Origin of the sequence: Paenibacillus sp. FSL M7-1414, assembly GCF_038003195.1 — a bacterium.
In the GTDB taxonomy this organism is placed as follows: domain Bacteria; phylum Bacillota; class Bacilli; order Paenibacillales; family Paenibacillaceae; genus Paenibacillus; species Paenibacillus amylolyticus.
In genome coordinates, this window is the sequence record NZ_JBBOOS010000001.1 from 6170847 (window position 1) to 6228517 (window position 57671).

Consider the following 57671-nt stretch of genomic DNA (forward strand, 5'->3'; position numbering starts at 1 on the left):
AACTGCGAGACTTTCCCGTTTCAGACGCTGACCTTTACATGTACCACAAGGCTTCGCACTCATGTAACCCTCAATAAACTCACGGATACCTTCAGATGCTGTATCCCGGTAACGACGCTCCAGGTTATTCACGATACCTTCGAAGGTAACCAGTGCTTCCTTCCGTTGTCCAAAATCATTCTCATAGCGGAAACGGATTTTCTCCGTACCTGTACCCTGTAACAACTTGTTCATCTGCTCAGCCGGCAGATCTTCGACAGGTACATTTTGCGGAATGTTGAGGTGCTCACTTACCGACTTCAGGAACTGCGGATAATAGGTGGATGTGCCACCTGTCCAAGCATCAAAAGCTCCATCTTCGATGGTCTTAGTCCGATCCGGTACCAGCAGATCAGGGTCAACGATCATTTTGACGCCTAACCCATCACAATCCGGGCAAGCCCCGAAAGGGCTATTAAATGAGAACATCCGCGGTGCCAGCTCTTCAATACTGAATCCGCACACCGGGCAGGCAAAGTTGGAACTAAAGCGCAGCTCTTCTTCGCCCATAATGTCCACCAGGAGTTGTCCACCGGACAAATTAAGTGCCGTTTCAATGGAGTCCGCCAGACGCGCCTGTACATCATCCTTAACAACGATCCGGTCAACAACCACTTCAATCGTATGCTTTTTATTTTTCTCCAATTGAATATCTTCTGACAGGTCACGCAGTTCCCCGTTTACCCGTACACGGACAAAGCCCTGCTTGGACACATCAGCAAATACACTTTTATGCTCGCCCTTACGGCCCGAGATAATGGGTGCCAAAATCTGCAACCGGGTACGCTCTGGATATTGCATAATGCGGTCAACCATTTGTTCTACGGTCTGGGAACTAATCTCCACGCCATGGTCAGGACAATGTGGATGGCCCACACGTGCAAACAACAGGCGCAGGTAATCATAAATTTCGGTCACGGTTCCTACTGTGGAACGTGGGTTACGGCTTGTTGTTTTCTGATCTATTGAAATGGCAGGAGATAATCCTTCGATGGAATCCACATCCGGTTTCTCCATCTGTCCCAGAAACTGCCGTGCGTAAGCTGACAATGATTCTACATAACGCCGCTGTCCTTCGGCATAGATCGTGTCAAAAGCCAGCGAGGACTTGCCTGAGCCACTCAGGCCGGTCAATACAACAAAGCGGTCACGCGGGATGGTAATGTCGATATTTTTCAGGTTATGCGCTCGTGCGCCTTTAATGACAATGTTATCGCTCGCCAATAGTATTCATCCTCTCAGTGTGTTAATCCAAACCTTTAAAGGCTTTTCGATCCCTCCCAAACCCTCCCTTCCAAGGGAGGGCCCCAGAGGGCGCAGCCCTCTGGACACCCGAAACAAACGGTGCAACGGTGAGGGGTCGGGTCTTGCTATGTGAAGGGTTGTCGTGTGCCCGCGGCTCCGTATAAGGTTCCGGCTCATTGCCGGAACCTTATACGGCCGCTCTACTGCGAGGGTGCGCTCTCGGCTTCGCCACGTTCGCGACAGGTCGCCATTGCCTTCGGCTCGGCTCCAAGGTCAATACCGGGACGCTCTCGGCTTCGCCACGTTCGCGTCAGGTCGCCATTGCCTTCGGCTCGGCTCCAAGGTCAACACCGGGACGCTCTCAGCTTCGCCTTGGTCGCGACAAGGTCGCCATTGCCTTCGGCTCGGCTCCAAGGTCAATACCGGGGACGCTCTCGGCTTCGCCTTGATCGCGTCAGGTCGCCATTGCCTTTGGCTCGGCTCCAAGGTCAACACCGGAACGCTCTCGGCTTCGCCTTGGTCGCGACAGGTCGCCATTGCCTTTGGCTCGGCTCCAAGGTCAACACCGGAACGCTCTCGGCTTCGCCTTGATCGCGACAGGTCGCCATTGCCTTTGGCTCGGCTCCGAGGTCAACACTGGGGCACTCTCGACTCCCAATTGCTTTCCTATAAACCTTTTAACCAATTTCAACATTTCTATCAGTATAGACTTGATTTCAAGATTTCAACATCTCTAAATATCGGTAGATATCAACGATTTCCTTACTCAACAAGAGAACGGCCAATTGGCCGTTCTCTTGTTACAGATCCATCTTCACTGGAGCATATGAATGAGCTGTATCTTATTCAGCGCGAAGTTCCAGCAACGCATCGCGAAGCTCGGCAGCACGCTCAAACTGCAAGTTTTTGGCTGCATCTTTCATCTCTACCTCTAGGCGCTGAATAAGCGCCTGGCGATCTTTCTTCGACATCTTCTCGGCTGCGCCTGTAAGATAGTCTTTCTTGGATTCGGCAACTTTCGTTGCCTCAATCACATCACGCACTTTTTTGCGAATCGTCTGTGGTGTAATTCCATGTTTCTCGTTGTACTCGATCTGGATTGCACGACGACGCTCTGTTTCCTTTATTGCTTTATCCATCGAATCCGTTACTTTGTCACCGTATAGAATAACGCGACCCTCGCTGTTCCGTGCCGCACGACCAATCGTTTGGATCAGTGAGCGTTCGGAACGCAGGAATCCTTCCTTATCAGCATCCAATATAGCGACGAGGGAAACTTCGGGCAGATCGAGACCTTCCCGGAGCAAGTTGATTCCGATTAGGACATGGAAAACGCCCAATCTTAAATCACGTAAAATCGCCATCCGTTCCAACGTTTTGATCTCGGAGTGCAGATAACGAACCTTAATTCCAACTTCCTTCAGATAATCCGTAAGGTCCTCGGACATCTTCTTCGTTAATGTTGTGATCAACACACGCTCGTCTTTGGCAATCCGGTCGTTAATCTCACCAATCAAGTCATCGATCTGTCCCTTCGTTGGACGCAGTTCGATAATTGGATCAAGCAAACCGGTTGGACGGATAATCTGTTGCACCATCGTATCGGTATGCTCGATCTCATACGGGCCTGGTGTGGCCGATACATAGATGATCTGATCCATCTTACCTTCGAACTCTTCGAATTTGAGCGGACGATTATCCAGCGCTGATGGCAGACGGAAACCGTGCTCAACCAATACCGTCTTCCGCGCTTGGTCACCATTGTACATCGCACGGATCTGTGGCAAAGTCACGTGAGACTCATCGACCACGATCAACATGTCATCCGGGAAGTAATCCATCAGTGTGTATGGGGTATCGCCACGTTCGCGGAAAGTCAGTGGACCGGAATAGTTCTCAATCCCCGAACAGAATCCAACTTCCTTCATCATCTCGATATCGTACCGTGTGCGTTGCTCCAGTCGCTGAGCCTCCAGCAGTTTCCCCTGTTCACGCAACACTTCAAGACGCTCCTCCAGTTCACGCTCAATGTTCACCAGCGCAACCTTCATTGTCTCTTCTTGCGTTACGAAGTGAGACGCCGGGAAGATGGCAATATGTTCACGTTCACCAATCAGTTCTCCGGTTAACACATCAATCTCCGTAATTTTCTCGATCTCATCACCGAACAATTCAACCCGAATTGCATGTTCACCCTTGGAGGCAGGGAAAATCTCAACAACATCCCCACGAACACGGAACGTCCCCCGCACAAAGTTAATATCATTTCGCTGATACTGGATCTCTACCAGACGGGACAAAATCTGATTGCGCGGTTTCTCCATGCCTACCCGAAGTGACAGCAACATGCTTGAATACGAGTGCGGTGAACCCAAACCATAAATGCAGGAAACACTCGCTACAATGATGACGTCCCTGCGCTCAAACAACGAACTTGTCGCTGCGTGCCGCAGTTTGTCGATCTCTTCATTAATACTTGAATCCTTCTCGATATACGTATCGGAGGACGGGATATATGCTTCTGGCTGAAAATAATCGTAATAACTGACGAAATACTCAACCATGTTATTAGGAAAAAAATCTTTGAACTCACTTGCAAGCTGCGCTGCCAACGTTTTATTGTGTGCAATAATCAGCGTCGGACGTTGCAGTTGGGCTATCGTCTGGGCTATCGTAAATGTCTTACCCGTACCCGTTGCACCCAGCAGCGTCTGGTATCTCTTCCCCTCCTGAACACCCTTCACCAATTCTATAATGGCTGCAGGCTGATCACCTTGGGGAGAAAACTCTGACTCGATTTCGAACGTTTTGTCGCTCATTGTAATATCGCTCATTGCCGTATCTCACCCTATCGTCTAAAATAATAGTCACTATATATTGTCGAAGTTCCCCGAATTTTCATATGGGAAAACTTATAGTAATAGGAATATTTGTTCCCGTTTAATTATACCTCGTTCGTTTTAGTGATGCAAACGTGAAATGAAGATAGGAGTGGGTTAATTTATGGATATTGCGACACTTATCGGTATTATTGCCGGAATTGCCGCAGTCATTAGCGGTTTTTTGTGGGAAGGCGGCCAATTGTCTGGTCTCCTGCAAAAAACGGCTGCTTTAATTGTATTCGGTGGAACGATTGCTGCTGTGGTTGCCAGTTTCCCGGCGCATCGCCTTCGTACGATTCCAGCTGCCCTGCGTATGGCTTTTGGACGTAACAATAATGATTCAGGCTTGTGGGTTGAAGAACTGGTGGAGATGTCTTCAATCGCACGCCGCTCAGGTGTACTTGCATTGGAACGCAAGGTTATGGATCATCCGCATCCATTTTTGCAAGACGGTATCCAGATGGTTGTTGATGGTACCGATCAGGATGTGGTTCGCCAGATCCTGGAGATGGAGATCGATTCTATTGAACAAAAACATGAGGGTTACGCCAAAATATTCGAATCCGCTGGTGGGTACGCTCCAACCATGGGGATCATCGGAACCGTGATGGGACTTATACAGGTGCTTGGCAGTTTGACCGATCCAACCGGACTCGGACCTGCCATTGCTGTTGCCTTTACCGCAACCCTGTATGGGGTCGCCAGTGCCAATCTTATCTTTTTGCCCGTTGCCTCCAAGATCAAATCCAGAGGTGCCGATGAAGTGCAGACCATGGAAATGCTTCTCGAAGGTGTACTTGCCATTCAGAACGGTGAGAATCCCCAGCTTGTACGCAAAAGACTGGAGTCTTTCACCCTTACGCATCGTCAGCATATACGCCCCCTAGCAAAGGAGGGATTGGATGAGTCGGCGCAGTAAACGGCGCGGAAAACGTGAAACTATCGATCATCGGGATCGCTGGATGATTACTTATGCCGATCTCATAACTCTGCTTTTGATCTTTTTTGTCATCATGTATGCCATGAGCAATCTCGATTCCGGTAAATATGACGTCGTTACTCAATCGTTACAAAATACATTTAATGCGTCCGACTCTATCCTTGAGCTTGGTGAGGGACTCGGCGAGAAACCCGGTCAAACGATTACAGAGACTCCACCATCCGAGGTGCAGGGTGAAGATCCTTCAAAAGGTGAAGGAAACCCTTCCGATACCGGGACTGCAACACCAGATGATGACAACAAGCCCCTCACAGAACGGGAAGAACAGTTCAGATCACAGGAGCAGGAATTGCAAAATCTGTTCAATGTGATTACCCAATATATCGAGGATAATAAACTGGAAAATCAGATTTTTGTTGCGGACAAGCCACAGGGCCTATCCATTACCCTCAGTGACCGCTTCCTGTTTGATCAGGGACAGGCCGCTCTAAAGGATGGTGCAGCACCAACGCTCAGTAAACTTGCCAGCCTGTTCCGTGATCTGAATACCGTTGTCAGCATCGAAGGACATACGGACAATATTCCGGTCGGGGCCAACTCCACGTACAAAGACAACTGGGAACTTTCTGGAGAACGTGCACTGTCTGTATTACGATTCTTTTTGGATACAGAGAAACTTAACCCGGACGGCTTCCAGTATGCCGGATATGCGGATACTCGCCCAACGGGTGACAACACCACTGCCGTCGGAAGACAAAAGAACCGTCGGGTTGAAATAACGGTCCTGCGTCAACTCCAACCTTAATCATCAATATCTCCCATAATGCATCATTACTTATGCAAAGAAAGCACGCTCTAACTGAATTCAATTCAGCAGAGCGTGCTTTCTTTTATGTCGTATTACCTTATGCCTCTACTCCTGGCTGGCTAGGGCGTAGAATCGCAGAGCCTACAGTCAGCAAAATGGCAGCCATGCCAAACAAAATCAATAGTGGCAATGTGATATCCGACAATGTACCGCCAGCAGAGATCGTCTCCACCGCCTGAATCGCCCATTTCTGTGGAACAAAGTTGGCGAGCTTTTGCATATAATCCGGCATCAACGAGATCGGCCAGAAACAACCACCTATCATACAGGTTGGCATAATGACAAGTGAATTCAGCATGTTGGCATTTTTGGAATTACGTATTAATCCTGCCACGGTACTTGCGATCCCCATGGAAACCAGCATGAATGCGGCCAAGATGATGAAATGAATGCCAAAAGGAATACCGGCATCATAATGCAGTAGCCACCTGCTGACTCCCAAAACGAGAACAATCTGAATCATGCCAATGACAAAGCTGCCGAGGAAGTTACCAAGCGCAATCTCATATGCACGGACGGGTGCCGTATATACTCTGGCCATCGTACGTTTCCTGCGATCTTCCATTATCACAGCCACTGCACTGGTCAACAGCCCCATCATAAACATGATTGTAAATCCAGTCACATTGTTCAGGCCTGGCTTGGGATAGATCTGCAGATCGGTGACTTCACCAGCGACTTGATGTTTTCCTATCTCCTGTAAAAGCTGTTCAAATGGCTTCTGTGTACTCGATAGTATATCTGTCTCACTTGAGACAGGACCTGTTGCCACCTTAACAGCTGAAGCAGATTGTAACAATCCGCTCGTCAAACCTTCAACTGCTGCTCGTAGGGTATAGGAACTTTCACTTATACGCAGTTCCACCAATTGAATTTCGGTTGGCTTTCCTTGTAACAGATCCTCCGTATAATGTGCCGGAATGATGATGCCAGAACTTCCTTTTTGCTGAGCGATGGCTTCCTTCACTTCTGCTTCGTTTGTCATCGGTTTGAGCAGATACTCCTCTTTGCCAGCAAGTTCATGAATCATCCATGTCCCTGCCACCCCTCCATCCTCATTCACATAGGGAATAACAGTACGTGTACTCTGCTCGCTTCCAAAAAGAGCAACCGCTCCTGTAACCACCAAGCAAGGCAGAAGCAGGAATGTAAAGAAGCCCATTTTACGGCCAAGTGTACGTCTAATCATCAACCAGGCGATGTGTAGACTATTCATATCGGTATCCTGCCTTTCTATAGATCAATCCTGAGATGAACAGTAATACAGCACATACCACGCCTAACATTAGAATGTTATATACAATCTCTCGTACAGGTGCATCCAGCATCATTCTCAGAAAACTTTGGAGCGCCCAGTGGTTAACCGTAAATTCGCTAAGCCGTTGTACAAAATCAATTGGAATGGGCGTGAACCCACCGCTAATAAATGTCATGGCAACGATGATACCTTGGATGGTTGCACTGGCCGATGCTGTGCTTTTGCATACCAGTGCGACGATTACACCAAGGGTCATGGAGGCCAATGTGATACATACACAAGTCAGCACAATATACCAAGGATGCGTTCCCCAATCTACACCGTAGAACCAATACGTCATAAGTATGATCGTTGTTGCTTGTAAGAAAGCGAGCAGACTATTACCTGCAATTTTGCCAGCGAAAATAACTCCATTACCTATCGGCGCAGCCTGAAGGCGAATTAACGTTTTGTTATCACGCTCTCCAAAAAGGCTGGTACTTGTTGTCATGCCTGAGTACAACATGAACATCGCCAGCATGGAAGCTGCATAGTATTGGGAGGCACTATACGCCGTACCTGTTTTACCGGGATTAGTGACAGCAATAGAGGTGGAATTCGCCGTACCAGACTCCGAAGCAGAGGCCATGGCAGCAGTCACTTCCGGACCGAACACTTTCGTAATCGCCATCTGTCTGTTCCATTCATCCGTAAAACGTGTGAACAAAGTTTCACCCAAGGTATTAAGTGTGTTGTCCTTTCCTCGTATCCACTGTAACCTGGCCTCTTTCCCCATCATCACGTTTTGCTCAAAATCCGAAGGAATCATTACAGCAAAATCCAGCTTATCGGTACGCAGCGAATGGACGGCCTCTTCTTCAGTCGTAAAGTTCTGGACCTTGACCATCTCAGCTACCGCCGGGGAATTCACGAATGTATCCAGTGCTTGATTAACCGTACTTGATCCTCCGCCAGATTCAGTGCTCAAATGGATGATTCCCACACGTACAGTATCGGGAACAACATCCTCCGCCGTACCCATTGTACTGGAAAGTGCCGTGCCCAATATAAAAATCAGTAACAACGGTAAAATAAACAGGTTCAACACCACAGATCGAATCTTAAGAATACGCCTTAATTCAAAGATGCAAATATGCCATATATTCATCTCTTGCTCCCCCCTAGTCCCGAAGCGTACGCCCGGTCAGATTGAGGAACAACGTTTCCAGATCCGGCTCTTCAACCTTGAGCGACTGAATCGCTACTTCATGTTTGCTGCAAATGAAGAGCAGATCCTGCAGATCCTGCTGTGCCGAAGGCAGCGTAATGGTCAGTGTATTCTCTGAAACGTCTACCATCCGCACACGGGGGTGAAGTTTCAGTTCTTCCACGACGTCGGGACCGATACCGGAAGTGGAGAGCACTACTTTTTCCTCCGATGCTACCCGTTCTCTCAACTCTGCTTCAGTCCCACAGGCAATAATTCGCCCCTGATCCATAATCGCAACCCGGTGACTAATCGCAGCCACTTCCTCCATGTAATGACTTGTATATATGATCGTTGAACCCATCTTGTTGAGTTTCCGTACCGATTCAAGAATATGATTCCGAGATTGCGGATCAATGCCAACTGTAGGTTCATCCATAATAATCAGATCCGGGCGATGTGTAATCGCACATGCGATGTTTAACCTGCGTTTCATACCGCCAGAGAAGGTCGAGGGGGCATCCTTTGCTTTATCCTGCAACCCTACAAACTCAAGAGACTCCTGCACTCTTTCCTTAAGCAATTTTCCACGCAGTCCATATAGTCTGGCAAAAAAGGTCACATTCTCCGCAGCAGACATGGTTTCGTATAAAGCCAGATCCTGCGGAACCAGTCCAATCTTGCGTTTCACGTCAAGCGGTCGCTCCTTGACCGATATCCCATCTAATCTGATTTCACCCTGATCGATATTCAGGAGCCCTGCAATCATGCTGATGGTGGTACTTTTTCCTGCTCCATTGGGACCAAGCAATCCAAAAATTTCGCCTTTGCCAACACTAAGGTTCAAATGATCCACGGACAGCTTGCTGCCGTATCGTTTTACTACATGATCCACTTCAAGTATACCCATCCCTTTTACGCCCCTTTTCCGTTTCGGCCTTCGCCGCTGGATTTCATAATTTTATTGTAAACGGATCGCACTCTGTAGCGAAGGTACAAAAAGTCATGAATCGAAGGTGACTTAAGTCATCTCCTGATTCGAATGCTGCTTATGGTATAATCAAGGGCGCATTACCAAGAGATTTTCTACTCCACTTTTTATATAAAGGATGTCATTTACATATGCCAATGCGGTTTCTGCAATACGGATTAATTATCGTTCCAGCAGTGCTGTACATGTTGGTGCTGCCCTTGGAAAACGAAGCCGTCTACACCCTATATATCATCATCGCGCTTGGACTCTCCGTGTGGAAAGATTTTAACTGTTCAAGTACACAGCAATGGCTGTTGCTTCTGACCGAAATGCTCTGGAACTGCTGGCTGATTGCTTCATATGGACCATTTATGTTTTTCCTCTCTCTATCCGTGCTCTACGTGTATATATACAGACTGGAGGGAAGTCGCAGATGGTTGATGTTTGCAATTCAGCTTGTCGCTAACAATGTCGCTTTGCATTGGCATTATTCTGTCCCAGAGGCATCGCAGCGAGGGTTAACCACACTAAATACAACCGCCACTACATTACTCTCCGCAGAGACAACTTCGATGGTTCTTGGCAACCTGCTTCTGCTCATCACAGCAGCTCTGTCTTGGCAGGGATCAAGAACGGCGAGCAGCCGTGGACAACTGGAACAAGTCTATGACGAACTTCGCAGCAAACATTACGAGCTACAAGAAACTCGTGCGCAGCTGCTGTTATTTACAAAGCAACTTGAAGGAGTGGCTCAGGCAGAGGAACGTACCCGTATCTCCAGACAGCTTCATGACGATATCGGTCATCGACTGATTCGCACTAAAATGATGTCGGAAGCCGCCCTGCTGACCCTCCCCCTGAGTATGGAACAAGGAACGGAAATGGTGAGACAGATTCGCGATCAATTGGCCGATAGTATGGATGATATGCGCAGCACACTACACAAACTGCAACCTAATTCCTATGCATCCGAAGCCTACGCCCTGGATCGTCTCCTAGAGGAAGTGGGTAGAGATACCGGCGTGAAGACAAATTATAAAGTTCATGGCTCATCCCATGTGCTGTATCCCAGCATACAAATCGTTTTGTTCAAAAATGCCAAAGAAGCCCTGACCAATGCCCTGCGACATGGAAATGCTTCTTCGATCACATTGGAGTTGGTATTCGGGGATCAGGAAGTGTGTATGAGTGTAAGTAATGATGGCAAAATCAATCCTCATTCTTCCAAGCGAAATGGCATAGGACAGGAAGGGATGCTTCTGCGCACACAAATGGTGGGAGGAGTCCTGGAGATTCAATCGGCTTATCCGTATACAGTGATTACACGCATTCCATTAACGAACCAATTGAATATACTCTGAAAAAAGGAAGTGAATGTTCTCATGTCCGAACGGAATGATGTAAACAACAAGAATGATTCAGCCCACCCTCCGCTTATCCGGCTGATTCTCGCCGACGATGACTATTTCATTCGCGAAAGCCTGAAAGTGCTACTTGGACTCGGCTCCGGCATTAGTGTTACAGGCACAGCCTCAAACGGGCAGGAAGCGTTGGAATTGCTTGAAGCAGGAACGCCTGCGGACGTGGTTTTAATGGATATTCGGATGCCGGAATGTGACGGAGTTGATGGTACCAAACGCATCAAGGCACGTTTTCCTGAAATTCAGGTGCTCATGCTGACTACGTTTGACGACGATGAGTATATTATTCAGGCATTACAGAATGGAGCAAGCGGTTATTTGCTAAAAAATGTTCCACCCGAGCGGATCATTCAAGGCATCAAGACCGTACATAACGGTGATATGTTAATTCATCCGGATATTGCCCGCAAATTGGCAGGTCTTCTTCGTCCCGCTGCAATTCCCCTGACACAGAATCCAATCGAAGCCTATGGACTGACACGTATGGAGCTGGCGGTTGCCGAGGCCATATCGGAGGGTTTATCCAATAAGGAAATTGCCGCCAAATTATTCCTCAGTGAAGGCACGGTCAAAAACTATGTCACGGATATTCTCGGCAAGCTGAGCTTGCGTGATCGAACCCAAATCGCCATCTTTATGTTAAAACAATAACAAAAAAGGTATTTCCCTTGCCTGTGACGGCGCTCGGAAATACCTTTTTCATGGCTTGATTTATGCAAACATACTTCATCACGTATTCTAAGTTACATCTCCACGGACCCTTTATCACTGGCCACCGGGGCTGGCGGTAACGCCAAGGGAGCTTCGTCCCTTTGTGGTTTTTTCAGACGGGCAAACAATTTGAGGTTGATGATATGGAACAACGTCAGTGGACGTAACCGAATCGCCCAGACCTCGTGATTGTCCGGTGCCATAATGACCCCAAGCTGATGATGCTCCCCTTCATAGATCGCTCGTTGCATGAACTTGCTTTCTCCCTGGTGATTTCGCACCTCAAGTTTGCAAAAAGCCGGGTTCATCCGCAGGGCACGATGTAACTCTTCCGGTGAATGAACCAACTTACCATTCACCTTGTACAATGTCTCTCCTGCTTCAATCCCCAAATCTGCAGCAGGACTCTCCGGAATAACAGCCAATACCTTCAGGCCATGCTGCGGATGGACAAATACCGGACTCCGGTTTTGCTCTTCAAACGCGCTGTACCATACCAGAAATTCATGTCCAATAAATGCGATCAGCGCAGCAACCACCATGAGTGGAGACCACCATGCAGCAAGCAAACTGAACACAAGCAAAGCTGCCCCGTATATCATCAACCGCTTGGATGAGATCTGTACCTTTTGTCCCGGAAGCATACTCTGCGTTATCTCACCAAATCCGAGCATAATCGGCAACGCAACCAACATGTAACTATGACCTGCATTCATCAGTGGATTCCATGCCAGCTCCGCGCCACCTCCTGTGACTGGAACAAGAATCAGTAGAGGAATGGCCCAGAACTGCTGCAGTTGATATCCGCCAACCAGCTTCCCACGTTTTCCCTCGAAGAGAAGCGGTGATGCCATCGATACCCCCTGCATACGTACTAACAGGGCTTCACCCATATGTAGAAGGGCTGCCAAGACAAGCAATGCAGGCATATCCAGAGCACGTAGCGTCTCTGTGATACTGCCGATCCAACCGGATGGCTGCCAGCCTGAAGCCAGATTCAAACCAAATTGCAATACACCCAGTAATCCAGCTGCGTAAGCAAAGCACAGATACCGGATACGGAATAAGGATAGAATTAATGTTGCAGCCCATATGCATATCAGGCTTCCCAGTGTAAGATGTGCACCGAGGAATAGGGACACGATCGAGACAATGGTGCCAATGAGTATACCTCCGAGCACCGCACGAATAGTTTGTGTTATCGAGCTTTGCAAACGGACATGAAACAATTTACGCTCCTGTAGTAACTGACGATGATAGATCAGCGCAATCAGGATCACCGCAATATAATAAAACGGCTGAATAAACAACTGCAACAAAGCTTCCCCTAATGTAGTTAACCACGGCCATACCCATTCCATTGTGGTCGGTCACCCCTCTCTTTCAGCCGGTTCAGAAAAAAAGAAGGCTGAAAATCAGCCTTCTTTATGGCTTCGACACAGCGGACGAAATATCCTTTGAGACATTTTCGATCGCGCGTTTCAGCTGTGCATCATATTGAGGATTGGCAATACGTTCAATCAGAGCCGCTTCCAGTGATTCAGCGGTTTTCTCGTCAATCTGGCCTGTAGCCTGAATGCCTTTTTGCTTCTGGAATGCCTTGACCGCTTCTTCCGTCTTCTGGTCGTAGTATCCATCCACACGATCCGGTTTGAAATCGAGTCCTCTCAGCATCGTCTGCGCACTTTTCACATCCGTGCTATTACTGTCATATTTCAGTGGTAACTTCTCTTTGTTAATCGGTGCCACCGAGAAATAATCCGGCTGGTCTACCGCAATATCCGGTTTAATTCCTTTTTCATGAATCCAGTCTCCGTTCGGAGTGAGCCACTTGGCAATAGTGATCTTCAGCAAGCTGCCATCACCCATCTGCTTGTCATAACTCGTCTGTACGGTTCCTTTACCAAAGGAATTTTCTCCAATCAACTTGGCACCTGCTGACTGTTGTAATGCACCGGCCAAAATCTCCGACGCACTCGCACTGCCTTTGTTCATCAGGACTGTGACTGGATAAGCTTTGGCTGATCCATTGGACTTGCTTTGTTCCTTTTTGCCGTTCTTGTCTTCAACTTGCACAATAACCTTGCCTTTAGGAACAAACTGTTCAGCAATATCAATAACAACTTGCAATACACCGCCTGGGTCATTCCGTACGTCGATGACCAGACCTTTCATGTTCTGCTTCTCAAGCTTCGCCAACTCTTCCTTGAAGCGATCACCTGTATTCAAAGAGAATTGTGTAATGGCAATAACGCCAATTCCGCCATCCTCCATGTGAGCATATACGGTCTCCAGATCAATGTCGTCCCGTACAATGACAAATTCAATCAGTTCTGAAGATCCAGCACGTTTGACTTGTACCTTCGCTTCACTGCCCTTGGGACCTCTTATTTTGTTAACCGCCTTGTTCAGTTCCAAACCTTGCAGGGATTCACCGTTTACCGACATAATCATGTCTTTCGCACGAATACCCGCTTTCTCGGCAGGTGATCCTTTGATCGGGGAAACAACAACCACGTTTCCATCCTGTGAGGATACCTCTGCGCCAATACCGGTAAATGAACCTTCGATCGACTCTTCAAACTGAGCAGCTGTTTCCTGCCCCATATAGTTGGAGTACGGATCACCAAGGGATTCCATCATGCCGTTGATCGCACCGTCAATCAATTTGGTCTGATCCACATCTTTATAATAGTTGCTTGAGATCAAATCCATCGCGGTTTCAATCTTCTTCAAATCGTTCTTCTGCTGCGTATTACCGGTTACACTGGCCAGCAAACCTTCGCCCGGTGTGGCCTGGCTCGCTATTCCCGGATACGTCATTAATACCAGGGTTAGTAAACTACCGCCAAGGAGACCCACAATGACAAGCAGTAGCGCCGATCTTTTCTTCATCATCCGTTTGTCACCGCCTTTAGTTTTGAAGCGTGTCAGATTCCATTGTTGCCAGAATCCATTCCCTAAACATGCCAGCTTAGTATATGTCTAGCTTGTACGGAATATGTTTTTTCCATTCGGTCTGTGGATGAGGAAATTACAAATAGTTCATTGGATTTACAGCGGTACCGTTATCTCTCACTTCAAAGTGCAAGTGAGGCCCAGTAGAGTTCCCTGTATTTCCTGACTCAGCAATGGTATCCCCTTTGCTTACTGTGTCTCCCTTGCTGACTTTGAATCCACCTTCGCGCAAGTGACCATATAACGTCCATAGTCCACCGCCGTGGTCCACAATAACCGTATAGCCATATCCGCTATACCATTCAGCCATGATTACGATCCCGCCAGAGGCAGCGTGGACAGAGCTTCCCACAGGCACAGCGAAATCAACACCGGCATGCATTTTACCCACTACACCCGTAATTGGATGGGTACGGGGACCGAATGGAGAAGAAATACGTCCTCCAGATACCGGTCTTGAGAAGATACCATTACCGGATGAATACGTGACCTCACTGCTACTATCCGAACTCACTCTGGTTGGCGCCTTGGCTGCAGCTTTCGCCCGAGCCGCTGCTGCGGCTTTTGCTTTGGCTGCGGCTGCTGCCTGCTGTTCACGCAATTTATTTTTCTCTTGAAGAAGTGCCGAACGTTTGCTGGCAATCTGCATTAATACATCTTCCTGCTCTTGTGTCAGCTCTTCTGACTCTTCAATTTTAGCATCATATGAAGCGAGAAGCACTTGCTTTTCCGCTTCTTTTTCATTCAATTGGGACTTGCGCTGTTTCTTCTGTGCATACAGACTCTTGGCTTCCGCATATTGCACATCCAGTTCTGCCTTTTTGTCCACAACCAGTTGCTTGTCCGCTTTGTGCTCATCCAGCAGATGCTGATCCTGATCCACAATCGTTTTGAGTGAATCCGCACGGGTCAGGAAGTCAGTGAAGCTAGTAGAGGACAACAATACATCCAGATAGGATACAGCACCGTCCGTATACATCAGGCGTACGCGTGACTCCAACAATTTTTCCCTTGCAACAATGCGTTCTTCTGCCGCTTGCAGATCTTTTTTTGTTGTACGGAGATCTTCCTCCGTGTTCTCGATCTGCAAGGATACACTCGCCAGTTCATCACTAACGACATTGATCTGTTCCATGACAACCTTCAGATAAGCGTTGGTTTTGTTCTTGTAATGCTGTGCTTCCTTTTTGTTGGAAGCCGCTTTTTTTTGCTCCTGCTTGGCAGAAGCGGCCTTGCTCTCCAGTTGCTGAATCTGTTGGTCAATATCGCTGATGCTACTCTTGGCATATCCGTCAGAAGGTTGAAGCGTCAAACTGGCCAATAACGTAAAGGCCAGCAGCGAAGCAGTTTTTTTCAAAATGATGATCCCCCATCCTATGATTTCACAAGAAAGCAACCTGCACAGGTGGTGAACAGCATGTTCTTTGCTTTCTTCAATCTTAAAAGACTCCGTCTTTCCTACATATCGTCAAACAGCGTCCATTAATGAACCTGCTTTACCATTCTTTTCGACATATTCTGCAATTTGATCGTTGAAAACAAAATTAAACGTTGAGTGATTTCCGAATGGACAGTGTACTTCCCAAAATACCTACCAGCACACCGAGTCCGATCAACAGTGTTCCAAACAGCCCCCAGATTTCGCCGAGCGGGATTAAGTTAAGCATCTGCATGAAAACATCCTGACCAATCGTCTTCATCAACTGGCTGTACCCAACAAACAGCACACCAACCGTAATGACCGAGCCTATAAATCCAATGAGTGCACCCTCAATAAAGAAAGGCCAGCGAATAAAGGTATTGGTTGCACCAACCAGCTTCATAATACCGATCTCCCGGCGACGTGCCAAAATCGTTACGCGAATCGTATTCGAGATCAGGAACATGGACATCAGACCCAGTCCCCCAACAAAAATAAATCCGATGTTACGAACAAGTTTCGTAAATTTGAACAACACTTCCACCGTTTCCTTGCCGTAGTTCACTTTCATGATTGGCTTCTCCGGGTGTTTTTCGTTCAAAGCTTCGATTTTTTGCGCCACAAAAGTGACGGTTTCCGGTTCAATGACCTCAACTTCAATGGTCTCCGGCAGTGGGTTGTTGTCCACATCGAAACCGCTAAGCACGTTATCTGCACTCTCTCCAAGACGCTCACGGAACTCCTTGAGTCCTTCTTCCTTGGAAACAAAACGAATCTCACTTACTTCAGGCATCGCGCTGATTTCTTTCTCCAGTGTGTTACGCAGGTTCTCGTCCACATTCAGTTCGAGGAACGTGCTGATCTCCACTTGGCTATCAACCTGATTCGCCATGGAGTTCACATTGAGCACCAGCAACATAAACACACCAAGAATAAATAACGACACAATGATGGACATGATGGAGGCCACGGACATCCAGCCGTTGCGGAATACGTTTTTGAATCCCTCCCGCAGATGGCGCAAGAGAGTACTAAAATTCATAACCGTATTCCCCTCTCATCTGATCCCGTACAATCTGTCCACGTTCAATCGCGATTACCCGTTTACGCATCGTATTCACGATATCTTTGTTGTGGGTCGCCATAACAATGGTTGTTCCCCGGAAATTAATCTCATCCAGCAGTTGCATAATGCCCCACGACGTCTCCGGATCGAGGTTACCTGTAGGTTCATCCGCGATAATAACCGACGGGTTATTGACGATAGCCCGTGCAATAGCAATACGCTGCTGTTCTCCACCCGAGAGCTGTGAAGGTTCACGATTTGCCTTACTCCGCAGTCCCACCAAGTCGAGCACTTCCATCACCCGTTTTTTGATATGACGCTTCGGTGCTTCAATAACTTCCATCGCAAATGCCACATTCTCAAATGCTGTCATCCGTGGCAACAGACGAAAATCCTGGAACACAACGCCGATGTTACGACGCACATAAGGAATCTTTCTTGGCTTTAACTTACCAATATTAAATCCGTTAATGGATATTTGTCCTTTGGTCGGAACTTCTTCTCTGTACATCAATTTCATAAATGTCGATTTACCTGCGCCGGACGGACCGACGATATAAACAAATTCATTGCGGTCGATCTTCACCGACACCCCTTGTAATGCGTGGGTCCCATTGGCGTAGGTCTTCCACACGTCCTGCATTTCTATCACATCATCACTTCCTGCTCGCATAGTTAGCCATTATAATTTCGACACAATCCTGGCATTTCCTTTAAAAAGACCTGAATTTCATCAGGAAAAAATCCACTTCGTTCCTGTTTCAATGGTGAAGCATGGATTCATATGAAGTTTATTGTAACAAATTTGTTACCTATTGAGTACCCGAAAGTTTTCCTGCATTGGATCATATATATAGAAAGTGTTACAAAGTCGGGAACAACCGAAGTATAAAGGAGCGTACGGTTATGAAAAAAATACATTTGACGGTCATTGTTCTATTCTCCATCCTCTTGATCGGCTCCGCGTCTTATGGATTGCTGTATATGTACGTGAATCAACCTGCCCTGCCCAAAGATGTCCATGTTGGCGGCATGCTGGTAGAGGGGAAGAATCGCAAGGACGTATTGCATGAATTGGATGAACAGATCCAAAAGCTGGAGGACTGGCCTGTCACCTTTGAAGTGACTGAACCCAACCCCCAGACGATGTCGTATACCGCAGCTCAGGTGGGGGTGAGTTACAACGTTAACAGCTTGGAGTCCGCAATACAGCAGCTGGAGGAAGGTAACCTGTGGGAACGCGCTTATGCACGTTATCATTTTCCGAAAGAGTTCTCTCTCGATATGACCTATAACTCAAGACCACTCCAAGAACATCTCAGCCCTGCCTGGGAAAAAGAAACCTTCGGTACACCTGCGGACGCTGTTCGCCGCATTACCACAAGTGACAAAGTCCAGTATATCCCGGAAAAGGGCGTCCGCCGGATTGATTGGAATACACTCACAAGTCTCATTCAGACGAAGCTGCACCGAGATTTCAGTGTACTCAACCCGGATGAGAAACCCGCCCCATTGCTGATCCAGGTACCACTTTATACACTGAAACCTGAAGTAACTCTTGATTCGCTGCGCCAGGAAGGCATTAACCGAAAGATCATCCAGTTCTCCACGGGTCTGGGCAATAGTAGTGAAGGCCGGATACATAATGTCAGCGCAGCGGCGGAAGCGATTAACGGCATGATTTTACCACCGGATGCCACATTCGATTATGAGAAGGTCGTCCGTCAAGCTGAAAAGGAGTATGGGTTTCGTGAGGCCCCGGTCATTGTTAATGGAAGACTCACCCCCGGAATTGGCGGGGGAATCTGCCAGGTATCCAGTACGGTGTATAATGCAGCACTGTTGACGGGTCTTGATATTATTGAGCGTCGCAACCATTCCCTGCCGGTCAAATATTTGCCCAAAGGACTGGATGCCACCTTTGCCTCGGGAGCCATCAATTTTCGCTTCAAGAACAATACAGGAAAATCCTTACTCCTTCATGCAGAGGTGAAGAACCATCAATTGATGGTGAAATTTTTCGGCACATTCCCGGAGAATGTCAGCTATGCACTTGAATCTCGCACCATTGAAACATTAAGTGTTCCGGTAAAGTATGTGTCCAGTACTGTACTGCCTGATGGTGCACAGCAGGTGCTGCAAGACGGACAGCCTGGATATATTGTGGAGACGGTAAGAACCAAGAGGCTGGACGGCAAAGTGGTCGAATCCAAAACGATTACACGGGACACGTACAAAGCTCAGAATCGTCTAATTGCCCGCTCAGGTCATAGCAGCTTGCCAGATCCACAAGAACCTTCTGTGGTCGAGGACGGGATTAGCGATACAAAACAGCCTTAGGTTCCTTTTCTGAAGCCAAAAAAAACAAAAAGACACACTTCCCGTCCCTTTTAAGGATACGCGAGAAGTGTGTCTTTTCATGGTTTAAGATATGTTATTCGAGTTTTACCAAGCTTCAGCTGTACTACCTTAACTTATAGTTAGTTTACTGCATTACGGTTTAGTGACCGCCGGTGTATTCGCCTTGCTCTTCGCCTACAACCATCTTCTCTTTTCCCATGAAGAAGGAAGCGACCAACGCGAGTGCAGCCGGAATTACAGCCCAGGCAAATAACTGCACGATGGAAGAGGACAGGGCATGTGTGATGGTATCCAGCACCTGAGGCGGAATCGCCTGTCTGAGTTCTGGTGAGAGCAGCGCATGTGGATCGGTCAGATCCACTCCCTGCGGCACGCCACCCGCAGAAGCACCGCCTGCTTCCGCAGCTGAACCAGCGAGAGCATCATTCATTTTACGCGTAAATACCTGGCTCTGTACGATACCAAAGATCGTAATGCCCATCGTCATACCGAGGGACCGCAAAAAGTTAAGTGTGGAGCTTGCTGCTCCGCGTCTTTGCGGTTCAAATGCGTTCATGGCTGCATTGCTAAGTACGGAGAACGAAGCACCGACACCCAGACCAACCATCACCATGTAGATACGTATTGTCCAAAGGGAAGAATTCTCATCCAGTGTGGTCAGCAATCCAAGTCCAATGACAAGTAAAGCTAACGTAGGGATCATGATATTACGATACTTGATTTTGGTCATCAGCACCCCGCCCAAGGACGCCGTCACAACGGACCCAAGCATCATGGGTAGCAGCACAAGACCGGAGTTGGTCGCTTTACCACCAAGTACCCCCTGTATGAAGATCGGAATGTACACGGATGCTGTAATGAACGCCGCACCACTGAACATACCAATAACGTTACTGGACCAGTAGACCCGGTTGCGGAACATGCTGAAGGAAATGATTGGTTCTTTGGCTTTTGTTTCTGCAAAAAGGAAGAGCAGGGCTAATGCTACAAATCCGGCAAACAAGCCAAGAATCTGCCACGAACCCCAGGCAAATGTTTTGCCACCCAGTTCCAGACCAAAGATCAGGCACACAACAGCACCGATCAGTGTTACAGCACCCAGCCAGTCGATCTGTTGGGATTGATGCTGATGGGATTCTTTATAGAAGAACGCAATAAACACAAATGCAATCAAGCCTAGCGGCAGGTTGATATAGAATACCCATTCCCATGTCGCATACTGGGTAATGTAAGCACCGAGCAGAGGTCCGAATACGCTGGAGAGGCCAAAGACGGCTCCAAACAATCCACCCAATTTACCACGAGATTCTGGTGCAACGACATCAAACATGATCGTAAAGGCAATCGGCACCAGGGCCCCCGCACCAATACCTTGAATCGCTCTGTACATCGTCAATTCCACAATAGACGTTGCCGTTCCGCACAGCGCTGAGCCAAGCATAAACACAATAATACCAAATACAAAAAACTTCTTCCGTCCATACATATCGGATAACTTACCGAAGATCGGCATCCCTGCCATCTCAGCCACCATGTACGCGGAGGTAACCCAGACGAACTTGTCGAGCCCACCCAGCTTCCCGACAATATCCCCCATAGCTGTTGCCACGATGGTATTATCCATCGAAGCCATTAGTATGCTGAGCAGTAACCCTGCCAGCACCAATCCAATACTGTTTTTACGTGCAGCCATTGTACTCAATCTCTCCATTCACGCTCTATTCATATGACTGCATTAGTATATCCGAAAAGAAGTCTGCGTTAATCAGTCCAAGGACCGATTGCTTTGCAGCAAAACTTCCGATTGCGGATGAATTTGCAGAGATGAACGATATTCCACTGTACCAATCCGGCAGCCAGGACCGATTTTTATTTTATCGCCACGGACAATCTCGGCCTCCGTATTCTCTAATTCAATGTCATCACCTTCGATAATCTGTGCCTTGAGAATTGATTTATTCCCCGTAAACAAGTCATTCAACCGGCCACTCTTCACCGAGATGATGGAACCGCCCATTTCCTTGACCTCGGATGGACCCATGATTTTGAGTGTCATATGTTCAGCGCTGAGCATCCCAGCTATCGTCAAACGGCCGTTCAGCTTGATATTTTCCGCCTGACAATCCCCTGACAGATGAAGTTCACCTACCACTTTTATATGCTCAGCTTTGGCATGCAGGCCAGATGCCTGGATTCCATCCTCACCATCGTTGCTGGTCTCTCGCTCTGTTAGAGTCAGGGTTCCGGTAATTTTAATATCTGTGGATTCAAGCGATCCGTATATGACCGATGTACCCGTACATTTGAATCGATCACAAGATAGATTGTCGTTAAAGGACGCGTCCCCTACAACCTTGATCTTGCCGTACACGCCACCAGAAGAACTGCCATCACCAACGATGCTGATATCCATTTTTTTGTCCAATGAACGCCCCGGATTGTTATTCATGTCGATCCCATCCCTTTCTCTCCATATCCAAACTTTAAATTCGCTGACTGCTGCCCACCTTGGCATCCTGATCTACCTCAAGTTCACCTGAATACTCAACCAGTCTGATGTTACAGCCGCGACCGATAAGAATGTTACTCCCCCGAACAATGTCAGCTTCGGTATCTTCCAGCACAATCTCATCACCCTCAATTAAGGATGTCTTAAATGAAGGGGTCCCGCCCAGACCAATACTTTTCCAAAAGCCATTCTGTTGTTCCTTGCGACGAATATCGATACGCTCTCCGCCAATCTCTTTAGCCGAAGAAGATGTATGCAGCCTGATCTCCACTGTTCCCGCATTCAGTAAGCCGCTGATCTTAATATTGCCCCGTACATTCAGGGACTCACATTGGACATCCCCTTCAATATCGATCACACCGCCAATATCAATTCGTTCCCCATCTACTCTTCCACGTACGGTACACTTTCCGTTCACTTCAAGTTCAGGGCTATGGAGATCTCCGTTAATCGTCGTCATGCCATCCACCCGGACACGAGAACTGGTCAGAGGTCCATTCAACGTGCACATGCCGTTAATCGCTACACTCTCGGAGGTCAAAGCGCCGTGCATCTTCAATGTTCCATTCACTTCCATAGAGGTGCAGTCCAGGTTGCCGTTCACCTTAGCCATGCCATCGATAGATACACGGTGAAAATTCCCGCCTGCCGTTTGACTTATGCCCGCCACATTCAGATCATTCCGCTTATTCCGCTCTTCCATAGATGATCCTCTCCTTATCCCAATTTGAGTTTTAATTCTTCCATAAATGTTCCCATCGGCTGCCTAAGAACCACTTTCACACCATTGTCAAAATAAAACTCCGTTCCTGCTGTTACCAGCATGAATGAAGGAACACCCATCTTACGAATAAGCACGAGTTCGCTGGGTTTGCCTGTAAAACGATAATAATGTTCGGACATCACTTCGATCAGCAACGCACCCTCTTGCCGAGTAATATCTCCGCTCATTAACAGCTTATCAAGGACGTAGAGCATCATAATCTGCTCCAAAGCATACAGCGGTTGTTCTCGACCTGCTTCTTTTAACAGATCCAGCGAGATTTGTGAAACAATGTTTCGCTCTATTAGTTGCTGTGCAGACATCTCTACTTCACCCAACGTAGGTGAGAACACGTCTGCCAGCTCATCCAGCGATAATCCGTCTTTCATATTGAGAATCTTGTCAATGCGCAGTAAAATCTGTTGTTTGGGAAAAAAGGTCTCTTGTCCGGTGTAGGACGACTTCCGAATGAACCATTCTTCCGGAATGAGATTTTTCCGCTTCCAGCGGTATAACTGGCCGTATGAGATTCCTGTCAGGTCCAACAATTCTTTCTTGGAGATCAAATCATCTGTCATATATGGTCCCCCTTTTTATTGGAATGAGTGTAACATAACATTGTTACGTTGTAAACCACATTGAAAAATCGATGATCGATTACAGATTTCCACTTTAACCACTGGTGTGAAATTCTTTGTTTTCTACTGTAGATCTTGTTATTGCAATGGAAGCGTAATGCGTATAACCTGTTACATATAAACACTTTGGAGGCCTAGGCATCCGATTTCCATCCCATCGTCTCATGTCAGAACACGTGGTTAACGAACTTATGAAAGGGGTTTCTTATACTCATGGCACTTATTAAATGTGATTTTTACTCGGATACGCTCGGGCTGAGCACCAGCATGCATGTCATTCTGCCGCAACAAACCCACAATCAGATCGGCATGGAGAATGTGACTGGCAAAGGACTGCACCCAACCCTGTACCTGCTGCACGGCCTGTCTGATGATGATTCCATCTGGCTGCGTCGGACTTCCATCGAACGTTATGTGGCCAACCTCGGGATCGCCGTTGTTATGCCACAGGTTCACCGCAGCTTCTATACAGATATGGTAGAAGGCGGACGTTATTGGAGCTTTATCAGTGAAGAACTGCCGGCACTTGCTCGTTCTTTCTTCCCACTCTCAGACCAACGGGAGGACAATTTCGTTGCCGGATTATCCATGGGTGGCTATGGGGCGTTCAAGCTGGCCCTTCGTAAACCAGATCAATATGCTGCAGCTGCCAGTTTGTCTGGAGCACTCGATATGTCTGCACATATGGATAGAAACGCATCCTCAGCATTGCAACAGACGGAGTTACAACGTATTTTCGGACCAGAGGTGGCAGGCACCGAGAATGATCTGATTCATCTGTTAAAAGAAAGACAATCTAGCGAAAGTCCTCGGCCTTTGCTCTACCAATGCTGCGGAACGGAAGATTTCCTGTATGAGGATAATCAAACCTTCCGTCAAGCCTGTGAACAGACGAACTTCGAACTGACATACGATGAAGGGCCTGGTGAACATGAGTGGGGCTACTGGGATGCCAAGATTCAGGATGTATTGAAATGGTTGCCTTTACAAAAGCGCGATTAGTGGAGAATTGCAATGGAGCTACCAGGAGTAACTAAACTGGTACTCCGATAGTAGAACAACCTACCTTCCGTTCGCGGTTGAGTTCAATATATCTAGAGCACATCGCTGTACAACACAAAGAAGCAGGCCGTTGAGAACAAAGTTCTCTGGCCTGCTTCTTTGTGTTGTACTGTTGTATCTGTAAGTTTACCTTATAGTAGCGGTGGTATTAACCGCGGTTCGTAATCCATTGCTCGGTGATCTCCAGTACCTTCTCACTGCGTCCAATCGCTTCAGCAACTTGACCCGAAGCTGTCCCGCCGTAAACATTACGAGCGTTCACTACCGCTTCCGGTTGCAACACATCATAGATCCGGTCATCAAACAGTGGTGAGAACTGACGGAATTCATCAATCGTCAGATCCAGCAAATACTTGCTGTTCTGGATGCAGTACAGTACCGTTTTACCAATCACTTCATGCGCCTGACGGAAAGGCAAGCCTTCTCCCACGAGGAAGTCGGCAATATCCGTAGCGTTGGAGAAATCCTGGTTGACCGCTTGACGCATCCGATCCTTGTTCACTGTCATTGTCGCGATCATTGGAGCAAACAGTTGCAGCGCACCCTCCAGCGTCGCTACTGTGTCAAACATGCCTTCTTTGTCTTCCTGCATGTCTTTGTTGTATGCCAGTGGAAGAGATTTCAGTACCGTCAGCAAACCGATCAGGTTGCCGTACACACGTCCTGTTTTACCACGCACGAGTTCAGGAACGTCCGGGTTTTTCTTCTGTGGCATGATGCTGCTGCCTGTGCAGAATGCGTCGTCCAATTCCACAAAACCAAACTCCGTGCTGCTCCACAATACCAGCTCTTCACTCAGACGGGACAAGTGAGTCATGATCAGCGAAGCCGCCGCCAAGAACTCAACGATAAAGTCACGGTCACTTACTGCGTCCAGACTGTTCTCGTACACGCCATCAAAGCCCAGTTGTTCCGCGACAAAATGACGGTCAATCGGGAATGTTGTGCCCGCGAGCGCACCTGCGCCCAGTGGCAGGATGTTAATGCGTTTGTAGCTGTCCATCAGACGCTCCGCATCCCGTTGGAACATGGATACATACGCCATCAGGTGATGTGCGAACAGAATTGGCTGTGCCCGTTGAAGATGCGTATAACCCGGTACGATGGTATCTAGGTTATCTTTTGCTTGTCCAATCAGTGCTTCCTGCAAGGAATGCAGCATGCCTACAAATCCAACGACGCGTTCGCGCAGGTATAGGTGCATATCTGTTGCAACTTGATCGTTCCGGCTACGGCCTGTATGTAATTTACCGCCTACAGGACCAATCGTCTCGATCAGGTTTTTCTCAATATTCATGTGGATGTCTTCGTCCGATACGGAGAATTCCACTTCACCTGCACGGATTTTGTGCAAAACGGTGATCAGACCTTCTTTGATCGTCTCTACATCTTCCGCCGGAAGAATACCGCATTTGCCCAGCATCGTCACATGGGCCAGACTGCCCTGAATGTCTTCCTCAGCCAAAGCCTTGTCAAAATTGATCGATGCCGTATATTCCTCAACCAAATGATTGGTTTGTTTTGTAAAACGTCCTCCCCACAGCTTGCTCACAGTGAGTACTCCCCTTTCGCTCATGGACAAAGCCGCTCCTGCCAGATGTGCAAGAACGGCCTGCCTTGTCATTTATATTGATATAGTTCTATATATGCAGGTTGAAATTAGTTTTTGTTTTGCTCCACGCCGGAGTTTACTTTCAAACGCAGTGCATTCAGGCGGATAAAGCCTGTTGCATCACCTTGATCGTAGGCTTGCGTTGGATCAGCTTCCATCGTTGCGATGTCCGGATTGTAGAGGCTGACAGGACTTTTCACGCCAGCGCCGATGATGTTGCCTTTGTACAGTTTCACACGAACTGTACCTGTAACGTTCTTCTGGCTTTCAGTCACCAGTGCTTGCAGCGCCAGACGTTCCGGTGCGAACCAGAAGCCGTTGTAAACGAGTGTGCTGTAACGTGTGATCAGGCTATCACGCAGGTTCATCACTTCACGGTCCATCGTGATGGACTCCATTTTGCGATGTGCGGTGAACAGGATTGTTCCACCTGGTGTTTCGTATACGCCACGGCTCTTCATACCAACAAAACGGTTCTCAACCATATCTACACGGCCAATACCATGTTTGCCACCCAGCTCGTTCAGTTGCTCCATCACTTGCAGTGGGCTCAAGCGCTCACCGTTCAGTGCAACACAGTCACCTTGTTCGAATTCCAGTTCAACATATTCCGCTTGATCTGGTGCATCTTCAGGTGCACTGCTCAGCAGGAACATGTCTTTGTTCTCGTCGGCACTTGGATCGAACCAAGGATCTTCGAGCACACCGCTCTCATAGCTGATATGCAGCAAGTTACGGTCTGTGGAGTATGGTTTAGCCGCAGAAGCGGTTACCGGAATACCATGTTTTTCAGCGTACGCGATCATCTCGGCACGTCCCGGGAACTGGTTACGGAATTCTTCCAGACGCCAAGGTGCAATTACGTTAATGTCTGGTGTCAGCGCAGCCGCGTTCAACTCAAAGCGAACTTGGTCATTACCTTTACCTGTAGCACCGTGAGCAATGGCTGTAGCCCCTTCTGCACGAGCGATGTCCACCATACGTTTAGCGATCAGTGGACGAGCGATACTTGTACCAAGCAGGTATTGTCCTTCATAGAGGGCACCCGCCTGGAACATCGGATAGATGAAATCTTTTGCGAATTCATCGCGCAGATCGTCGATGTATACTTTGGAAGCGCCTGTTGCCAGTGCTTTTTCCTCCAAACCGTCCAATTCATCCTTTTGTCCAATATCCGCTGTGAAAGCGATAATCTCTGCATCATATGTTTCTTTCAACCATTTCAAAATTACAGATGTGTCCAACCCGCCTGAATACGCGAGTACAATTTTTTCCTTAGCCATGTTCGATGGTCCTCCCCAAGATCAGTTAAGTTAAACAGAGCCTTCATACACTGAATCCTACGAGCCAGAAAATCCTTCCGATCACTGTTATCCCCAGATTTTTTTCATCCCTTTATGACAAAGGGTAAAATCCGGGGATAGCCTATGCTTCCGATGCAGCTTTCTTTCAGAAAGCTTTCAGGTGCACGCTTCGCTTCTTCAGGCTTTTTCTGTCTCTCCGTGTTTGTGTATGCTTCTTATTTAATTAACTTTTTAAAGTACATTATAGATGAATCTATCATCGCGAAATCTGCGCCTAAAATCAACCCATAAAGGCAAATAGCATCTATTCGCTCATTAATGCAGCCATTAATGCTTTCTGTGCATGCAAGCGATTCTCCGCCTGATCAAAGATCAGAGAGTTCGGTCCGTCAATTACACCGGCACTCACTTCTTCGCCGCGGTGTGCTGGCAGACAATGCAAGAACATGTAGTCCGGCTTCGCGCCTTTCATCAGTTCCTCGTCCACTTGATATGCCGCAAATGCCTGCTCCCGAATCTTCTGCTCTTCTTCAAAGCCCATGCTCGCCCATACATCCGTATACACGATATCTGCATCTTTGGCTGCTTCCTGTGCACTGTACGTTACAGTCACTTCAGAACCGCTCTCCTGTGCGATAATGCGTGCCTGCTCCACAACTGCACTATCCGGCTCATAACCTTCTGGCGTTGCTACAGCAACATGCATTCCCATCTTCGCTGCACCGAGCATCAGGGAGTGCGCCATGTTGTTGCCATCTCCGATGTAGGCCATTTTCAGACCTGCCAGCTTGCCTTTGTGCTCCAGCACCGTTTGGAAGTCTGCCAGTACCTGACAAGGATGCGCTGCATCGCTCAGGCCGTTAATAACTGGAACATCCGCATGCTCTGCCAGTTCAGTTACATTATGGTGTCCAAAGGTACGGATCATGATGCCGTCCAGGTAGCGGGACAATACTTTGGCTGTATCATGTGTTGTTTCCCCACGACCCAGCTGGATATCATTTTTGCTCAGGAAAAGCGCGTGTCCGCCCAATTGGAACATGCCCACTTCAAAGGATACACGCGTACGTGTAGATGATTTTTCAAAAATAAGTCCGATCGTTTTACCTTTCAACGGTTGAAAAGGTACACCGCTTTTTTGTTTGCCTTTAATCTCAATTGCGAGATCAAGCAGATAACGAATTTCCTCTGCTGTGTAGTCCGTGAATTCGATAAAATCCCGGCCTCTCAGATCAATCTTCTGAATCTTTTCCGTCTGTTGTGCTGTCATGTATAATGTCCTCCTTATTTCCGGTTCCCTGCACCCGCATGGGCAGAAGAGAGAGCAACATTGACACTTGTCTTGGTGCTTCTCAAGTTTATTCTTTTCCGCCTTCTGCAAGTTCACCGCGCGGCTACAGGGATTCATCATCTCGTTCTGCTTCGAGGCCGGTAATGGCCCCGAGACAGAAAGGTTTTCATTTTTATGTTAGGCTTTCGCCGCTACGTGCTCTTCGATCAATGTGGCTACCAAGGATACCGCCTCGTCGATCTCTTCTTTGCTCACATACAGGTTCGGAAGCAAACGAATCACATTAGGTCCTGCAGAGACGAACAAAATACCGCGTTTTTGCCCAGCAAGCACAATATCACCTACCGGCTCAGCACATTCGATGCCGACCAACAATCCCAAGCCACGAACTTCCTTCACAAAGGAATTGCCGGCCAAACGATTCCGCAGGGAGCTCATCAGGTATTCGCCCATCTCCGCTGCACGCTCTGGCAAACGATCTTCCAGCATTGTTTCAATTGTTGCGATCACAACGGATGAAGCTAGTGGTGTTCCACCAAATGTCGTCGCATGGCTACCTGGCGTGAACGCATCCCGCAGGAAACCTTTACCCAGCATTGCGCCTACAGGGAAACCACTGCCGATACCTTTGGCAACGGTGAACACGTCTGGCTCAATGCCATAATGTTCGTGTGCGAATAGTTTGCCTGTACGTCCCATTCCGGTCTGTACTTCATCAACAATGAGCAACAATCCGTGCTCGTCACACAATTTCCGTACATGTTTGACGAATTCCGGTTCAACCGGATATACACCACCCTCGGCCTGAACCATTTCCAGCATAATAGCTGCTGTGTTAGGTCCAATTGCCGTTTCAAGGGCAGGGATATCATGCAAAGGTACAGTTACAAATCCGGCTGGCAATGGCAAAAATCCTTCTTTCACCTTATCCTGTCCGGTTGCTGTCAGTGTAGCAAGTGTCCGTCCATGGAAGGACTGGGCAAAGGTGATCACTTCATAGCGATCTGTGCCTTTCACCTTTTGGTGATAACGACGTGCAACTTTGATAGCTGCTTCATTCGCTTCGGCACCACTGTTACAGAAGAACACTGCATCAGCGCACGTATTGGCTGTCAGCAATGCTGCTGCTTTCTCCTGGCCCGGAATCTGGAACAAGTTGGACACATGCCACAACTCATCAATCTGAGCTTTCAGCTTGGCTCCAACTTTCTCCGGTGCATGGCCCAAGCTAGTTACAGCGAGTCCGCACATAAAATCGAGATAACGGTTGCCCTGGTCATCCCACAACCAGCTGCCTTTACCTTTGACCAGACTGATTGGATAACGCGCATACGTTTGGAAAAGCGAGCTTTCCGTCTGTGCGGCTGCACCTGTTGCTGTTGCGCCCGCTACCGCTGTGCCAGAACCTGGCTGTTCGTTGCCTTTTGCCATGACCATATCACTCCTTATTGGTTGGTACACGCCTAAGGTGAATAAACATAACACTAGACCACTTCGATTGCAGTCCATCTTCCGAACGTATGCATACTTCCACTTCGATGACAGAACAACCTTCCGATCGCTGTTATCCCCGGATTTCTTTGATTAATTGTTTAAAGGTGGAAATCCGGGGATAAAGGCGCACGCTTCGCTTCTTCAGGTTATTTCTGTCCTCTCCGTTCTTGCGTCTTTTCTTCAGATTGGTCTGCACTCTTCCGTTATCGCGTTATGCCCAGATTCACAAAAAAATCGTGTACATATTTTTTTATATAATATACGGCTATTCAGACCCTAGCGTATCGAGCAAATTATTGCATACGGATGATTCTTGTTCCGATGATTTCTCCGCTGAGCACTCGGCTCAGGATTTGGGGTTCGCTGCCGTCTACGATGACGACCTCACGTACTTGGCCATGAATACATGCAATTGCTGCACGCACTTTGGGAATCATGCCACCATAGATTTCTCCGGTCTGGATCATGTCCTCAATCTCTTGTACAGATACGGATGGCAGTACTTTTTTCTCGCCGCCTACGTTCTTCATGATGCCTGGAACGTCGGTCACGACAATCATCCGACTCACGCCGAGATGAGACGCCACTGCACCGGCGGCTGTATCTGCATTTATGTTATAGCGTTGTCCAGTTGCATCTACGCCAACCGGTGCGATAACCGGCATGTATCCCATGTTCACGATGCCTTGGATAATCTCTGCGTTCACACCAGTGACATCGCCTACCCAACCGATCTCTGCGTGGTTCGATACGGGCTTCGCCTGAATAAGACCCCCGTCCACGCCGGACAAGCCTAGTGCACGACCGCCCACACGCTGAATCAGGCGCACGATCTGTTTATTGATACTGCCCGCAAGCACCATCTCCACTACGTCCAGCACAGGTTCAGTCGTTTTGCGCAGGCCATTAACGAATTCGGTTTCGATACCAAGCTTCGCCAGGTTATCCGAGATCGCAGGACCTCCACCATGCACGATTACCGGCTGCGTGCCCTGAGACTGCAGATCACGCAGATCCGCAAAGAAAGACTCGGGCAATGCCGCCAGCGTGCTGCCTCCACATTTCATGACAAACATCTGTTTCTCTGTGCTCGCTTCCGTTGCGGTACTCTCGTTTGGCATTGTTGAATTCATGAGGGCAAGCTCCTATCATAGTAAAAATTATATTCAAAAAAATATAACACTTTTATAAGGTCACAAAGGCTGGTAGGAGTCCATTCCGAATTCGGATTGTTCTTTTGATCGCTGTTGTCTCCAGGTTTCTTGAATTATCCCTATATAGGGGAACACCCGGAGACAAAGGCGACCGCTCCGCTTCTGCAGAATCAATTCCGTCTTCTCCATTACTATCGCTATATGTCCAACACCAAACAACAAGTTTAAATTTCATTGATAATTTTTGAAACATCTCACGAAACAGCTTCACAATAGAAGACAGCTGTTTCGCAAAACCTTTATCCAAAGATTTATTAAGTGCGGTATGCGGCGTTAATTCGGACGTAGTCATACGTCAGGTCACAGCCCCAGGCTGTTGCTGTTCCTTCGCCGTGGTGCAAATCCACCACGATGCGAACTGTATCAGTCTGCAAATAGGCCAATGCCGCTTCTTCGTCAAACACGACTGGGCGGGACTGCGCAAGTACCGAGATATCTCCCAAACGGATATCTACGGTATCCGGGTTCACCGGCTGTCCTGCACGCCCTACGGCTGCAATAATCCGTCCCCAGTTGGCGTCTGCGCCAAACATCGCGGATTTCACCAGACTGGACCCGATGACAGTTTTCGCGATTGCTTGCGCGGACTCATCACTTACTGCTCCTGTAACTTCTACCTCGACCAGTTTGGTTGCTCCTTCACCATCGCGAGCAATGGCTTTGGCTAACACTTGGCAAACATAGGTGAAGCCGGCTGCAAAAGCGTCCCAATCTGGATGCTCTGTGGTCAGCTCTTCATTGCCTGCATAACCACTGGACATAGCTACCAGCATGTCGTTTGTACTTGTATCTCCATCTACGGTAATCATGTTGAATGTATGATTGGTTGCCTGGCGGAGCAAGCGCTGCAACGCTTCTGCACCAATGACCGCGTCAGAGGTCATGAAAGCGAGCATTGTCGCCATATTCGGATGAATCATACCCGAGCCTTTGGCGGCTCCCGCAATCGTAACCGTCTTACCGTTAACTATAACGGAGACGCAAGCTTCCTTTTTTACCAAATCCGTTGTCAGAATCGCTTGTGAAAATTGCTCCGCCTCATTCGACTCCTTGCCCATATGCGCTGGAAGACCAGTAATGCCTGAATGTACAGCATCCATTTTGAGCAATTCCCCAATGACTCCTGTGGATGCCACAGCCACGTCTTCTTCTGCCACACCCAACTCACGCGCAGCCGCCGAACGCATCGCATAAGCATCTTCTTCCCCTTGTTGCCCTGTACATGCATTGGCATTACCACTGTTAACGATAACAGCCTGAAGGCGTCCGTTGCTCAAGCTTTCGCGCGTTACTTTGAGTGGTGCCGCCTGAAACACGTTCGTCGTGTATACAGCAGCAGCTGTAGCCGGTACATCACAGCGGATCGCTCCGATGTCATTGCGAGATGTCTTTTTCAATCCGCAGTGAAGTCCACCAGCAGTGAATCCCCCAGGGGTTACAATTGTTCCGTTCTCAACCACGGTAAATTTCTGTTGCTCCACATTCGTTCCCATATCATATCCCCCGTATGCGTTCAGCTATATGCCGATGATCCGCCTGCTTAACCCTGATCCGATCTCCCTAAGTTAACTCCAAGAATGCACTCTTACGTCCATTGTTCCAATGCTCTTCTTGAATTCCATCTCTTATGGATATACCGGTGTCATGTTCAGCCCGAGGTTCTCCTCCCATCCCATCATCAGGTTCATATTTTGAATCGCTTGCCCGGAAGCACCCTTCACCAGGTTGTCGATGACCGAAATAATCGTTAAACGCCCTGTGCGAGGATCCACCGCAAATCCGATATCACAATAGTTGGATCCGTACACTTCTTTGGTAGAAGGCCAGATGCCCGGTTCACGTACACGTACGAAAGGTCGGTTCTCATAATATTTGCGGTACAAATCCACGATCTCCCGGTCGCTGTGTTCCCCAACGAGGTTTGCATACATCGTACTCATAATTCCACGTGTCATTGGCACCAGATGTGTTGTGAAGGTAACTGTAACAGGCGTTCCCGTTATATTGCCAAGCACTTGTTCGATCTCGGGAATATGTTGATGTTTATTCAGTTTATAGGCTTTGAGATTCTCGTTCATCTCTGCATAATGGTACGACAGATGGGTTCCACGTCCTGCACCGGATACGCCCGATTTGGCATCAATAATAATAGTTGAAGGATCAATCCAGCCTGCCTCTACTGCAGGGATCAGTCCAAGAAGTGTAGCCGTTGGATAACAACCTGGGTTGGATATAAAATTCTGCCCCTTCACTTCTTCGCCATACACCTCAGCCATGCCGTATACCGCTTGTTCCAGCAAATCAGCTGGAGGCGCCGGATGTTTGTACCACTCTTCGTACACTGTTCCATCCTTAAGTCTGAAATCGCCAGACAGGTCAATCACCTTAAGTCCTGCTGCCAGCAGGCTTGGTACGAGCTTAGCACTTACGCCGGACGGGGTCGCTGTGAATACCAGATCCGCACGACTCGCAATTTCAGCCGGATCTACACCGTCGAGTGGCCTGTGAATCACGCCCGTCAAATGCGGAAATCCATCTGCGATGGACTCACCACTGCTCGATGATGAGATCACCGATGTGATTTCAACCAGCGGATGGTTCTGGAAAAAACGAATCAGCTCCACCCCGCCGTAGCCGGTGGAACCGACGATTGCTACTTTTAATTTGTTATTCACTCTCGCTCCCCCAATCTCGATGTATGCGCTACTTGTGCTATGTCCTTGCCTGAAGGATACTTGAACACAGCAATTCCGTCGCTTATATGCATATTTGTGTATTATTATACGACTCTGGTTATATAAATACAACACTCTATCATCAATTTCACATGGATTTTCATCCAATCCGAACATATCTTTTTTTCTCATCCGGGACGAATAGGTATACATCTGTTAAAATACGTATTAGTAGGAAACATTACAATCAGGGTCTCATTCATAACTAACCTGCTACCAAGGACATATGAATAGATTCATGATGGTCATTATGAGACGTGGGGGACTATAGTGCATATCGAATCCATTTTACTTATTGTACTCCTTGGCCTGAATATTATTTTTGCGGCAGCAGTCGTTTTCTTCGAACGGAAGGATGCCAGCGCTTCATGGGCTTGGCTGCTCGTCTTGAACTTTATTCCAGTGTTTGGGTTTGTACTTTATCTTTTAACCGGTCAGAACCTGACCCGATACCGGCTTTTCCAGTGGAAAGAACGTAAGAAGCTCGGGCTAGAGGAACGTATTGAAGCCCAGCTCACGCAGTTGCACGATAACCGCACACCTTTCCGCAACCAAGCAACCGAGACTAGCCAGGACATGATCTATATGAACCTGAAGCAGAACGGTGCTCTGGTGACGGAAGATAATGCGGTCGAGATCATTACGGATGGAACAGATAAATTCCAGCGGCTCTTGGATGACATCGAAGCGGCTCAGGATCACGTGCACGTACAATACTACATTTATAGAGGCGACCGTCTGGGCAAAAGAATTCGAGATGCACTCATCCGCAAAGCGCGGGAAGGCATCAAAGTTCGTTTGCTGTATGACGCGCTCGGATCACGGCGGGTATCAAAACGCTTTTTCAAAGAATTGCGCGAAGCAGGCGGTTTGGTTGAAGTCTTTTTCCCCTCCAAATTCAGTCTGATCAACTTACGTATGAACTACCGGAACCACCGAAAGATTGTCATCATCGATGGTAACCTGGGGTACACGGGCGGATTTAACGTTGGAGATGAGTATCTTGGCTTGAACTCGAAATTCGGTTACTGGCGTGACACACATCTGCGCATTCAAGGGAATGCCGTTCATGCTCTGCAGACCCGTTTTCTCCTGGATTGGAATGAAGCGTCCAAACAACACGACACACCTTATGTTCCGGCGCATTTCCCTCATATCGAGGGTACAGGAAAGATTGCCATGCAGATTGTCTCCAGTGGACCGGATGCAGAGACTGAGCATATCAAGAACAGTTACCTCAAGATGATTAATGGGGCCAAACAATCGATTCTGATTCAAACGCCTTATTTTATCCCGGATGCCAGTGTATTCGAAGCTATTCGTCTCGCGTGTCTGTCCGGCATTGATGTTCGCATCATGATTCCAAATAAACCCGACCACGCCTTTGTATATTGGGCTACGTTATCTTATATTGGTGAGTTGTTGAAGGTGGGCGCCAAAGTATTTATATATGATAATGGCTTCATTCATGCCAAAACACTTATCATTGACAGTTTGGTTGCATCCGTGGGAACCGCCAATATTGACTACCGCAGTTTCCGGTTAAACTTTGAGGTTAATGCCTTTATGTATGATGAAGCGATTGCGACAGCACTTGTACAAACCTTTGAGCACGACCTGCATGTATCGCGGGAAATGACGCTCGATGAATACCAAAAACGCAGTTTCATTATCCGCTTCAAAGAAGCCATTTCCCGTCTGCTATCTCCGATTTTGTAGCGGTCAATATTTATAGTAAAAAAACAGGCACATCCTCTCCCGTCATTTTGGAGAAGGATGTGCCTGTTTTTTTCTTGTCTTGAACATCCAAACGTATGAGCCCTACACGGCTCACTTGCTATTTTTCACACCGTTCACACATGTTCTCCCCGCTTAAAACCTTCACCAAGCACTTCATGCGCGTTACTGATAATGACAAATGCTCCCGGGTCCACAGACCGGATCAACGCTTTAAGTCTTGGTACCTCATTTTGCCCAACCACGACCATCAGTACTGTTCGTTGATCATCGGTGTAACCACCTTTGGCTTCCAGCTTTGTTAATCCACGATCCAAGTCATCCAGAATCACTTTGCTAATCGCTTCGGTCTGGTTGGAGATAATATAAGCCACCTTGGAAAAGCCTAGGCCCATCTCAACGGCATCGATCACTTTACCGGTAACATACAACCCAATTAGTGCATAGAGAGACTGTTCCAATGACAATACAAAAGCAGCCATAATAATAACCGTAGCATCCATAATTACGACACAAAGAGAATAACTCAGTCCGCTGAATTTCTGTACGATTCTGGCAAGAATGCTCATGCCACCTGTTGATCCTCTACCTCGGTATACAATTCCAATCCCTAAACCAACGCCAATCCCACCATACAGTGAACCAAGTAGCGGATTCGTTGTTGGAATGGCCCAATCCTTCGTGAGATAGACTAACAGTGGCAGGACAATACTGCCCAGTACTGAACGAATTCCATACTGCTTACCAATAAGCAGGAAACCCGCAATCAAAAGTGGGATATTAATTGCCCATTGGGTATATGCCGGCTCCCAATTAAGCCACTCCTTGCCCAGGATCGATAACCCGGACACCCCACCCGAAGCAATCTGATTCGGTAATAAAAATAAATTAAAGGCCACGGCAATTAAAAACGAACCTAAAATGATAGATACCGTATCCACGACGTTTCTCCATGGACCATTGAGTGGAATGAGGCTAGTTATCCTCTTTTTGCGATTATTGTGAAGTTGTGATCGTTGTTGCATGTTCTCGTGCTCTCCTTTTATGTGACTGATCAGTTGTTCGCTCATTTTTTCTATCCTATAAAATCATTCAAAAAAAAGCTCCCGTATACACCAGCATACGCCTACACGTATGGGTCCATACAGGAACTTATATTAATCGGTTTCTACTTTAATCTGGCTACGCAAATAACCATCGATGAATGCATCGAGGTCGCCGTCCATTACTGCCCCTGTATTTCCAGTCTCTACGCTTGTACGGTGATCCTTTACCATACTATAGGGATGGAACACATAGGAGCGAATCTGGCTACCCCATGAAATATCCGACTGATCTCCTCGGATTTCATCCAGCTGTTGTTTTTGCTCTTCAATTTTACGCTCATACAATTTCGAACGAAGCATCTTCATCGCCCGCTCACGGTTCTTGATCTGTGAACGTTCATTCTGACACGTTACAACTACACCTGTCGGAAGGTGGGTAATCCGCACGGCTGAGTCGGTGGTATTGATATGCTGTCCACCCGCGCCACTCGCACGGTAGGTATCAATCTTGAGATCCTCTGTTCGAATGTCCAATTCAATCGTATCATCAATCTCAGGAACCACATCACATGATACGAAGGAAGTATGCCTACGGCCCGATGAGTCAAAAGGAGAGATCCGCACCAGTCGGTGTACACCCTTCTCGGCTTTCAGATAACCATAAGCATTGTGCCCCTTGATCGATAGCGTGACACTCTTGATCCCCGCCTCATCTCCTGGCAGATAATCCAGCACCTCAACCTTGAAGCCACGCTTCTCGGACCAACGTGTGTACATCCGGAGTAACATCTGTCCCCAGTCCTGTGACTCGGTACCACCTGCCCCCGGATGAAGCTCTAGAATGGCATCCATCTTATCATACGGCTGGTTCAGGAGCAGCTGAAGTTCGAACTCTGCCACCTTGCTCACGATCGCTGTGACGCTTCTACCGATCTCTGCAGCGAGGTCTTCGTCGCCTTCCTCGTCAGCCAGTTCTACCATCATCACCGCATCATCATAGTCCTGTTGGAGTTTGGTGTATTGATCCACAGATCCCTTCACCGCATTTAGCTCAGAGATTACGGATTGCGCCTTGTCACTATCATCCCAGAAATCCGGAGCAGACATCTTCACTTCGAAGTTGCCGATCATCTCTTGCTTCAGATCTAAGTCAAAGAGACCCCCTAAGGTTTGTTAGTTTTTTGCCTATTTCACGCAGGTCATGCTTCACGTTTGGATCGATCATGTGCAATTCCTCTTTTCATTAAGATAAGCTCCCCGCATCCAGGGCATTCCTCCAGATCAAGTATCCGATGCGTAACCCTGGTGTTGAGACTACTGTTGTATCAGTATATCTCTTCCCCGTGATCATGGTCATATTATTATAACTATGCACCATTAATCGGTTTTGCATCCTTCACTTCATCCTATGGAATACCCGGCTGCAAGGAGCCATTCATGTCATGCTATCTAAGTTGACCTCATTCATGTTACACCTGTTACTCCGATTACAGCAGCATCTTCCGATCGCTCTTATCCCCAGATTTTCTTGATTCCCTCTTACAAGGGAAAAATCCGGGGATAAAGGCGAACGCTCCGCTTCTTCAGATTGCTTCTGCACTCTCCGTTATGGTGTAAAATCAAGGTTCAACTTATTACACTATAGTGTATATAAAAACCATCGCTCTACTCTTGACCGTGGCAGTGTTTGAACTTCTTACCACTACCGCATGGGCATGGATCGTTACGTCCGATTTGGTCAGAAACCTTCACTGGACGTTTCTCAGCAGGTTCACCACTTGTCGAGATCTGACTTTCCTCAACAACCGCTTGACGCTCCTGATTGCTCTCGATCTGTGCTCTCATCACATAAGTCGCTACTTCTTCTTGAATCGAAGCGATCATTTGATGGAACATCTCGAAGCCTTCGAACTGGTACTCACGCAGTGGATCTGTACCGCCGTAGGCACGAAGGTGGATACCTTGACGCAATTGATCCATTGCATCAATATGATCCATCCACTTGCTGTCTACTGCACGGAGCACAACCACTTTCTCGAACTCACGAACCATCTCTTCGCCAATTCGCTCTTCACGTGCATTGTACTTGTTCTGAACTTTCGTGAACAGGAACTCGATGATCTCTTCTGCTTCCTTACCCCACAGATCATCTTTAGTTATGGAACCATCGTCCAGCAATTTGCTGTTCATGTAATCAGCAACTTCCTGAAGCTCCCAGTTTTCCGGGATATCGTCACTACAATGTGCTTCAACGATACGTTCAATGGAAGGTTTGATCATATCCATAACGATCTGTTTGATATTTTCGGACTCCAGTACCTCGCGGCGCTGTTTATAGATAATTTCACGTTGTTGGTTCATGACATCATCATATTGGAGAACGACTTTACGCACGTCAAAGTTGTTACCTTCAACACGCTTCTGCGCTGATTCTACTGCACGGGTAATCATCCGGCTCTCGATCGGTTGGTCTTCTTCAAAACCAAGACGCTCCATCATGTTCAATACATTATCTGCACCGAAACGTCTCATCAATTCATCACCCAGTGACAGGTAAAATTGTGTTGAACCCGGGTCACCTTGACGTCCTGCACGACCACGCAGCTGATTATCAATCCGGCGTGATTCGTGACGCTCTGTACCGATGATATGTAGGCCGCCTACTTCAGCTACACCTTCACCCAAGATAATATCCGTACCCCGTCCAGCCATGTTGGTTGCAATCGTTACTGCACCCGCTTGACCAGCTCCTGAGATGATCTCTGCTTCTTCCGCGTGGTACTTGGCGTTCAGTACCTGGTGTTTGACACCACGGCGCTTAAGCATGTCAGACAGGCGTTCAGAGTTCTCAATGGACACTGTACCAACCAGAATCGGTTGATTCTTACTGTGGCGTGCCACGATCTCTTCTACGACGGCATTGAACTTGCCATCGATGCTCTTGTACACGACATCTGCCATGTCATCGCGTTTGTTTGGACGGTTGGTTGGAATTTGCAGTACTTCGAGACCGTAGATTTTTTTGAACTCTTCTTCCTCGGTTTTCGCTGTACCCGTCATACCCGCAAGTTTACGGTACATCCGGAAATAGTTCTGGAAGGTAATCGTAGCAAGCGTCATGCTCTCGTTTTGTACTTCAATGCCTTCTTTGGCTTCAATCGCTTGGTGCAATCCATCACTGTAACGACGTCCAGACATCAGACGACCTGTGAATTCATCGACGATCATAACTTCTTCATCACTGACCACATAATCCACGTCACGACGCATGATTGCATTTGCTTTCAAGCCCTGTACAATGTGATGGTTGAGAGTTACATTGGCATGATCATACAAGTTCTCGATACCAAATGCTTTCTCTGCTTTTGCCACGCCCGCCTCAGTCAACGCTACGGATTTCACCTTAATGTCTACCGTAAAGTCTTCTTCCGGCACCAAACGTTTCACAAAACGATCTGCTGCATAGTACATGTCCGTCGATTTCTGAGCTTGTCCGGAGATAATGAGTGGCGTACGCGCCTCATCGACCAGGATGGAGTCTACTTCATCAATGATACAGAAGAACAATGGACGTTGTACCATTTGCTCTTTGTACAGCACCATGTTGTCACGCAGATAGTCAAAACCAAACTCATTGTTCGTTCCGTACGTAATATCACATGCATACGCATGTTGTTTCAAAGCATGGTCCATACCGCTCAGGTTAACCCCTACCGACATGCCCATGAATTCATAGATTTGTCCCATTTCCTGGCTATCCCGTTGTGCCAAATAGTCATTGACCGTGACCACGTGTACACCTTTGGACATCAACGCGTTCAGATATACCGGAAGTGTTCCTACCAGCGTTTTACCTTCACCCGTTTTCATCTCGGAAATACGGCCTTCATGCAGAGCGATACCGCCAAGCATCTGTACATCGTAGTGACGTTTGCCCAGTACACGACGTGATGCCTCACGTACGGTTGCAAATGCCTCTGGAAGGAGCTCATCTGTTGTTTCTCCCTTTTCAATACGAGCACGGTATTCGTCCGTTTTACCTTTCAGTTGTTCATCAGACAACGCCTGAAATTGTGGTTCCAGTTTATTGATCACATCGACCGTCTTCATCAGACGTTTAACATCACGTTCATTCATGTCGCCGAAGATCTTTTTGACAAGTCCTAGCATGGTATACCCCTTTCGTGCAAAACAGAATAGACCCCCTGTTGCCGCCACGCGACACCATCGGATGGATGTTGCATCCACTTGCCCGGGGGTGACAAACAATATAAAAAGTAATATGGATGAATCAACTCCAGGCTTGCCAAGGGTTCCTCATGAAGCTGATTCGGTATTCAAATGGATTCGGTTATTAAAAACTAGCCGAAGCCCGAGCCTTGCGAATCATGTTCATGGTGCTGTGCCTGTCATTGATTGTGATTAGCGATCATTCGTTGACAATTCCTCATCAGGACAATGATTCTCTTTGCATAAATTGTAACAGTTTGTAAGGGCCGCCGCAACACGCCACGGCACACTTCTTTGAACTTATGAGACATATCAAATGGAGTTTAAGTGCAAAAAATCATAGTCGTTAGCGGAAGCGTTCGATTATCATGTTTCGTTTTGCAGGCTAGACAGCTCTGTCAACGAATTTTGATGGTAAATTTGGATGAAAATCTCATATCCAGTTCTCGAATGTAGGCGTACGAATATTTTCGTAAGCATCGGAATCTGGCAGTAAACTTTTACAGTTTGTGCTTCTTCTTACTATCTATTAGACGCAGCAGCATAGGGAATAGTTTCACCATTTTATTTCCAAAGGTCATTTCCCAGCTTCTCTACGCACAAAAGAGCCCCATCCCCTAAGGGATGGAAGCTCTTGTTAAGTCCAATCCAGGAAACTACAGTCCCTGTCTTCATTATTATTAGATATTCATACGCAAATCCGATCCGATGATCCTATACCTTAAGATTAACCTTGTTCGATCAATCCGTACTTACCATCGTTCCGTTTGTAAACTACGCTAACTTCTTCACTGTCAATGTTGGAGAATACGAAGAAATTGTGACCAACCATGTTCATTTGGAGGATTGCCTCTTCCACGTCCATTGGTTTCAACATAAAGCGTTTCGTCCGTACGACTTCAAAATCATCGTCATCCGTGTCCGCATCCAGTTCAGCTGTAGCCACAGTACCTGTTGGATCTTCAACGAAGAGTGTTTTCAGGCTACCTTCCTGGCGAAACTTACGGTTAATTTTTGTTTTGTGTTTGCGGATCTGACGTTCCAGCTTGTCCACCACGGAGTCAATGGATGCGTACATATCGTCGCTCTCATCCTCGGCGCGGAGCACAATGCCTTTCAAAGGGATCGTCACCTCTACCGTATGCAAACCTCTCGTCGTGCTCAATGTAACAGCACCGTCAGAGTTAAGGGGTGCATCGAAATACTTCTCGAGTCTACTCAACTTTTTGTCGACATAATCCTTCAAAGCATCAGTAACCTCGATTTGTTGACCTCGAATACTTAAATTCATAGGGCACTCCTCCTTTTTCCTTTGCCACTTCATTATAACACGAATGTAAGCGCCATGTAAAAACTCCCGGTGACCGAATAATGACATCTGTTCAAGCCACATCTGCCAACGTAGGCATAACGCCATATTTCGCGATATTTCATCATATTCAGCCATAATCGAATATTTACTTGGTATGAATTATTAGGCGCTTGATGATGTAATTAACCCATTTTGAGCCTGCTCAATCTAATATGTAAAATGAACTTCAATCTATCTCTTGAATCTATTAAATTCACTAGAATCATGTGTCTAGGATGATCCTCAAATCTCGAATCTATTAGAACAAAAAAAGACCCCGGAAAGTACCGGAGTCTGATGCTAGCGATAATTCAATTTGGTAACCATCTAACCATATATGTAGGTCGGATTGTCCGGATGATTATAATTTGATTACGTTAGCTGCTTGCGGTCCACGCGCGCCTTCGACGATGTCGAATTCTACGGATTGACCTTCTTCCAAAGTTTTGAATCCTTCGGATTGAATTGCGGAGAAATGTACGAATACGTCGCCGCCGTCTTCAGTTTCAATGAAACCGTAACCTTTTTCTGCGTTGAACCATTTTACTTTACCTTGCATGCACTAACATTCCCTTCGTCATCAAATGAAGTGAAGCTTTCGGCCTTAACCTCTGCCCACAATTCAGATAATACCACCCAAAGTTATCCATTGTCAATTGGAAACGTAAATGTTTTCTTGGAATTTTTTGTAGATTAATTGGGGATTTTGGGGAATGGTGGATGGTTAGATCTCTAAAATGTTAGGTTTGAAGAATCATTCAGGAATCTTTCACAGCGAAACTGTCGCACTCGGTTTGAAAACCCGTCATCTTTTTAATTTGATCTATAACCAAGTATTGATTTTCCTCTCCCATATTGGTATCTGAAGGCAGACAAATCCCATGGTTAAATAGCATTCTACTCACATCTTCATTATCGTAATGACAATAATAATCGGTCCCCTCAAAAATCGGCTGCAGATGAAGTGGCTTCCACACAGGACGGGACTCAATATTGTTTTCTTCCAAATGATTAATGATTGATTCAATATTATCGTTTTGTTTATCGTTATAGACCAAAGCTGTTGTTAACCAACGCGTTGAATTTCCATAACTAGCTTCTGGCATAAAATTAAAACTACCACTATCAGAGAGACTTCTAAAGTATCGGTCAAAAATCGCTCTTTTCTGTTCAATTCGCTGGTTTAGTACTTGAAGCTGGCCACGGCCAATACCTGCGAGCACATTGCTTAACCGATAATTGTAACCAATCTGACTGTGTTGATAATGTTTAGCTATGTCCCTTGCTTGAGTAGCATAAAATCTTGCTTTATTCAAGCTCTCCACATCATCTGAAACAAGCATGCCCCCACCTGAAGTGGTTATGATTTTATTACCATTAAACGAGTACACACCAAACTTACCAATAGTTCCACTCATTTGCCCCTTATATGTAGCACCAAGAGATTCCGCAGCATCTTCAATAATAGGTACTTCGTACTCATCGCATATTTTTTTCAGTGAATCGTAGTCTGCGCTCTGCCCATACAAGTTCACTATAATGACCGCTTTGGGTTTCTGACCTTTATATGCATAAGCCTTCATGGCACGCTCTAAAGCAAGTGGAGACATATTCCAGCTATCAGGTTCAGAATCAATAAATACTGGTGTTGCTTTTTGGTATAAGATTGGATTGGCACTAGCGACAAAGGTCAAAGAAGAACAAAAAACAATATCTCCTGCTTGTACATCAAGTAGCACTAAAGCTAAGTGGATAGCAGCCGTTCCGGAACTTAAAGCGACCGCTCCAGCACTACCAACATAATCAGCCAGTTCCTGTTCAAAAGCATCTATGTTAGGCCCGAGTGGTGCAACCCAGTTACTTGTAAATGCTTCATTGATATATCGTTGTTCCAACCCGCTCATATGGGGAGAGGCCAAATAAATACGATTTCGCTCTGACATGTGCTTTTCATCCCTTGCTTTTGAAATGTTTATTGATTTTGGCTGGGCACCCTACAGCAACTACTTGCTCAGGAAGACTATGAATAACAACAGCTCCTGCCCCCACAATACTCCCTCTACCAACCTTAACTTGTGGTACTATACTCGCACCAATCCCGACATGAGCAGAACAACCAATCTCCACACCACCAGCCAGATGAACACCTGGTGACAAATGGACGAAATCGCCTATAAGACAATCGTGATCTACAGTAGCAGCAGTATTCACAATAACATGTCTACCTATCTGAGCATCAGCATTAATTACTGTATTAGCCATAATAACGGCTCCATCGCCTATGACAACATTAGATCCTATAATCGCAGTTGAGTGTATCGCTTTTCCAAATTGAACATTACTTTGTTCAAAAATGTTGGCTAGTTTGACTCTTGTAGCATTATGTCCAATTGCTATGATATAGAGGCTTTGTGGATACTTAAGGTTGATCTTTTCTAGCTGGTCTAATCCACCGAGCAACGGGATTCCCCTCCAATCGCTACCTCTCTTATGATCATCCATAACTCCAATGATTTTTTCACCACATGAATGCAGGTTATCTAGTACTACCTTTCCGTGACCACCCGTACCAAAGATAATATAACCCAGAAAAAGCCCTCCCTATTCATGCTAAAATACAAATACCACGAAGAGCCCTTCTCAATTAATACGTAATTGTTTTCTGAATCAGTTGTTCAGTCCAACTAATATTTCTGAGAATATTGACAATAATGCTGCTTGTATTCTCTTTAGCATATACATTTTTTGTTTCAGAGATAACTTTCTGAAATTCTTGCGAATTTGCTTTTTCCAGCGCTTTTTGAAGCTCAATATCGTCCTCTTGAATGTCAATCACGTTAGAAGAACGTTCTCTTCGCCCTTGTCGTACACCAATGTTAATAACTGGTTTATTAAATGAGGCAGCTTCAATGATTCCAGACGATGAGTTCCCAACTAAAATCTTTGCATGCTTCAGCATCACCAGATAATCCAACGGCTCAAAATTGGTTATAAGATGAACATCAGGATTTACGACAAACTGATTATAAATATCAACAAGTGCGTCTGATCCTGCATCTGAGTTAGGCATGATACATATAATCTCGTATCCCTGGTTCAACAACACCTGCAGCATCCTAGCCAGCATCTGCAAATTTGTTGATTGGGTAGTGACAGGATGGTATGCAAATAAAACATATTTATTTTTCAGGTGAATATTGTATTTATTTGCGGTTTGCTCATAGTCAGGAAGGACAGTATTCATTATCGTTTCAATTCTCGGAGCCCCTACGACATGAACTCTCCATGGATCCTCACCGAGTCTAATTAATCTTTCTTCACTCTTTTCAGTAGCTACCAGATGTATATGTGCCAATTTGCTGATCACGTGGCGAACGGATTCATCTATAGTGCCGGTCACTTCACCACCGTGCAGGTGGACGAGAGGAATATTAGTATGAGAAGCCACGATAGCTGCCGCAAGCATTTCTCCCCGATCTCCTAACACCACAACCACATCTGGCTGAATGGCTTCCAACGCTTGAGTCATTCCGAGAATAGCCAATCCTATAGAACGAGACATGTTGGCATGTGAGGAGCCTTGCAACAGACAATCCACCTGCGCTGAGATTTGAAATCCATCTTGTCTTATCTGTTCTACGGTATTACCAAACTGTGGAGACAAATGCATGCCAGTTACTAAAAGATGCAGATCAAGGGTCTCTTCTGCATCAATCGCTCTTAAAACAGGATAATAAATACCATAGTCGGCTCGAGTCCCGGTAACCACCACGATTTTTTTCATCGAAAATCTTCCCATGATAGTAATTGATCTTCAACAATATTCCTGGTAAGTTTCTTACCGATAAATTCTTTATAAAATTTAGGCTCAATTCCTGTTCCAGGACGCTTAACAATAATATCCTTTTCTTGAAGAGTAACGCCAGCTTGTAGTGCTCGACCTGCAACAAGACTTTTCCTCGCAACTGCCTTAGTGCTTTCTTCAGATGGCATACAACGCTTAATTCCATTACCCAGTGCTTTTTCCACTCTTCGAATGGCTTGAATCATAGTAGCAAACTCAGACGGTTCCAAAGATGCTTGGTGATCCGGGCCGGGAAGGCTACGATCCAATGTAAAGTGCTTTTCTATAATCTTTGCACCCATTGCTACAGCGGCAATAGCCACTTCAATTCCATCTGTATGGTCGGAGTAACCAATGATTCTGCCAAATTCATCCGACATTGCTTTCATTGCAAGTAGGTTAACGTCCTCCAAAGGAGCAGGGTAATCTGATGTACAATGAAGCAAAGAAACATTGCTTTTTGTGAAAACTTTCAGTGAGTCCCTTATCTCATTCAAATCAGACATACCAGTAGAAAGTATGATTGGTCGGCCGTACTGATCAAGTTGATGGAGAAAGGGAATATTATTTAAATCGCCAGAGCTGACTTTAAACGCATTCACTTCAATAGAATCTAAGAATTGAGCACTTCCCTCATCAAACGGGGTCGAAAGAAAATCAATTTCTTTCTTGTCACAGTAATTTTTGATATCTATAAATTCGGAATGACTCAACTCCAACTTTTGCAACATCTCCAATTGGCTACCTGAATTCCCTGTGTTTTCAGCTTGGTATTCTGCCTTTTGGGCATACTTAGTCACTAATTTTTTGCTGTCAAACGTTTGGAACTTAACTGCGTCTGCCCCGCATATCACAGCTTGATCCACACATTGGAGTGCACGTTCTAAAGTTCCGTTGTGATTCACCCCTACTTCTGCAATAATATACACCGAACTAGCGTTAATTTTTGATAAATATTTGCCCATTCATGTATACTTCCTCTCTAACAAATTGATATACCGTTATATGAATTATATTAAATTCAATTTTGCATAAGAAATTCTGCCCACTTTAAATCCATTTCATCATCAATATCTACAGATCGTTCTTTTGGCATGACATAACCGATATTCCTTGGACCTATCATCAAGTTTTCAACCATCAGCAGATCTCTTTTAATTATATAAATTGCTCCATTTAACATGTAAAGGTCAGGCAACTCCTGCCTTCTAAGGTTTTCGACATGATTTTTCAAATAAGGTTGAATTATTCCCTGATTCCATTCCCTTAAAAGATAGGGATGGGTATCGGCTAACGTAACACTTTGTAATGAATCTGCCTTTTGGGTTATAAATAAATCATATGCCTCACGGATATCGTAATCATTTCGTAACGGTGAGGTAGGCTGAAGCAACATAATATATTGGAAATGGAGATTCAGTTTAAGCTCATAAAAATGAACTGCATGTTGTAAAACATCAATACTCGCTGCTTGGTCAGTAGCCAGTTCTTCCGGACGAAGAAAAGGTACATCAGCCCCAGCCAACTTCGCTATTCTCGCTATTTCATTGTTGTCTGTAGACACTACTACGCCTTCCATACATCCGCTTTTAAGTGCAGCTTCAATGGTATATTTGATTAACGGATTTCCGCATAGAATTCTTATATTTTTTTGAAGCAATCCTTTCGATCCTCCCCGTGCAGGGATCACTGCCAGACATTTAGCTGCTTTATTCATAGCACAACTTTTGAGAAACCTAGACCACTAGCTTCAATAAGTTCTCTAATTTCTGCTGTATAAATTTGTTTGGCTGTTTTAGAAGAATATTCTTGACGCTCTGCTTTTCTAAAACCTTCATATTGATATTCCTTTGCCAGGAATAGAGACGGAATAATAAACATTTGTTCATTCTCTAAAGCTCTTTCCGATTCTTCCAGAGTCATAAGCTCTTCATACAATTTTTCTCCAGGTCGAATTCCCGTTTCAATCACCTCACTGGAATAACTTAGATTTCCCGCTTGTTCATATGAATCAATCAGACAATTTGCCAGATCCGTAATTTTAAGGATTGGCATTTTGAGTACAAATACCTCACCGCCTTGAGAATATTTTGCAGCATCAATGACCAATTGAGCAGCTTGTGGAATAGACATCATAAACCGCGTCATTTCCGCATGCGTAACCGTCAGAGGTCTACCTTCCACAATCTGATTCCTGAACAATGGAATAACCGAGCCCCTTGAACCCATTACATTTCCAAAACGAACACATGCAAATATAGTTCGTTTGCTACCCTTATAGAAACTCGCAGCCGAAATCAGTTTTTCAGACAATAGTTTAGTCGCTCCCATTGTACTTGTCGGGTTTACAACTTTATCTGTACTTATAGCAATGACCTTCTCAACATTGTGCTCAATAGCTGTTTCAATTATATTTTGTACACCTATAACATTCGTTTTGATGGCTTCCATCGGATTATACTCACAAGAAGGTACATGTTTTAAAGCAGCTGCATGAAAAATAAGATCCACATCCTCCATGGCATACCCAAGCCTCTGTTTATCTCTAATATCTCCAATCAAATACCTTATATTGTCAAATTCTTGAAGTTCTTGCTGTAGTTCAAACTGCTTACTTTCATCTCTACTGAAAATCCGTATTGCTTTGGGATGATAAGTCAATAAGTTGCGAACAATTTCACTACCTATTGATCCAGTTCCCCCAGTAATTAATATTACTTTGTTTTTAAACATACTACATAACCTCCAGTCCATTCACATGCTATTCATCATTTTCTCTTATATTGGTACTAATTTTCCTGAGCTCTTCAATCTTAAAAAGTTCCATTATTAAAGATATTGATTTATTTTAGATACATTCAGACTAATTCTTATATATTAAAATGTGGTGAACATTCAATGCCATACACATGAAGCTTTTTATTACACCAGCAAAGTGCCCAACTTCGACCTACAATTCATAAGCTTAAATACTCTACTTTACTATCATATATCGGTTTAGAACAAGCTTCAATGAATCCTTAGAGCAAAAAAAACAACTTAGTGTATTGTGGTCAAATCTCCATTTTGTAGACATTGAAAAAGACCTTATGCGGCAAACTGGCGTCGATACTCTATCGGCTTAAGTTATTTAGTTTCCGTTGTAGCCGTTTTCGGTTGGAAAAACGACTATATTTTCAAATTTTCCTTTGTGCTTCGCTAACCGTTCGGATATCATAAGGATAGAAACCTTCCGTTTTAAGATGCGAGAAGAAGCTCTCCCTAGAGGCATTGCCATAACAATTCCCTCGGCTAGACATGTTGATTTGGACGCCAACCTTTGGCAGAATTCCAGGGTAAGCATGTGACGTGTACTGATCCTCGCGTGAACGATCAGTCCGGTTACGTCTTTTTTGCTTTGCAAATGCTTTGATGAAAGTACGGAGCACTAGTTCATTGTCGCTACGTTTGCCAATTTCGTAGGCCACAATTTCGTCATTTAACAGATCCTTTATGGCTGAAAGGTACACTCAGCGCTCTCCAATCCGATACTGGGTAATGTCGTTTACACATTCTAATTTAGCTTTTTCGTAAAGGTGCCTTGCTTCAACTGGTTTTCTGCTACACGCTGAGCAGGTGCAAACGAACTACTGGAGCGTCGTTTACGACGAATTCGGGGGGATTAAATACCGAACGTTTGCATGATCCGAAGCATCTCTTTGTGGTTCATCCAAATCCCATGGTCCTGCCAAAGGGACAACTGAAGCTGCCGATAGCCATATTTCCCTTCATCTCGCTGATACGTTTGAAGCACCTGTCTCTTCGCCATTACATTGGGATCTATTCGTTTACATTTTAAATAGGCATACACCTCTCTCCGGGACACGCCAAACACGTAGCAGAGTTTCTGTATATCTACGTAGGTAGCTGCCTTTTCCATGACCTGATTTCTTTCTTTCTTGTTTGCTTCCCCCTTTCAGGTTTACCAGGCACTTTTTTAGCAACCAATTCTCCCGTTTCAGGTTTTGCACATATCGGTCTTGATCCAAATATTCTTTCCATCGATCTCGCTGGTCCATTAGTCCGAACTCGCCTTGTTCCCGGTATTTTCGCATCCAACGCTTCATTCGCCTGGGGCCATGAATCCACAAATGGTTATTAATTTCAGTTAAGTCCACTCCTCAAAAGTATTCAAACGAGTCGTCTTTTTTTAACCTTCTCCAAATACGCTTTGAACTTTTGTCCCTTAATAACGATATAAAAAAGCACCCCCTAGAATTTCATCGGTTAAACCATGAGGTTTTCCCAATGTCTATTCTAAGGGGTGCAATCCATATAAACTAAATATTTTTCTCGCTCTCCTCCTATTGGATGAGTGAAACAGAGTAGAATGGTTTAATAGATCAGCTACACATTGAAATATTTTATAATTTTTTCAAAATGTAGCACACAGGTCTGACTACTCTATGCCCCACAAGGCATGGTATACGCACTTTGTTCGGCACCATATTGATAATCCAATGAGTTTGTTCACAATACGCTAACCACGAACTCGTCGTTTGGATGCTTCACAAGGCTGTCAAGCCCTTTTAAACATACTATTTAATATTGGTCATTCGACAGTGAGTCCTTATTCAATAAAATATACTATATTATCTAAATCACTACAAAACGTATTTTTTTAGTATGCAGTCCCATCTCATCCTTCTCACATATCGATGTCTATAACGATATGCAGGATTGTCCGCACCTCTTGCATAAATAGCTTAAAATGCGAGAATAACCCTTTTAGATATCTCACATTCCTCTATAATATGCTTTAGTATCTCTTAGTGTCTACAATAATACTGTCCACTGCGTAAGACGTCTCATATGCATTCTTTTGTACTTTAGCCTGCTTGCGTTGAATGAGCCAGTCCTTGGCTTCGATCTTCAAACTGTTCATGCGCATCAGAATGGTTTGATCATTATCCATAATCCTCTTAAGCCTTGCTTGTTGAGATATTGAAGCTTCACGCTGATCCTGCTTTAAAATAGAATCAATAATGTTCTGACGCTTGTCCACAAATAGTTCCAATTCATCTGAACTCACTTCATCAATCTGAAGCATGATATCTTGCGTTAGCTGCTCTAGCTCTCTAATCAAATCATCCATGAACGGCTCCAAGTTCAGATGAGGATACCATTTTGCTTGCCTGGACCCAGGTCTCTTTCAACTCTTTCAAATAACCCAAAGCTTCCTCAGCTGGCTCAGCAGTTTTCTTCGTATTAGCATCAATAAGAAGAAAATTAATATATTCGTACAAAGCATTAAGATTCTCTGCAATATCAGAAGAGCGATCCAATGTAACTGATAACTCGCTAACAATGGTTTGTGCTTTCCCAAGATTCAGACTAACCTTCTGATAATCCTTGGCACCCAATCCATCAATCGCTGTCCGTACAAAACGAATAGCTCCATCATACAACATTATCAACAACTGACCCGGTGAAGAGGTCTGAACGGACGACTGACGATATTGATCATATGGAGACTTAATCATATTTACACCCTTTCAATCTTTAAGTTAACTTAGCTGGAGAAGAAACTGGATAAGCTTGAAGCCTGACTTTGATACTTGCTCATTGCCGTCTCCATAGCCGTGAATTGTTTGTAGTAACGATTTTCAAGAGCACTCAGGCGTTTTTCCAAGGCTGTAATCTGAGTATTATAGCCTTTGAGCGTTTTACCCATGACGCTCTCTTCCTTGAATAGACTGTTAACATCACCGCTAAATTTAGTCGTACCGGCACGTTCTGCAACTTTGCTCATTGCTGTATCCATCTCTTTGTACATCTTGCCAAAAATGGAGCTATCGGCACCAGCACCCGTACCTTGCAATAAATCAGAAACCTGCTGAGGATTATCAAGGATGGCTTTTTTAAACTTATCCTCATCCAAGTATATTTTCCCATTTTCATAATACTTACCGCCTGTTATTCCAATACTACTTAGTTCTCCCATTTTCTCGCCCATAATGTTTCTCAGCGTTGAAGCTAAGTTCGTAAGGATATCATCATTCTTAAGAAGACCACTTTTGGCTTTCTCTTCCCACAACTTAATGTCACTTTCTGACATAGCGCTACGTTGTTCTGTAGTTAACGGTTGGAAACTACGATACTTCTCTTCACTAACCTTGGTGTTTAACAATTCTAGCATTTTATTATAATCTTCTATAAATGACTTAACCGTTGTAAGAGCCTTATCAGGATCATTTTGTGTATTAATTGTAAAAGGTTTATCACCATTCAGTGTAATTGCACCATTATTCTCCGTAAATGAACTTGCAGTTGTTGAAAGCAAATTCATTTGCACTCCATTGTAAGTAATCACATTACTTGTAGGTGGGGGATCTAACTTCATACCATTGATTAGAACAATAGCATCCTTCGCCGCAACTTCAGTGATCACTGCAGTAGAGTTTTGTCCGAATAGATCCATTAGCGAATTATTCCCGGCGCCTGGTGCCTCAACTTTAAGGGTGCCTTTAGTGCCCAGATCTTTAGAGGCAACGGTAAACTTTCCTGTAAGTTCATCAAAACTAGCTTTTACGTTTAAGTCTGTTTTACTATTGATTTTTGCAATAATAGAAGAGACTGTGTCCTGCCCCGTAAAAGTCATTTCTACATCATTAATTTTGACCTTGTATTCTTTTGTATTATCGCTTGTACCTATACTTGTCGTTGGTTGTCCGAATTTTATGCCATTTGCTAATTCAGCTAGCGACTGTCTTGAACTATAACCTTGGCCCTTCCCATCGGTTTCTTGAGCTTTTGCAGTAGCAAGCTGTGCAACCGAGACTTCCATTTTAATACCATTAGCTGCCGCACCTGCTTCTGCTTTAACCGCATCTGTGTTGCCTGTTACAACTGCCTTTTGTGTATTAAGCGCTGTTGACTGTCTGTATGTCTGTTGTAGCTTGGTATTACGGAACTCATACATTTTACTATTTAATTCACGATAACTGTCACGTTGCCATTCCAGTGACGTCTTTTTTTGGTTCAATTTATCTAGCGGAGCCCTTTTGGCTGTCATCATTTCCTTGACCATAAGATCGATGTCCATACCAGAAAATCCGTTAATACGCATAAATTCACTCCTCGCTCGTTAAGTTACTTTGTACCTTTATACTTTCTCGTCGATCAGGATGCCCGCTATCTCCATCATCTTGGCTACCAAATCCAGTGTCTTCTCAGGCGGTATCTCGCGAAGCACTTCTCCCGTTTCCTTGTTTAGCACCTTGACCATGATATCATGTGTCTTCTCGTGGATGCTGATGTCCAGCGTGGTCTCCGGACCTTGTAGTGCTTTCACTGCTCGGTCAATATTACGGATCAGTAGTTCTTCTCCCATAGATAGATTTAATCCCTGCTTTTCTTTACTATAGGCTTCTTTCGCTGTCCTGATGTTTGCTGTGTCGGTTCCCGCTTGAGAAGCGCCTGCCGGGTGCTGCACCTCTATAGCAGGATTACTTGCAGATGAGGCAGCAGATAAGGAAAATTGAATGTTCACCCTTGAACGACCTCCAACTATTTCGCATTTATAGTATATATCGGCGTAGTACCAGGAATTTTTTAGGGTTTGAGGCAAAGTCAAATGAAATGAAGAGAGTCTCCTTGATGACCTACTTTGGAGCTTCCCTAATCCTTACTGAAATGTGGAGTGAAATTTTTGATAAACGAACTTGGTGAATGTCAGTTTAAACAAATAGGCGAAGAATTGGGTTATATAAAAAGCATGGATGAAGGAGCTTGGACAAACGTATGGCAATACGTGGTGGTATAGCCAACCGGACATTACTGATTGTCGCTCGTGGCATATCTTCTAGAACAAAGTATTCAGATTGTTTTAGTGAATTTGCATCATGTCAGCAAGACAAAAAAACTTTAGGGCAACTTACAGAGAAAAAGCGACTATAAAGATGCCATGGTCATCTCAGTTCTCGTTCGAAATGAGAAATACTCGGAAGCTACTTTAACTGGATGACTGGTCTTTTCCAGAGTATGTCGATGTCTTTAAGGACTGGGTCGGTAAAGCTTTGCTTATGACGATGAGGGAGATCCCGCTTACGGTTGCTTTTGTTCCGGGCAGTCCTACCGCTAGTGGCTAAGAATGTAGCCTTTAAGTCACTCACAAGCATTATAAGGAGCGAAGCCAAAACCCCATCGTTTTGCATTATTCACAAGTGAACAACGAAGACAACTGAGACGCCGAAGAAATCGTAGCATAACGTTCCATACGGACAACGAACCTTTAAAGGAGCACAGAATCGGCCCCCCCCCCCCCTTAGATGTAGAACGAAGGAATGTAAGGACATAGACCTAGGTTGACATGGGAGGGTAACACCCAAAGAACGAAATCTGAAGATCCTTTGTGCGATCACAACCACTATCTCACAGTTATGGAACCTGACTATCCTTAACTCTGTTCCCACCTAAACTTTCAAAGAAAATGTTGGTGCAAATCACCACCTCCACCAACACCCTCTTGAATTGCGCAAGGTAAAACACTATGAATCAGCGAGAAAACAAAAGCAAGGTAAAAATCACTCCATAGTGGAAATTATAGTTAACAAATGCGTTGACGTCGTATCCCCGTTAAATGAGAGCCAATAAAACCATCAGCACCCTTTAGCTTAAATTCTTAAATAAAATCACTACTTCTATAACTATAATAATTTTTTATGAAATTTTTCTTAATGTGCAACAAATATTCGCTCAACGAATTAACCCTATTCCCCCAAACTTTCACCCACTTCTGCTAACAAAGACGTAATTTCATTCAGGGTATACACAGCAATGTCCAAGAAACCGAGATTAATATGCTGAGCTTTAATAACATTATCAGAAATAATGACGCGCTCAATATCATATAAATTCCAAACAGAATTAATCATTGCTGGCTGTAAGCAATGGCGCAGTAACCAATTATCCAGAACGATCTTAAAAAAGTCTTCTGTCCGATCAATCTTCTTTAGCGCTTCCTTTAATTCAGCTTTGGAGAAATTTTTATTTATTTTAAGACGTCTGACCTGTTTTTGTTGTTTTTCAAAATGTAGTTTAATATCTAAAAAATATTTATACTGCTCTCTCATAGCTTGCTTCATTTGCTGTTTCTCAAGAGGATAGTTATCAATTTCCTGCAATATTTCCGGTACAGGTTTTATTCTGGAATTGCAATATTTCCGTCCCACTTCTGCTAAACTCAACTGCTGAGCATAGGCAATCTTTGCTCCACCTTCTGTTGCGTTAATCACATCTAGCTTCTTAGTAGCAATTTCCATCTCAAACCAAGTACGGAAAGTATTCCAAGTTTCTGTCGTAGGAACCGTACCTCCATAGTAACCCTCAGTTTCCAACTCATCAATTTTTGAAAACATACTGCTGGTCAGTTCTTTATCATCATAAATAGTTCCTCCTGCATGTGTTTCTCCAACCGATTCTCCATATGCCAGATCTTGTCCCAACAAGATAATGGGTGATGCTCCAATATGCTCAGCAATGCCAAAGGCCACATGAGCACAAGATAGACCAATACTGATAGAACTGTCGCCATTTAGTCCAAGAACATCTTTTAGCCAGATAAATTCGCCTACATTTCCCCGCATAGGTATTATTAGTTCTCCAGGGTGCTCTTCAAAAATCTCAGGATAAAGAACAAGCGGAGCAACTAGTGTGGAATGTACAGGATAAGTCTTACCTTCGTAAAAGTAAGTATATGTTTCAATTCCCCGTTCAATAGAACATATAAAGTCGGGAATGATTCCTTCATCGCAAAGACGTTGAGCAATCGTGTCCACAGCAATAATGATTACGTTATCTTTTAAATCATGCAATTGTTCAAGATTTTTATTTAAAGACGGACCAGCAGCAACAACAACAGCTGGTACATCGCGCATTTTGTTCTTAAGTAGAGATACATCCTTAGAACGAGTGAGATGCTTAAGATTCATCATATGATGCTTCAACCCAATCAAACTATCCTCTACAGAGTTGCCATATAACATCGTTTTATAGTTTACAATCTCTTTTATTACTCTTATTATTGCTAAACTTGACTGAATGTCTTGTTCACGATAAAAGTGTGTAAAATAAAATTTTATAGTTTTCATGTAAAAGATAGCATTCATCGATAGAAATTTATCTAGAAATAATGATAAGTTGCTGATCTTATCGGCAAATAAAACGGCTCCAGTTGTTGTATGAAGAAAAGAAAGATCTTTCTGATTCAATGAGTAATTAAATAGTGAACCATTAGGTTCAATAATGACTAATAAAGACTCATTCCCCATTAATTCAATAACCTTCTTAATTTCCTCAACAGATTGTATGCCAACAACAAAAATAAGCTCTCTTTTTAATGGATTGGGTTGATTTGAAGCATCGAAATCACTTTTTAAAGTAAAAACTTTATTCCCATCCAAAAATAATTCATTTCCCTCACTATCCACTTCAACAGAAGATTGTTTTAGTTCATTTTCATCTGGCGCCCCAATCCAATGGTCGGGGTTAGCCGATAGAATTTCAATATTACGATTCAATAAATTCATTATCCTTGTCCCCTTATGCAAATTTCATCTTATATCTGCAATAAAACTATAACAAGAAAGCCCCACCAAGTGGGGCTTTCTCTTTAAATGATTAGGAATGCACTTAAAATAAACTTCTGCTAAAGTTTTAATTATCTTAGCAATTGCAGTACACCTTGAGGTGCCTGATTTGCTTGAGCCAACATTGCTTGAGCTGCTTGAGCCAGGATGTTGTTTTTCGTTTGGCTCATCATTTCTTTCGCCATGTCAACGTCACGGATACGGGATTCAGCAGCTGTCAAGTTCTCAGAAGCAGTTCCCAAGTTGTTAATTGTGTGCTCCAAACGGTTTTGAACAGCACCCAGCTTAGCGCGCTCGCTGGAAACCAAGGAAGTTGCTTTGTCCAAAACTGCAATTGCTTTGGAAGCATCTTCACGAGTGGAAATGTTCAAAGCTGCTTCAGCTTTGATATCGTTAGAACCGTTAGTAACGGCATTATCTTTCGTGAAACCAGCTTGTCCAGCATTACCTGTGATACCCAGTGCTGATGCACGGACATCGTTAATTTGCAAGGACATGGATTGACCTGTATTTGCACCAATTTGGAACTTAGTTGAGAAGCCCACACCTTGTGCACCAGCACCAACGACTTGATCAATATTACCAATAGTTGCTGCATTGCTAAGTCCTACGCCTGCTGCAGGTGTAGTGCCTAGTTTGATATCTTTTCCTGTTTCCGAGATGAATTGGATTTTGTTATCCTTCGACAAGGAAGCAGTGATCTTGCTATCCAATCCAGCTGATTGCAGAGATGCATTGAGATCTTTAATCAGGCTATCCATAGCAGCTTTAGCTACATTTGCATCAGCATTAGTAGTGTCATAGGTTTTTGGAATAGTTCCAGTATTAAGGTTGACCGTAACTTCACTTTCAGAACCAACTGTAAATTTCAACGTTGCCCCTACT

Annotated in this window: 47 protein-coding genes (2 of these 47 cut by a window edge); 7 read left to right on the top strand and 40 right to left on the bottom strand. The window is 45.4% G+C overall.

Annotated features, from left to right (window positions below; translation table 11 throughout):
* Together uvrA and uvrB are read right to left on the bottom strand one after the other, a co-directional pair.
* Positions 1-1263: the 5' portion of an excinuclease ABC subunit UvrA gene (gene uvrA / locus MHH92_RS27070; protein ID WP_340907175.1), read on the bottom strand. It extends 1596 nt beyond the left edge of the window; the window shows 1263 of its 2859 coding nt (coding positions 1-1263); its start codon is at positions 1261-1263; its stop codon lies off the left edge, out of view.
* Positions 1264-2126: 863 nt separating this feature from the next.
* Positions 2127-4118, bottom strand: coding sequence for an excinuclease ABC subunit UvrB (gene uvrB / locus MHH92_RS27075; protein WP_340907176.1), 1992 nt, complete (start codon positions 4116-4118; stop codon positions 2127-2129).
* A 169-nt stretch (positions 4119-4287) separates the two neighbouring features.
* Here uvrB and MHH92_RS27080 point away from each other — a divergent pair, with 169 nt between their 5' ends.
* The gene (locus MHH92_RS27080) at positions 4288-5085 is read left to right on the top strand and encodes a flagellar motor protein (protein ID WP_340907178.1); all 798 of its coding nucleotides are present in this window, start codon (positions 4288-4290) and stop codon (positions 5083-5085) included.
* Positions 5069-5911, top strand: a complete 843-nt coding sequence (locus MHH92_RS27085; RefSeq protein WP_340907179.1) for a flagellar motor protein MotB — start codon at positions 5069-5071, stop codon at positions 5909-5911. The genes MHH92_RS27080 and MHH92_RS27085 overlap by 17 nt, the downstream gene beginning before the upstream one ends.
* Positions 5912-6011: 100 nt before the next feature.
* Here the strand turns inward: MHH92_RS27085 and MHH92_RS27090 are convergent, their stop codons facing one another.
* The 3 genes from MHH92_RS27090 to MHH92_RS27100 are packed head-to-tail and all read right to left on the bottom strand — an operon-like array spanning position 6012 to position 9328.
* Positions 6012-7190, bottom strand: coding sequence for an ABC transporter permease (locus MHH92_RS27090; protein ID WP_340907180.1), 1179 nt, complete (start codon positions 7188-7190; stop codon positions 6012-6014).
* Entirely contained in the window at positions 7183-8379 is a 1197-nt protein-coding gene (locus MHH92_RS27095; protein WP_340907181.1) for an ABC transporter permease, read from the bottom strand. The genes MHH92_RS27090 and MHH92_RS27095 overlap by 8 nt, the downstream gene beginning before the upstream one ends.
* A gap of 13 nt (positions 8380-8392) precedes the next feature.
* A complete protein-coding gene (locus MHH92_RS27100; protein ID WP_340907183.1) occupies positions 8393-9328 on the bottom strand; it encodes an ABC transporter ATP-binding protein in 936 nt (311 codons plus the stop codon).
* Positions 9329-9540: 212 nt separating this feature from the next.
* On the opposite strand from MHH92_RS27100, the gene MHH92_RS27105 reads away from it, so the two are divergent.
* Together MHH92_RS27105 and MHH92_RS27110 are read left to right on the top strand one after the other, a co-directional pair.
* Positions 9541-10752: a sensor histidine kinase gene (locus MHH92_RS27105; RefSeq protein WP_340907184.1), complete on the top strand. Its 1212-nt coding sequence runs from the start codon at positions 9541-9543 to the stop codon at positions 10750-10752.
* A gap of 21 nt (positions 10753-10773) precedes the next feature.
* Positions 10774-11463 (top strand): response regulator transcription factor, encoded by a 690-nt coding sequence (locus MHH92_RS27110; protein ID WP_340028272.1) that lies wholly within the window; start codon positions 10774-10776, stop codon positions 11461-11463.
* A gap of 92 nt (positions 11464-11555) precedes the next feature.
* Here the strand turns inward: MHH92_RS27110 and MHH92_RS27115 are convergent, their stop codons facing one another.
* The 5 genes from MHH92_RS27115 to ftsE form a co-directional block, all read right to left on the bottom strand.
* Positions 11556-12884 (bottom strand): PDZ domain-containing protein, encoded by a 1329-nt coding sequence (locus MHH92_RS27115; protein WP_340907185.1) that lies wholly within the window; start codon positions 12882-12884, stop codon positions 11556-11558.
* Between the two features lie 64 nt (positions 12885-12948).
* Positions 12949-14421 carry a S41 family peptidase gene (locus MHH92_RS27120; RefSeq protein WP_289390471.1) on the bottom strand — a complete coding sequence of 491 codons (1473 nt, stop codon included), beginning with the start codon at positions 14419-14421 and terminating at the stop codon, positions 12949-12951.
* Positions 14422-14557: 136 nt separating this feature from the next.
* On the bottom strand, positions 14558-15838 hold the full coding sequence (locus MHH92_RS27125) for a murein hydrolase activator EnvC family protein (RefSeq protein WP_340907186.1): 1281 nt from the start codon (positions 15836-15838) through the stop codon (positions 14558-14560).
* A 187-nt stretch (positions 15839-16025) separates the two neighbouring features.
* Positions 16026-16943, bottom strand: a complete 918-nt coding sequence (ftsX, locus tag MHH92_RS27130; RefSeq protein WP_036667721.1) for a permease-like cell division protein FtsX — start codon at positions 16941-16943, stop codon at positions 16026-16028.
* Positions 16933-17619, bottom strand: a complete 687-nt coding sequence (ftsE, locus tag MHH92_RS27135; RefSeq protein ID WP_024631580.1) for a cell division ATP-binding protein FtsE — start codon at positions 17617-17619, stop codon at positions 16933-16935. The genes ftsX and ftsE overlap by 11 nt, the downstream gene beginning before the upstream one ends.
* A gap of 254 nt (positions 17620-17873) precedes the next feature.
* Here ftsE and MHH92_RS27140 point away from each other — a divergent pair, with 254 nt between their 5' ends.
* The gene (locus MHH92_RS27140) at positions 17874-19307 is read left to right on the top strand and encodes a VanW family protein (protein WP_340907187.1); all 1434 of its coding nucleotides are present in this window, start codon (positions 17874-17876) and stop codon (positions 19305-19307) included.
* Positions 19308-19467: 160 nt separating this feature from the next.
* On the opposite strand, the gene MHH92_RS27145 is transcribed toward MHH92_RS27140, so the two are convergent.
* The 4 genes from MHH92_RS27145 to MHH92_RS27160 all read right to left on the bottom strand — a co-directional run bounded on the left by MHH92_RS27145 (position 19468) and on the right by MHH92_RS27160 (position 23178).
* Entirely contained in the window at positions 19468-21021 is a 1554-nt protein-coding gene (locus MHH92_RS27145) for an MDR family MFS transporter (RefSeq protein ID WP_076254086.1), read from the bottom strand.
* A 72-nt stretch (positions 21022-21093) separates the two neighbouring features.
* Positions 21094-21777, bottom strand: a complete 684-nt coding sequence (locus MHH92_RS27150) for a hypothetical protein (protein ID WP_127551499.1) — start codon at positions 21775-21777, stop codon at positions 21094-21096.
* 34 nt (positions 21778-21811) lie between these two features.
* Complete coding sequence (locus MHH92_RS27155; protein ID WP_127551501.1) at positions 21812-22540, bottom strand: polymer-forming cytoskeletal protein; 729 nt, start codon at positions 22538-22540, stop codon at positions 21812-21814.
* A gap of 14 nt (positions 22541-22554) precedes the next feature.
* The gene (locus tag MHH92_RS27160) at positions 22555-23178 is read right to left on the bottom strand and encodes a YhbD family protein (protein ID WP_211085410.1); all 624 of its coding nucleotides are present in this window, start codon (positions 23176-23178) and stop codon (positions 22555-22557) included.
* 273 nt (positions 23179-23451) lie between these two features.
* Here MHH92_RS27160 and MHH92_RS27165 point away from each other — a divergent pair, with 273 nt between their 5' ends.
* Positions 23452-24240, top strand: a complete 789-nt coding sequence (locus tag MHH92_RS27165; protein WP_340907188.1) for an alpha/beta hydrolase — start codon at positions 23452-23454, stop codon at positions 24238-24240.
* A 208-nt stretch (positions 24241-24448) separates the two neighbouring features.
* Here MHH92_RS27165 and argH read toward each other — a convergent pair whose 3' ends face one another.
* From argH to argC, 7 genes are all read right to left on the bottom strand, one after another.
* Positions 24449-25852 (bottom strand): argininosuccinate lyase, encoded by a 1404-nt coding sequence (gene argH / locus MHH92_RS27170; RefSeq protein WP_036612430.1) that lies wholly within the window; start codon positions 25850-25852, stop codon positions 24449-24451.
* A 107-nt stretch (positions 25853-25959) separates the two neighbouring features.
* Positions 25960-27195 carry an argininosuccinate synthase gene (locus MHH92_RS27175; RefSeq protein WP_017692004.1) on the bottom strand — a complete coding sequence of 412 codons (1236 nt, stop codon included), beginning with the start codon at positions 27193-27195 and terminating at the stop codon, positions 25960-25962.
* Between the two features lie 325 nt (positions 27196-27520).
* The gene (gene argF, locus MHH92_RS27180) at positions 27521-28486 is read right to left on the bottom strand and encodes an ornithine carbamoyltransferase (protein WP_047840650.1); all 966 of its coding nucleotides are present in this window, start codon (positions 28484-28486) and stop codon (positions 27521-27523) included.
* Positions 28487-28684: 198 nt separating this feature from the next.
* A complete protein-coding gene (locus MHH92_RS27185) occupies positions 28685-29938 on the bottom strand; it encodes an aspartate aminotransferase family protein (protein WP_340907189.1) in 1254 nt (417 codons plus the stop codon).
* 356 nt (positions 29939-30294) lie between these two features.
* Positions 30295-31134 (bottom strand): acetylglutamate kinase, encoded by an 840-nt coding sequence (argB, locus tag MHH92_RS27190; RefSeq protein WP_100528444.1) that lies wholly within the window; start codon positions 31132-31134, stop codon positions 30295-30297.
* A gap of 335 nt (positions 31135-31469) precedes the next feature.
* Entirely contained in the window at positions 31470-32708 is a 1239-nt protein-coding gene (gene argJ / locus MHH92_RS27195; RefSeq protein WP_445744688.1) for a bifunctional glutamate N-acetyltransferase/amino-acid acetyltransferase ArgJ, read from the bottom strand.
* A gap of 132 nt (positions 32709-32840) precedes the next feature.
* On the bottom strand, positions 32841-33890 hold the full coding sequence (gene argC, locus MHH92_RS27200) for an N-acetyl-gamma-glutamyl-phosphate reductase (protein WP_036612448.1): 1050 nt from the start codon (positions 33888-33890) through the stop codon (positions 32841-32843).
* Between the two features lie 330 nt (positions 33891-34220).
* Between argC and cls the strand changes: the two genes are divergently transcribed.
* Complete coding sequence (cls, locus tag MHH92_RS27205; protein ID WP_076254073.1) at positions 34221-35669, top strand: cardiolipin synthase; 1449 nt, start codon at positions 34221-34223, stop codon at positions 35667-35669.
* 134 nt (positions 35670-35803) lie between these two features.
* Here cls and MHH92_RS27210 read toward each other — a convergent pair whose 3' ends face one another.
* The 19 genes from MHH92_RS27210 to MHH92_RS27300 form a co-directional block, all read right to left on the bottom strand.
* Positions 35804-36712 carry a YitT family protein gene (locus MHH92_RS27210; protein WP_340907190.1) on the bottom strand — a complete coding sequence of 303 codons (909 nt, stop codon included), beginning with the start codon at positions 36710-36712 and terminating at the stop codon, positions 35804-35806.
* Between the two features lie 132 nt (positions 36713-36844).
* Positions 36845-37958 (bottom strand): peptide chain release factor 2 gene (prfB, locus tag MHH92_RS27215; RefSeq protein WP_340907191.1). Its coding sequence is split into 2 segments (ribosomal slippage): positions 36845-37885 and positions 37887-37958, totalling 1113 coding nucleotides; the frame shifts between segments, so codons are not numbered across the junction.
* Positions 37959-38398: 440 nt separating this feature from the next.
* Positions 38399-40903 carry a preprotein translocase subunit SecA gene (secA, locus tag MHH92_RS27220; RefSeq protein WP_340907192.1) on the bottom strand — a complete coding sequence of 835 codons (2505 nt, stop codon included), beginning with the start codon at positions 40901-40903 and terminating at the stop codon, positions 38399-38401.
* Positions 40904-41690: 787 nt separating this feature from the next.
* Complete coding sequence (gene hpf / locus MHH92_RS27225; RefSeq protein WP_017691993.1) at positions 41691-42254, bottom strand: ribosome hibernation-promoting factor, HPF/YfiA family; 564 nt, start codon at positions 42252-42254, stop codon at positions 41691-41693.
* 421 nt (positions 42255-42675) lie between these two features.
* Entirely contained in the window at positions 42676-42873 is a 198-nt protein-coding gene (locus tag MHH92_RS27230) for a cold shock domain-containing protein (RefSeq protein WP_024631599.1), read from the bottom strand.
* 199 nt (positions 42874-43072) lie between these two features.
* Complete coding sequence (locus MHH92_RS27235) at positions 43073-44257, bottom strand: DegT/DnrJ/EryC1/StrS family aminotransferase (RefSeq protein WP_340907196.1); 1185 nt, start codon at positions 44255-44257, stop codon at positions 43073-43075.
* Positions 44258-44264: 7 nt separating this feature from the next.
* Positions 44265-44903 carry an acetyltransferase gene (locus MHH92_RS27240; RefSeq protein WP_340907797.1) on the bottom strand — a complete coding sequence of 213 codons (639 nt, stop codon included), beginning with the start codon at positions 44901-44903 and terminating at the stop codon, positions 44265-44267.
* A gap of 55 nt (positions 44904-44958) precedes the next feature.
* The gene (gene neuC / locus MHH92_RS27245) at positions 44959-46098 is read right to left on the bottom strand and encodes a UDP-N-acetylglucosamine 2-epimerase (RefSeq protein ID WP_340907197.1); all 1140 of its coding nucleotides are present in this window, start codon (positions 46096-46098) and stop codon (positions 44959-44961) included.
* Complete coding sequence (gene neuB, locus MHH92_RS27250) at positions 46095-47123, bottom strand: N-acetylneuraminate synthase (RefSeq protein WP_340907198.1); 1029 nt, start codon at positions 47121-47123, stop codon at positions 46095-46097. The genes neuC and neuB overlap by 4 nt, the downstream gene beginning before the upstream one ends.
* 56 nt (positions 47124-47179) lie before the next feature.
* On the bottom strand, positions 47180-47875 hold the full coding sequence (locus MHH92_RS27255) for an acylneuraminate cytidylyltransferase family protein (RefSeq protein WP_340907199.1): 696 nt from the start codon (positions 47873-47875) through the stop codon (positions 47180-47182).
* On the bottom strand, positions 47872-48891 hold the full coding sequence (locus MHH92_RS27260) for a UDP-N-acetylglucosamine 4,6-dehydratase family protein (RefSeq protein WP_340907200.1): 1020 nt from the start codon (positions 48889-48891) through the stop codon (positions 47872-47874). The genes MHH92_RS27255 and MHH92_RS27260 overlap by 4 nt, the downstream gene beginning before the upstream one ends.
* A 443-nt stretch (positions 48892-49334) precedes the next feature.
* Positions 49335-49667 carry a hypothetical protein gene (locus MHH92_RS27265; RefSeq protein ID WP_340907201.1) on the bottom strand — a complete coding sequence of 111 codons (333 nt, stop codon included), beginning with the start codon at positions 49665-49667 and terminating at the stop codon, positions 49335-49337.
* 152 nt (positions 49668-49819) lie between these two features.
* A complete protein-coding gene (locus MHH92_RS27270) occupies positions 49820-50077 on the bottom strand; it encodes an IS3 family transposase (RefSeq protein WP_340907202.1) in 258 nt (85 codons plus the stop codon).
* 879 nt (positions 50078-50956) lie between these two features.
* The gene (locus MHH92_RS27275; RefSeq protein WP_340907203.1) at positions 50957-51292 is read right to left on the bottom strand and encodes a hypothetical protein; all 336 of its coding nucleotides are present in this window, start codon (positions 51290-51292) and stop codon (positions 50957-50959) included.
* Positions 51285-51680, bottom strand: coding sequence for a flagellar export chaperone FliS (gene fliS, locus MHH92_RS27280; protein WP_091036383.1), 396 nt, complete (start codon positions 51678-51680; stop codon positions 51285-51287). The genes MHH92_RS27275 and fliS overlap by 8 nt, the downstream gene beginning before the upstream one ends.
* Before the next feature lie 29 nt (positions 51681-51709).
* Positions 51710-53266: a flagellar filament capping protein FliD gene (fliD, locus tag MHH92_RS27285; protein WP_340907204.1), complete on the bottom strand. Its 1557-nt coding sequence runs from the start codon at positions 53264-53266 to the stop codon at positions 51710-51712.
* Positions 53267-53302: 36 nt separating this feature from the next.
* The gene (locus MHH92_RS27290) at positions 53303-53689 is read right to left on the bottom strand and encodes a flagellar protein FlaG (RefSeq protein WP_338707160.1); all 387 of its coding nucleotides are present in this window, start codon (positions 53687-53689) and stop codon (positions 53303-53305) included.
* A 1219-nt stretch (positions 53690-54908) separates the two neighbouring features.
* Complete coding sequence (locus MHH92_RS27295) at positions 54909-56726, bottom strand: motility associated factor glycosyltransferase family protein (protein WP_340907205.1); 1818 nt, start codon at positions 56724-56726, stop codon at positions 54909-54911.
* Positions 56727-56857: 131 nt separating this feature from the next.
* A protein-coding gene (locus MHH92_RS27300; protein ID WP_445744722.1) for a flagellin N-terminal helical domain-containing protein crosses the window boundary here: on the bottom strand, positions 56858-57671 show its final stretch. Its footprint extends 854 nt past the window's final position; only the last 814 of its 1668 coding nucleotides appear in the window; its start codon lies beyond the right edge, outside the window; it ends in the stop codon at positions 56858-56860.

What these genes read in the sequence shown, in the direction of transcription:
- ftsX (WP_036667721.1), bottom strand. Translation starts at nt 16,943, where the DNA reads ATGAATTTTAGTACTCTCTTGCGCCATCTGCGGGAGGGATTCAAAAAC.
- argB (WP_100528444.1), bottom strand. Translation starts at nt 31,134, where the DNA reads ATGAATTCAACAATGCCAAACGAGAGTACCGCAACGGAAGCGAGCACA.
- MHH92_RS27115 (WP_340907185.1), bottom strand. Translation starts at nt 12,884, where the DNA reads ATGGAATGGGTATGGCCGTGGTTAACTACATTAGGGGAAGCTTTGTTG.
- MHH92_RS27085 (WP_340907179.1), top strand. Translation starts at nt 5,069, where the DNA reads ATGAGTCGGCGCAGTAAACGGCGCGGAAAACGTGAAACTATCGATCAT.
- MHH92_RS27255 (WP_340907199.1), bottom strand. Translation starts at nt 47,875, where the DNA reads ATGAATAAAGCAGCTAAATGTCTGGCAGTGATCCCTGCACGGGGAGGA.
- hpf (WP_017691993.1), bottom strand. Translation starts at nt 42,254, where the DNA reads ATGAATTTAAGTATTCGAGGTCAACAAATCGAGGTTACTGATGCTTTG.
- fliS (WP_091036383.1), bottom strand. Translation starts at nt 51,680, where the DNA reads ATGATTAAGTCTCCATATGATCAATATCGTCAGTCGTCCGTTCAGACC.
- argJ (WP_445744688.1), bottom strand. Translation starts at nt 32,708, where the DNA reads ATGGGAACGAATGTGGAGCAACAGAAATTTACCGTGGTTGAGAACGGA.
- neuC (WP_340907197.1), bottom strand. Translation starts at nt 46,098, where the DNA reads ATGAAAAAAATCGTGGTGGTTACCGGGACTCGAGCCGACTATGGTATT.
- MHH92_RS27160 (WP_211085410.1), bottom strand. Translation starts at nt 23,178, where the DNA reads ATGACAGATGATTTGATCTCCAAGAAAGAATTGTTGGACCTGACAGGA.
- MHH92_RS27295 (WP_340907205.1), bottom strand. Translation starts at nt 56,726, where the DNA reads ATGAATTTATTGAATCGTAATATTGAAATTCTATCGGCTAACCCCGAC.
- MHH92_RS27150 (WP_127551499.1), bottom strand. Translation starts at nt 21,777, where the DNA reads ATGAATAACAATCCGGGGCGTTCATTGGACAAAAAAATGGATATCAGC.
- MHH92_RS27210 (WP_340907190.1), bottom strand. Translation starts at nt 36,712, where the DNA reads ATGCAACAACGATCACAACTTCACAATAATCGCAAAAAGAGGATAACT.
- secA (WP_340907192.1), bottom strand. Translation starts at nt 40,903, where the DNA reads ATGCTAGGACTTGTCAAAAAGATCTTCGGCGACATGAATGAACGTGAT.
- MHH92_RS27100 (WP_340907183.1), bottom strand. Translation starts at nt 9,328, where the DNA reads ATGGGTATACTTGAAGTGGATCATGTAGTAAAACGATACGGCAGCAAG.
- MHH92_RS27165 (WP_340907188.1), top strand. Translation starts at nt 23,452, where the DNA reads ATGGCACTTATTAAATGTGATTTTTACTCGGATACGCTCGGGCTGAGC.
- uvrB (WP_340907176.1), bottom strand. Translation starts at nt 4,118, where the DNA reads ATGAGCGATATTACAATGAGCGACAAAACGTTCGAAATCGAGTCAGAG.
- MHH92_RS27275 (WP_340907203.1), bottom strand. Translation starts at nt 51,292, where the DNA reads ATGGATGATTTGATTAGAGAGCTAGAGCAGCTAACGCAAGATATCATG.
- MHH92_RS27185 (WP_340907189.1), bottom strand. Translation starts at nt 29,938, where the DNA reads ATGGCAAAAGGCAACGAACAGCCAGGTTCTGGCACAGCGGTAGCGGGC.
- MHH92_RS27260 (WP_340907200.1), bottom strand. Translation starts at nt 48,891, where the DNA reads ATGTTTAAAAACAAAGTAATATTAATTACTGGGGGAACTGGATCAATA.
- MHH92_RS27105 (WP_340907184.1), top strand. Translation starts at nt 9,541, where the DNA reads ATGCCAATGCGGTTTCTGCAATACGGATTAATTATCGTTCCAGCAGTG.
- MHH92_RS27175 (WP_017692004.1), bottom strand. Translation starts at nt 27,195, where the DNA reads ATGGCTAAGGAAAAAATTGTACTCGCGTATTCAGGCGGGTTGGACACA.
- MHH92_RS27095 (WP_340907181.1), bottom strand. Translation starts at nt 8,379, where the DNA reads ATGAATATATGGCATATTTGCATCTTTGAATTAAGGCGTATTCTTAAG.
- MHH92_RS27270 (WP_340907202.1), bottom strand. Translation starts at nt 50,077, where the DNA reads ATGGAAAAGGCAGCTACCTACGTAGATATACAGAAACTCTGCTACGTG.
- MHH92_RS27140 (WP_340907187.1), top strand. Translation starts at nt 17,874, where the DNA reads ATGAAAAAAATACATTTGACGGTCATTGTTCTATTCTCCATCCTCTTG.
- MHH92_RS27230 (WP_024631599.1), bottom strand. Translation starts at nt 42,873, where the DNA reads ATGCAAGGTAAAGTAAAATGGTTCAACGCAGAAAAAGGTTACGGTTTC.
- MHH92_RS27090 (WP_340907180.1), bottom strand. Translation starts at nt 7,190, where the DNA reads ATGAATAGTCTACACATCGCCTGGTTGATGATTAGACGTACACTTGGC.
- MHH92_RS27155 (WP_127551501.1), bottom strand. Translation starts at nt 22,540, where the DNA reads ATGGAAGAGCGGAATAAGCGGAATGATCTGAATGTGGCGGGCATAAGT.
- MHH92_RS27110 (WP_340028272.1), top strand. Translation starts at nt 10,774, where the DNA reads ATGTCCGAACGGAATGATGTAAACAACAAGAATGATTCAGCCCACCCT.
- MHH92_RS27120 (WP_289390471.1), bottom strand. Translation starts at nt 14,421, where the DNA reads ATGATGAAGAAAAGATCGGCGCTACTGCTTGTCATTGTGGGTCTCCTT.
- MHH92_RS27145 (WP_076254086.1), bottom strand. Translation starts at nt 21,021, where the DNA reads ATGGCTGCACGTAAAAACAGTATTGGATTGGTGCTGGCAGGGTTACTG.
- fliD (WP_340907204.1), bottom strand. Translation starts at nt 53,266, where the DNA reads ATGCGTATTAACGGATTTTCTGGTATGGACATCGATCTTATGGTCAAG.
- neuB (WP_340907198.1), bottom strand. Translation starts at nt 47,123, where the DNA reads ATGGGCAAATATTTATCAAAAATTAACGCTAGTTCGGTGTATATTATT.
- MHH92_RS27235 (WP_340907196.1), bottom strand. Translation starts at nt 44,257, where the DNA reads ATGTCAGAGCGAAATCGTATTTATTTGGCCTCTCCCCATATGAGCGGG.
- argF (WP_047840650.1), bottom strand. Translation starts at nt 28,486, where the DNA reads ATGACAGCACAACAGACGGAAAAGATTCAGAAGATTGATCTGAGAGGC.
- MHH92_RS27080 (WP_340907178.1), top strand. Translation starts at nt 4,288, where the DNA reads ATGGATATTGCGACACTTATCGGTATTATTGCCGGAATTGCCGCAGTC.